We start from the raw sequence: 54,186 nt of genomic DNA on the forward strand, positions 1-54,186 counted from the left end.
CCGGTGTCATCGACCACCCACGCATCCGGGGCGATCGCCTTCACGGCCCGGTGGGCCAGCCGCCGGCGCACCGCCTCCACCGGCCAGGTCGAGGTAGAGACGAACTGCTGCAGGCCCTGGTGGTCGACCCCGAGCCGCTCGGCCATCGGCTGCATCGACTTACGCCGCCCGTCCAACAGCAACCCGCGCAGATATGTCGCGCCCTTGTCGCGCTGATCGGTCCGGGCCAGGGGCGCGAACACCTCCGCGGCGAACCCCTCCAGCCGCCCGCGGACCGCGGCCAACTCCTCCGGAGTCATTCACCCATCGCAGCGCCAAGCAACGGCTCAGACAAGACCTAACGAAGCACTACTAGGCCGCGTCGGACGTCACGCAGGTCGACGTCAGGATCCTCTCGCCCGATCCGACCACAACGGTCAAGCCCAAGCTCAACAACAGCCATTGATTTCCGACAGCTCGACCACTCCAATCGAACAGCCCAGACCTATCAACGCCCCGAGTCTTCACCCAAGCATTTACTAGAGAACGGCACCCATGCCAGCTCGGGGAGTGGAGGCACCCCCTGCGCAGGGTCGTTGATCAGCGGTGCCAGACCCCACCAGGAAGGACTCGGCGCCACATTGGTACACGCTGGGTACACAACAGCTCCGTAAGCGGCTCACATCAGCCGTGGCCAACCATCGGTCGAATGGACGGTTGACCAGCGCGTTCATCATCGGCCAACGTCAGTCAAACGGCCCCGGGCCGCTCTCCGGAGGCGGGTGCGCAGGTTCGAATCCTGCCGGGGGCACAGTGACAAGTAGCGGGTCAGCCCCTTGTCAGCACGGCCCGGACGGTCCTCCGTCCGGGCCGTTCTTGTCTCCAGTCCGCAGATGGTCCGCAAGACCGACGCGGACCAGCTGGGCCGCGTCGTCCAGCCGGTCCGCCACCGCGTCGAGGTCGTCGTCGAACAGGTCGGCGTAGGTGTCGAGCGTCAGTGCGGCCGAGGCGTGGCCCAGCATCCGCTGGACCGCCTTGACATTCGCCCCGGAGGAGACAGCGAGGCTGGCAGCGGTGTGCCGCAGCTCGTGCGGCACCAGGCCCTCGAGTCCGACGGCTGCAGCCGCGCGGTCGAAGCCGGCACGGCGGAAGATCCGGTTGCGCAACACTCCGCCACCGCGGAGGCCGGTGAACAGCAGGTCGTCCGGCCCTCGGCCCTCCAGGTGCCTGTGCAGTTCCTCCAGTAGGAAGGCCGGAACGGGAACGGACCGGCGCTCGTAGCCAACGCGACGATCCCGACGATCCGATGAGGACGGCCATGCGCCAGATGGCCGGCGTCTTCGCGGAGTTGGATCGGCGGTTGATCATCAAGCGCCTGCGTGACGGTCGACGCGCCAAGGCTGCCCAGGGAGGCAAGGCGGTCGGGCGCTACCCGTTCGGCCGGTCCAAGGACGGTGACGTCCCCGCGAGCAGCGCGTGCTCGTCGCCGTCCGGGACATGCGCCGCGACGGGCTGCGCTGGCAGGACGTCGCCGACCGGCTCAACGCCGGCGGCGCTGCCTACCGGCCCCGGAGCGCCGACGCGTGGACGGCGACAGGGTTGGCGAAGGTCGGCCGGCGAGCTGGTATCGGTTGAGCCCGCCCACCAGGACGGTGAGCGCCCGTCCAGCCCACGGTGACGCCCGCTGCGATCGAACCGCGCAGCGGGCGTAGTCGCGTGGCGTTCAGGCCATCTTAGGCGGGGCCTTCCGATCTTGGAGAAAGCGTGAAGCGCACACCTCCGCCGAATGCCCGACTCGGCGCATGAGTGATGGGCAGTTTCACCTCATGCCCAGGAGGGGTGAAATCAGTCGCGGTGGTTGCCGTTCTTGTGCCCGTTCCCGTTGCCGTTGCCGTTGCCGTGACCGCGGTTCCCGTCGAACCACGTGCACAGGTCGATCACCCGAGCATCCACGTCGGCCTCCTCGGTGACGGCCTGACCGGTCTCCGGATCGATGACCAGGTCGAACCTGACGACTCCCTTCTTGACGTACGCCAGGTCGGGGATGCCCGCTGCCTCGAAGGCCGCGGCGTCCACCGGTCCGAGCTCGGGGTACGGATACAGGATGGTGGGTGCCTCGTAGATGCCGATGATGTAGGTGCCGTCGGCGGAGACCACCTCGAAGTACGGCCCGGACACATTGAGCTCATCGATCATCTGCCCGGTGTCCTGACGCGTCAGGTCGATCGTCTGCGCACCGCGGCTCTCGATCACGAGGCGCCCGTCGGGCAGCTCCGTGATGCGGCCCTCCCGGTCGGCGACGTCACCAGGGGTGATGGCGACAGTCGTGCCGCATGCCGCGACATCGACCGGGTCGTAGTAGCCGGGCAGGACCTCCTCGACCGGTGCCCATGGACCGCTGCCCTCCGGAACAGCTCCCGTGTCCTCCCCCGCCAGGGCCGGCGATGCCGTGAGGACCAGCCCGCTGCTCGCGGCAACGACCAGCAGACTGCGTATCGTACGACGGTTCATGAGGGGCTCCTAGCTGCGCAGTGTCAACCTGTGGTTGATTGTCTGGACGTCGCAGGGCCCTGATGAGCCTCCCCCTGACCCCGGGGGGACTGTGACCTGGGCCACATGGCATGTCCAGGGCTGTCTCAGCGAGTATCAGGATGGCCGTCGTCGTCGGCCCGCCAGTCGTCACAAAAGGCAGGCAGTCGTTTACGCGTCAGTGCGGGTCAGTCATAAATAAGCCGCAGATCAGCTGCTCACGTGAACGGCCCGGACGGTCCTCCGTCCGGGCCGTTCACGCGTTCGGTCTGCAACTGGTCCGCAAGACCGCTGCACACCACCCGTGCCGCGTCGTCGGACTGGACCGCCTCGTTGGTCGACGACGCGGATCGTCCGCAGTCGCCTTGGCTCCGCCCGCCGCGGCGTCATCCTCGGAGGTGGCGCCTCCGTTCCTCCTGGGAGCAGCCGGCAGCCCCTAGGTTCGGCCGGGTGACTCCGCAGTTGTTCGCCTACCTCAGCTACCGCGACGCCCCGGCCGCACTCGACTGGCTGGCCGCGCTCGGCTTCTCGGAGGTGCGGCGTCAGCAGGCGCAGGACGGGCAGGTGACGCACGCCGAGGTCCGCTGGGGGGATGTCGCCTTGATGGTGAGCAGTGACGACGCCGACCACCAGGTGCCGCCGCTGATCGGGCGGTCCACCGGACGGGGTCTCTACCTGCGCGTCGAGGACGTCGACGGGGTGTTCGATCGGGCCGTTGCCGCCGGTGCCCAGCCGGTGATCTCGCCCGAGAACACTCCCTTCCACACCCGGCGGGCCCGGGTCCTGGACCCCGGCGGTCAGGAGTGGAGCTTCGGGACCTACGAGCCCGGCGTCTCCTGGTAGGCGGTGGAGGAGCCGGGCTCGACCGCTGCGCGGGAGGCCACCGCAGACCACCGCTGCTCGTCACCGCCGCCGTCCGGCTCCTGCCGGTGCCGCATCAGCGGGAACGGTGCCCACTCGTCGAGCCCGCACACGCCATCGCTGACCTGTCGAGGCCGGTGCGCCGCTCTCGCCCGCGCTGGTAGACCCGCCCCCGGTGTCCTGGTGGGCCCGGATCATCGTCGCTGACGCTCACCTATTGATGTTCGATAGATGGACGCCGATACTCGATGCATGACGACCACCCTCGGCAGGATCGACCTCTCCCAGGGGACGCCGTGAAGTCATTCGCCCTCGTCGTCGCCCTCCTCGCCGTCGTCGCGATCGGCGTCGCAGGCGTCGTGCTCGGGGAGGCCGATGACTCACCCGGCCTGCAGGGCCTGGGGGTCCTGCTGGTCATCGGCGCGGTCGTCCTCGGCGTGCGGGCCGCCCGGCGCGCCCGGTAGCGGTGCACCGGCCGCCCGACCCGCCGGCGGCCGAGGCCGGTCAGTGGAGCCGGTGGGCGCGGTAGCCCGCGGAGTGGTGCACGTGCGGCGCGAGACCGGGCTGCGCTCCGTCGCCCGCCGCCACGACGTCCTCCGCACCGACGCCCAGCAGGGTGCGCGTGACCTGCTGGGTGCTGTCGAGCAGGTCGTCGAGGGCGCGGTCGAGGTGCGCGCCGGTGACCGCGACGACGGGGTCCTGCTCGTGCAGCGACTCGAGGACGGCGCGGCGCAGCAGCTCCTTGAGGAACGACGCCGTCACGCCGTCGGAGCGTTCGACGGCCCGCGTCACGTCGTCGTCGGTCAGTCGCAGCGGCACGTCGCGGCCGTAGAGCCGCAGCAGCTCGCGGCGGGCGGCGGCGTCGGGCAGGTCGACCTCGACGGCGACGTCGATGCGGCCCGGCCGTGCGGCCAGCGCCGGCTCGAGCAGGTCGGCCCGGTTGGTGGTCAGCACGAACAGCAGGTCGGCGTCCGGCGCGGCGCCGTCCATGGCATCGAGCAGGTCGAACAGCACCGGGCTGCCGCCGGGCCCGAAGGAGCGGTCGGCGGCCACGAGGTCGACGTCCTCGAGCACCACCACGGCCGGCTGCAGGTCGCGCGCGAGATCGGCGACCGAGCCGACCAGGCCCAGTGAGCGGCCGGTGAGCAGCAGGCGGCTGTAGTCGTCCATCCGGCCCAGCAGGTAGCGGACGGTGTGCGTCTTGCCGGTCCCGGGCGGCCCGTAGAGCAGCAGCCCGCGCTTGAGGTGCTGCCCGGCGGCGCGCAGGCCGGCACGGTGCTCGGCGACGCCGAGGGCGTGCCGCTCGACGCGGTCGAGCACGGCCGCGGGCAGCACGACGTCGTCGCGGGCGAGGTCCGGCGGGTCGAGGAAGGTCAGGGCGACGCCGCCCATCGGCGTCGGGGTGACCTCGACGAGCCGGCCGCGGTACACGTTGAGCTCCCGCCGCAGCCGGTCGAGCTCGGCCAGGACGGCCTGCGCCCGGTGCACCGGCAGCCCGGCCACCTCGACGCCGAGCGTCTCCCGGTGCTCCCCCGGCCCCTGCACCAGGACCAGGTAGCGGCCGTCGTCGTCGGTGACCAGCAGCAGCGCCAGGCGCAGGCAGGCCAGCGTCGACCCCGGGCCGTTGGGCAGGTCGGCCACCGCGGGAGCGCTCAGCCGCACCGGGGGCAGCCCCTCGCCGGTGATCAGCAGCTGCAGGTCGATGCCGCCGTAGTGCGGCGGGAGGGCGACGCCGCGCACCTCGACGGTGCGTCCCGGCGCGGCACTCCAGGCGTCCAGCGCGGTCTGCAGGTTGACGTGTTCGAAGGGCGGCAGCTCGCGGCCCACCACCGACTGCTCGAGGCCCGCGGGCCCGAGCACCTCCTGCACCAGCGCGACGACGTCGTTGCGCGCCCCCTGGCCCGGCACGTGCAGCCAGTCGAGCAGCGCCCGCAGCCCCGCGGCGAACTCCTGGGCCCCGGCCCCCGACGCCCCCGACGCCCCCGACGCCTCCACCGCGATCCCCGCCCTCGTCCGCCCGCACGTGGCGGCGGAGCCTAGCGGCACCGGCAGCGCCCGCGAGCCGGTTCCCGGGTGCCCGTGCCGACCGGTCCTGTGACGGGCGGCTCGGCGTCGGCCGGAGCGCCGAACTAGCGTGCGCGGCATGGAGACCACCGGGGTGCAGACCGCCCGCGTCGGGGAGATCGAGCTGGCCTACGAGACGTTCGGCTCGGCGGAGGACACGCCGCTGCTGCTCGTCATGGGCCTGGCCACGCAGATGGTCGGCTGGCCCGACGAGTTCTGCCGCATGCTGGCCGGCCGCGGCCACTTCGTCGTCCGTTTCGACAACCGCGACATCGGCCTGTCCACGCACCTGTACGACGCCGGTGCGCCGGACGTGCTCGCCGTGATGGGCGGCGACCACTCCCGGGTCGCCTACCGCTTGGACGACCTGGCCGACGACACCGCCGGCCTGCTCGACGTCCTCGGCATCGAGAGCGCGCACGTGGTCGGCGCCTCGATGGGCGGGATGATCGCCCAGCTGCTCGCCATCCGGCACCCCGGGAAGGTGCGCAGCCTGACCTCGATCATGTCGACGACCGGCGATCCCGCGGTCGGGTCGCCGGCCGAGGCCGCGATGGGCGTCCTGCTCGCCCCGCCGGCCACCGACCGGGACAGCGCCCTGCAGCGCGCCGTCGACACCTACCGGGTCATCGGGTCCCCCGGCTTCGAGTTCGACGAGGCCGGCCTCCGCGAGCGGGCGGGGCTCTCCTTCGACCGCGCCCACGACCCCGCCGGCGTGGCCCGCCAGCTCGCCGCCATCCTCGCCAGCCCCGACCGCACCGCCGACCTCGCCCGGGTCGGCGTCCCGACGCTGGTGATCCACGGTGAGCAGGACGCGCTGGTCAACGTCTCCGGTGGCCGCGCCACCGCGGCGGCGATCCCCGGCGCCGAGCTGCTCGTCGTCGACGGGATGGGCCACGACCTGCCCCGCGACGTGTGGCCGCAGCTGGTCGACCGGATCGCGGCGCTGGCCGACCGCGCCGACGGCCGCTGAGCCGGCCGGGGCCCCGCACCGCGTGCGGGGCCCCGGGATCCCTCAGCTGGTGAGCATGCCGCCCTCCACCGGGATGGTCGTCCCGGTGACGTAGCCGCCGGCGTCGCTGACCAGGAACACCAGCGCCGCGGCCAGCTCCTCGGGGTCACCGGCCCGGCCGACGAGCACCCGGCTCATCTGCTGGTCGAGGTAGCCCTCGGGGTACTGGTCGGTCATCTCCGACGCGAAGAAGCCCGGCGCCAGCGCGTTGACCCGGATCCCCTTGCGCCCGGTCCACTGCTGCGCGAGGTCGCGGGTCAGCCCGATCAAGCCGGCCTTGCTCGCCGCGTAGGCGGCCTGCGGCAGCCCGGCGGTGGTCAGCCCCAGGACGCTGGAGATGTTCACGATCGAGCTGCCCGGCTTCATCACCCGCCCGCAGGCCTGGGCCATCCAGTAGCAGCCGTTGAGGTTGACGTCGATGACCGCCCGGAACTCCTCGGGCTTCTCGCGCGTGGCCGGGGCCGCGGTGCCGATGCCGGCGTTGTTGACCAGGACGTCGACCCGGCCGAACTCGGCCATGGCGGCGTCGACCAGCGCCTGGCAGTCCTCGACCTTCGCGACGTCGGTGCGCACCGTGATCGCCCGCCGCCCCGCGGCCTCGACGGCCTCCTTCGTGGCCGCCATCCGGTCCTCGCGCCGGGCGCCCAGCGCCAGGTCGGCACCGGCCTCCGCCAGCGCCCGGGCGAACACCACGCCCAGCCCCGAGGACGCGCCCGTCACGACGGCGACCTTCCCGTCGAGCCGGAACATGTCCAGGATCGTCCTGTCCGCCACCGTGGTCTCCTCTCACGTGCCCGAACCGTCCCGAGGACCGTATCGGCGCTGTGCGGTAGATCACCGGGCGGGCGGGTAGGGGACCCCGGCGGACAGACGGTCCCACGCGGAGGAGGTACGTCGATGACGGCGCAGACACCACCGGGCACGCCCCTGTGGCGGCAGGCGTTCGACGCCGCCGAGAAGCGCGTGACCCCGCACGCCGAGAGCCTGGTGCGCACGCCACAGTTCGCCACCGGCGTCGGCCTCCTGCGCCGTGCACAGAACCTCGCCAAGGACACCGCCCGAGGCGTGTCCGCGCGCGCCTGGCACCTGGTCAACCTGCCCGCGGGCACCGACCTCGCCCGGCTGCGCGCCCAGATCGGCGCGCTCGACCGCGAGGTCCGGCGGCTGACCGTCCAGCTCGAGACCGAACGCCGCCGTCCCCCGACGGCGGACGCCACCCCGGAGGAGACCGATGCCGACGGTGCCCAGCCCGCAGTCAGTGCTCGACCGCGTCCGGCGCGACGTGGAGCGCAACGCCCTCCGCGCGCGTAACGGCATCAAGCTCGTCGCCGGCGTCGACCGGCCCGGCGTCGGGCTCACGCCCAAGGACGTCGTCTGGGAGCGTGGCCGCACCCAGCTGTGGCACTACCGCAGCGACAAGGTCAAGTACTCGCCGCCGCTCCTGATCGTGTTCAGCCTGATCAGCCGCAGCTACATCCTGGACCTGACGCCGGGCAACAGCTTCATCGAGCAGCTGCTCGACGCCGGCTTCGACGTCTACATGGTCGACTGGGGCGAGCCCGACGAGCGCGACGCGCAGAACCGGCTCGAGGACTACGTCGACGACTACATCCCGGCGGCGATCGACCGGGTGCGGGAGATCTCCGGGGCCGAGGAGGTCAACCTCTTCGGCTACTGCTTCGGCGGCGACCTCTCGCTGCTGTACGCCGCGCACCACCCCGACGCGCCCGTCCGCAGCCTGAGCGTGCTGGCCACCCCGGTCGACTTCACGAAGATGGGGCCGATGGCCGACATCTTCCGCAGCGGCGGGATGGAGATCGACGACGTCGTCGACGAGAACGGCAACGTGCCCCCGCGCGTGGTGGTCCAGGGTTTCCGCACCCTCACGCCCACGTCCGAGGTCACCCGCTACGTGACGCTGTGGGAGCGGCTCTGGAACGACGAGTACGTGTCGGCCTACTCGGCGATGACCGGCTGGTCCGACGACCACATCCCGTTCGCCGGCGCCGCCGCACGCGAGACGGTGCAGATGCTGGTGCGGGACAACGGGATGGTCACCGACCGGCTGACCGTGGGCGGTGACCGGGTGCACCTGTCCGACATCCGGCTGCCGTTCCTCACCGTGCGCGCCGACCGCGACCACATCGTGCCGCCGGACGCGACCGCGCCGCTGATCGACCTGGTCGGCTCGGAGGACAAGCACGAGCTGCGCCTGTCCGCCGGCCACATGGGCCTGGTGGTCGGCAAGACCGCGGCCAAGACGACCGTGCCGGAGATCATCGGGTTCCTGCGCAAGCGCAGCGACGAGAGCGCGCCCGGCCCCGCCGCCGGGCAGGAGGAGGAGTGACCGTGGACGTCGTGGAGCTCGGGACGGCGCACAGCGACGCGCTGGTGCGCTTCTTCCAGGGCCTGCCCGAGGGGGACCTGACCTTCATCGAGGAGCAGGTCACCGACCCTGACGTCGTCCGCTCCTGGGCCACCGGTTCCGGCGGTGCACGGCGCTGGGTCGCCGTCGACGGCGGGGAGGTCGCCGGCTACGTGGCCGTGCGGCCGCTGACCGGCTGGTCGTCGCACGTCGGCGAGGTGCGGCTGGTCGTCTCCCCCACCCGGCGCGGGACGGGCCTGGGCCGGCAGCTGGCCCGGCACGCGCTGGTGGCGGCGGTCGGCGGCGGGCTGGCGAAGCTGGTCGTGGAGGTCGTCGCCGAGCAGGGCGCGGCCCTGGCGCTGTTCACCGACCTCGGGTTCACCGGGGAGGCGCTGCTGCGCGACCAGGTCCGGGACCGGGAGGGGAACCTGCGCGACCTCATGGTGCTGGCCCACCACGTCGACGACACCTGGTCGGGCATGGCCACCGTCGGCCTCTCGGACGCCCTGGGCCAGGACCTCTAGCCGAGCGACTCGGTGACCCGGCCGCGGTCGACGGCGATCCGCCGGGTGGTGGCGACCGCCTCGAGCATCCGGCGGTCGTGGGTGACCAGCAGCAGCGTGCCCGGGTAGGCGGCCAGCGCCGACTCCAACTGCTCGATGGCCGGCAGGTCGAGGTGGTTGGTCGGCTCGTCGAGGACCAGCACGTTCACCCCGCGCGCCTGCAGCAGCGCCAGGGCCGCCCGGGTGCGCTCCCCCGGCGACAGCGTGGCCGCGGTCCGCAGCACGTGCTCGCCGGTCAGCCCGAACTTGGCCAGCAGGGTGCGCACCTCGGCGGTCGGCCAGTCGGGCACCTCCTCGCCGAAGGCGTCGAGCAGCCGCCGGTCGCCGGTGAACAGCCCGCGGGCCTGGTCGACCTCGCCCAGCCGCACCGCCGGGCCGAGCGAGGCGGCGCCGTCGTCCAGCGGCACGCGGCCCAGCAGCGCGCCGAGCAACGTCGTCTTGCCCGACCCGTTCGGCCCAGTGATCGCCAGCCGGTCGCCCCAGTCGACCTGCAGGCTCACCGGCCCGAGGGTGAAGTCCCCGCGTCGCACGACGGCGTCGCGCAGCGTGGCGACGACGGCCCCGGCGCGCGGGGCGGCGGCGATGGTCATCCGCAGCTCCCACTCCTTGCGGGGCTCCTCGACCACCTCCAGCCGCTCGATACGGCGCTCGGTCTGCTTGGCCTTGGCGCCCTGCTTCTCCGCCGTCGCCCGGTTGTGCGCCTTGATGAACTTGTCGGGGTCCTTCTGCTTCTTGACCGCGTCCCGCACGCCCTTGGCCAGCCAGTTGCGCTGCATCCGCGCGCGGGCCTCCAGCTGGGCCTTGGTCTCGGCGAACTCCTCGTACTCCTCGCGCGCGTGCCGGCGGGCGACCTCGCGCTCGGCCAGGTAGGCCTCGTAGCCGCCGTCGACGACGCGGACCAGCTGCTGGGCGAGGTCGAGCTCGACGACGCGGGTGACCGTGCGGGCGAGGAACTCGCGGTCGTGGCTGACCAGGACGATGCCGCTGCGCGTGCCGGCGACGAAGGCCTCCAGCTGCTCGAGGCCGGCCAGGTCGAGGTCGTTGGTCGGCTCGTCGAGCAGCAGCACGTCGTAGCGGGACAGCAGCAGCGCGGCCAGCCCGACCCGCGCCGCCTGGCCACCGGAGAGCGCGGGCATCGCCGCGTCCGCCCCGACACCGGGGGCGACCTCGGCCAGCACCTGCTCGAGCCGCTCGTCGAGGTCGGCGCCGCCGAGGGCCAGCCAGCGCTCCAGCGCCTCGGCGTAGGCGTCGTCGGCGCCGGGGCGGCCCTCGGTGAGGTCAGCGGTGGCGGTGTCGAGGGCGGCCTGCGCGGCGGTCACACCGGTGCGGCGGGCCAGCGCGGCGGCCACGGTCTCGCCCTCGCGCCGCTCGCGCTCCTGCGGTAGGGAGCCGACGGTCGCCGTCGGCGGGCTCAGGGTGATCGAGCCGGAGCCGGCCGGCAGCTCGCCGGCCAGCGTGCGCAGCAGGGTGGACTTGCCGGCCCCGTTGACGCCGACCAGGCCGACGACGTCACCGGGTGCGACGACGAGGTCGAGGCCGGAGAAGAGGACGCGGGCACCGTGGCCGGCGGCCAGGCCGCGCGCGACGAGGGTGGCGCTCATGGAGGTGCTCCCGGGAGGACGGAACGGTCACGGTCGACGTCGTCTCCGGTTCACAGCACGGGACCACGGTAGCGCGCGGGCCGGTCAGCCGTCGCGCGCGATCCCGTCGTCCGGGTCGTCGTCCGGGTCGTCGTCCTCGGCGGCGAGCACCTCGTCGGCCATCTCGTCGAGCATCTCCTCGAGCGCGATGTCCTCCTCGTCCCCGGGCCGCCGGCGCACCAGCCACGGCTGCAGGTGGTCGTACCCGCGCACCGACACCCGCCGCAGCGGCCGCACCCGGTACCCCGGCACGCCGCGCAGCCGCTTGGCGAGCTCGCGGTCGACCAGCACCGTCCCGGCGTGCGCGACGGACGTCAGCCGGCTGGCCATGTTGACCACCGGTGAGTAGACGTCGCCGAGCCGGGTGAGCACCGCGCCGTAGGCGGCGCCGACCCGCAGCGGCGGCCGGTCGGGGGCGTCCCAGGCCTCCGGCAGGGTCAGCCCGATCTCGACCGCGTCGACGGCCGAGGCGGCGGTGTAGAGGACGCCGTCGCCGACGGTCTTGACCACCCGGCCGTGCGAGCGGGCGATGACCTCGCTCGCGGTCGCCTCGAAGGCCTCGACCATCGCGCCGAGCTCGCGGCCGCCCATGCCCCGCGAGCGGGTGGTGTAGCCGACCAGGTCGGCGAAGCCGACGGCGAGCTCGCGGCGGTCGCCGTCCGTCCCGGCCGACATGAGCCGGTCGAGGTTGGCCGTGAGGTGCCGGCGCCACACGTAGTCCTGCGTGCGCGCCAGCAGCGGCACCAGGAGCTCGGCCGCGGCGACCGGGTCGACGGCGTCGGGCCCCAGCTCGCGGGCCTGCCGGAGGAGGGTGTCGGCGAGCAGGTCGGTCTGCCAGTCGGCCAGCCGCGACAGCGCCTGCCCGGTGGCCCGGGCGATGGAGGCCTCCGTGTCGGGGTCGACGAAGCCGGAGTCGATGAGCGCCGACAGGGTCCCCAGCGCGCCGACGTCGGCGAGGGTGAAGGCGGGGTCGTCGTCGGCGACGTCGGGGAAGCCCAGCGCGCGCCACAGCCGCTGGGTGCGCTCGGGCGGCATGCCGGCCGCCGCGGCCACCTCCAGCCGGGTCAGCCGGCGCGGCCCGCCCAGCAGCAGCCGCTCCAGCGCGGCGCGCACGGCGGCGCGGTCGGCGTCTCCCGGCTGGGGTCCGGCGGGGTCCACGACGCGTCCCGGCTCAGCCCGTCGTGTGGACGACGAGCACGTCGCACGTCGAGCGGCGGGTGGCGTCGGAGGGCACCGAGCCCAGCAGCCGGCCCTGGACGCTGGTGAGCCCGCGGTCGCCCACGACGAGCAGGTCGGCCTCCTCGCGGGCGACGACGTCGAGCGGCGCCTCCACCGGCGAGCCGACGACGGTGACCGTGCGGACCTCCCCCGCACCGGCGGCCCGGGCGGCGTCAGCGGCCCGGCGGACGGTGTCCTCGGCGGGGTGCGACCCGACCACCTGGTGGGCCCCGTCACGCAGCACGTCCCGGGCCCGGGACAGCTCCCGGTCGTCCACCTCGGTGGGCAGGTGGGCGGAGGCCACGACGAGGGTCGCCCCGCAGGAACCGGCGAGGGCGCCGGCCCGCGCGACCGCCCGCAGGGAGGACTCCGAGCCGTCGGTCCCGGCCACCACCGTCCGACAGGCGCTCACGGCGCGCACTGTAGTGATCGCACCGGGCGCCTGTGCCACCGTCACGGGACGGCTCCCCGATCAGGGGTCGGGGAAACGGCAGGTGGACGGCGGGTTGCCGGTCCGCGACGGGCGGCGCGCCGCCGCGCCGGTCCCTCGGCAGCGGGAGCCGGGTACGCCAGGATGACGGCTGCACGGGGACCGACGGTGAGGAGGACCGATGACCAGCGCGACTGCCGGGCGCACGAGGCCCGTGCGGGTCGAGGTGTCCGGTCTGAGCAAGACGTTCGGGACGGTGCGGGCGGTCTCCGACCTCGGCTTCACCGTGGAGCCCGGCTCGGTGACCGGCTTCCTCGGGCCCAACGGCGCGGGCAAGACGACGACCCTGCGGATGGTGCTCGGCCTCGTCTCCCCCGACGCGGGCAGCGCGACCTTCGACGGCGTCCCGTACGCGGGCCTGCGCGAGCCGGTGCGCACCGTCGGCGCCGTCCTCGAGACCGCCTTCCACCCGGCCCGCTCCGGCCGCGACCACCTGCGCGTGTACTGCCGCGCCGCGGGCCTGCCGGTCACCCGCGCCGACGAGGTGCTCGACCAGGTGGGGCTCACCGGCGCCGGGAAGCGCCGGGCCGGCGGCTACTCCCTCGGCATGCGGCAGCGGCTGGCGCTGGCCACCGCGCTGCTGGGCGACCCACCGGTGCTCGTCCTCGACGAGCCGGCCAACGGCCTGGACCCCGAGGGCATCCTCTGGCTGCGCGGCTTCCTGCGGCACCTGGCCCACGACGAGGGCCGCACCGTCCTGGTCTCCAGCCACCTGCTGTCGGAGGTCGAGCAGACCGCCGACCGCGTCGTCATCGTCGGCGCCGGCCGGCTGGTGCGGCAGGGCTCGATCGCCGAGCTGCGCGAGGGCGCCTCCGGCGGCAGCGTGCTCGCCCGCAGCCCCGAGGCCGACCGTCTGGCCGCCGTCCTGACCGAGGCGGGCATCTCCGCCACCCGGAGCGACGACGGCCTGGTCACCTCCGCCGACACGACGCCGGCCGACGTGGGCGCCCGCGCCTTCGCCGCCGGGATCGAGCTGCACGAGCTGCGCGCCGAGGCCACCGGCCTCGAGGAGCTGTACTTCCGGCTCACCGCCGGCCAGGAGCAGTTCGCGGCGGGCCCGACCGCCCCGGGGGCGACCGCCGCGACCGCCGTGACCACCGAGGGGGCCCTCCGATGACCGCGCTCGTCCGCGCCGAGTGGACCAAGCTGTTCACCACCCGCGTGTGGATCGGCCTGCTGCTGGGCGCCTGCCTCATGGCCGGGGGCTTCGCCGCCCTGTTCACCGGCCTGGCCGGCGCTGAGGAGAACGGCCAGCCCGGGCTGCCGGCGGTGGGCACGCCGCAGTACGAGGAGGTCGTCTTCTCCGTCGCGGCCAACGCCAGCGTGCTGTTCCTGATCCTCGGCATCATCGGGATGACCCAGGAGTACCGGCACCGGACCGCGACGCCGACCTTCCTCACCACCCCGCGCCGCGGCCGCGTGGTCGTCGGCAAGCTCCTCGCCTACGCCGCCGCGGCGGTGCCGTTCGCGCTGCTCGTCCTCGCCGTCGTCGTCGCGGTGGTGCTGGTCTACGCCGGGGCCCGCGGGGCAGCACCGTCGCTGGACGCCGACAACCTGCGGACGCTGGCCGCGGCCGGGCTGGTGCTCGTCGTCTTCGCCGTCATCGGCGTGGGCGTCGGCGCGCTGCTGCGCAACCAGGTCGGCGCGATCGTCGGCGCGCTGGTCTACCTCTACGTGGCCGAGCCGATCATCTCCTCGATCGGCGCCATCCAGGGCGCCTACAAGTGGCTGCCCGGCGGCGCGGTGCAGGCGATCACCTCCGACTTCCAGGCACCGGACCTCCTGGAGCCCTGGCAGGGCGGCCTGCTGCTGCTCGGTTACGGTCTGCTCGCGGCGCTGCTCGGCACCTTCCTCGCCGTCCGCCGTGACGTCGGCTGAGCCCACGCCGGCACGCCTGCACGACTCCCCCCGCACCCAGGAGGGCCCCCGCATGACCGTTCCCAGGACGATGCGCATGACCGCCTCGCGACTCGGCCGGCTCGTCGCCGACGCCGACACCGACGCCGTGCGCGCCGCCGTCGCCGACGCCCCGCGGCTGCTGGCCGGCACGGTCGAACGCGGCGGGGACGACGGCTGGACGCCGCTGCACCTCGCTGTCGCGCAGGGCCGAGAGGACGTCGTCCGGGTGCTCGTGGACGCCGGCGCGGACCTCGGCGCGCGCACCGGGTCGGGCCGGACGCCGCTGCACGTGGCGGTCGAGCACGCACCGCACCTCGTCGGCGTGCTCACCGGCCTGGGCGCGGCGGTCGACGCGCCGGCCGCCGCGTACCTCGACGACGCCGACCGGCTGGCCGCCGAGCTCGACGCCGGAGCGCCGCTGCGCGACCCCGCCGGCGGCTGGGACCTGCTCACCGTCGCCGCGGCCGGTGGTGCCGCCCGCACCGTGCGCCTGCTGCTCGACCGCGGCGCCGACCCCGACGGCGGTGCGCTGGCCGCCGCGGCCGGGGCCAGCCGGCCGGACCTGGTGCGCGTGCTGCTCGACGCCGGCGCCACCGTCGGTCGCCGCGACCCCGACACCGGCCGCACCGCGCTGCACGAGGCCGTCGCGGCCGGTCCGGGCGGCGACGCGCCCGAGGTCGTGCGGCTCCTGGTCGCCGCCGGTGCCGACGTCAACGCCACGACCAGCGACGGCGCGAGCGCCCTGGACATCAGCCGGGTCGCCGCGGCCCGCCACCGGCGTGACGCTGGTCAGGCCGGCGCCCTGGACGCGCTCGTCGACCTGCTCGTCGCCTCCGGCGCCAGGGACTGACCAGCCGGGTCCCGGGCGCGGACGGCCTGCTCCGCGCGGGTCCGGGCATCCGGACGGGCGTAGACTCCGACCCCGGTCCAGCGACGTCCACCGACGACGAAGAAGGCACTCGCCCCGTGTCACGCGACAACTCATCCCGGCCGTCCACCACCTCGTCCTCCTCCGCGGTGGCAGGCTTCGGCACCAACGAGTGGCTGGTCGAGGAGATGTACCAGCAGTACCTCGCCGACCCGTCCAGCGTGGACCAGGCCTGGCACGAGTTCTTCGCCGACTACCGGCCGGGTAGCCCGGTCGCCGCCAGCGACGACCGCGACCAGGCCCAGTCCCAGTCGCAGGCACCGGCCCAGGCCCCGGCCTCGGCCCAGGCCCCGGCCCCGGCCCCGGAAGCCGACGGCGCTCCCGCCGACGGTGCGGCCCCGAAGCCGGCACCGGCCCCGGTGGCCGCCGCGACGGCGCCCGAGCGCCCGGCCGTCACCGACGCCGAGGGGTCGGCCACCCGGCCCAGCAGCCCCGCCGTCGCCCCCGACGCCCCGGAGCCCACGCCGCGCTCGACCCGCGTGCCCGAACGCACCGACGCCACCGTCGTCGACCGGGCCGCCGACCGCGCCGACCAGAAGACCGCGGCCGCACCCGCACCGAAGCCGGCCACCCCGGCGCCGGCCGCGGCCTCCTCCGACGGGCCGAAGCGGACGCCGCTGCGCGGTGCCGCCGCGAGCGTCGTGAAGAACATGAACGCCTCGCTCACCGTCCCGACGGCGACGAGCGTGCGCGCGGTCCCGGCCAAGCTGCTGGCCGACAACCGCATCGTCCTGAACAACCACCTCAAGCGCTCGCGCGGCGGGAAGGTCTCGTTCACGCACCTGATCGGCTACGCGCTGGTCCGGGCGCTCGACGACTTCCCGAACATGAACGCCGCGTTCGCCGAGGTCGACGGCAAGCCGACCCTCGTGCAGCCCGAGCACGTCAACTTCGGCCTGGCCATCGACCTGCCCAAGTCCGACGGCTCCCGCTCGCTCGTCGTCGCCTCGATCAAGGGCGCCGAGCAGATGGACTTCGCCCAGTTCTGGGGCGCCTACGAGGACGTCATCCGCCGCGCCCGCGCCGGCAAGCTGACCCTCGAGGACTTCGCCGGCACCACGATCAGCCTGACCAACCCCGGCACGATCGGCACCGTCCACTCGGTGCCGCGGCTGACCGCCGGCCAGGGCGCGATCATCGGCGTCGGGGCCATGGAGTACCCGGCCGAGTTCCAGGGGATGAGCCCCGAGGCGCTGACCGAGCTCGGCATCTCGAAGATCATCACGCTGACCTCGACCTACGACCACCGGATCATCCAGGGGGCCGAGTCCGGCGACTTCCTGCGCCGGCTGCACGCGCTGCTGCTCGGCGAGGACGGCTTCTACGACGACGTCTTCCGGTCGCTGCGCTGCCCCTACGAGCCGGTGCGCTGGATGCCCGACGTCCGGGTCAGCCGCGAGGGGGAGATCGACAAGGAAGCCCGGGTCATCGAGGTCATCGAGTCCTACCGGCGCAACGGCCACCTGCTGGCCGACACCGACCCCCTCGAGTTCAAGGTCCGCAGCCACCCCGACCTGGACATCCTCCAGCACGGGCTCACGCTGTGGGACCTCGACCGCACCTTCCCCGTCGGCGGCTTCGCCGGCGAGAAGGTCATGGCCCTGCGCGACATCCTCGGCGTGCTGCGCAACTCCTACTGCCGCACCGTCGGCGTGGAGTACATGCACATCACCGACCCCGAGGAGCGCGAGTGGCTCCAGTCGCGGGTCGAGGTCAAGGCCGAGCAGCCCGACCGGGACAAGCAGAAGCACATCCTGGGCCGGCTCAACGCCGCCGAGGCGTTCGAGACCTTCCTGCAGACCAAGTACGTCGGGCAGAAGCGGTTCAGCCTCGAGGGCGGTGAGTCGCTGATCCCGGTCCTCGACGAGGTGCTCATCGCCGGCACCGACCACGGCCTCGACGAGGTCGCGATCGGCATGCCGCACCGCGGCCGGCTCAACGTGCTGGCCAACGTGCTGGGCAAGAGCTACGCCAAGATCTTCGGCGAGTTCGAGGGCAACATCGACCCCGGCACCGTCCAGGGCTCCGGCGACGTCAAGTACCACCTCGGCGCCGAGGGGACCTTCGAGAACCCGTTCCGCCCGGGCGCGCGGATCGACGTCTCGCTGGCCAGCAACCCCTCGCACCTGGAGACGGTCAACCCCGTCCTCGAGGGCGTCGTCCGCGCCAAGCAGGACATGATCGACAAGGGCGAGCAGGGCTTCACCGTCCTGCCGGTCCTGCTGCACGGCGACGCGGCCTTCGCCGGCCAGGGCGTCGTCCAGGAGACGCTGAACCTCTCCCAGCTGCGCGGCTACCGCACCGGCGGCACCGTGCACGTCGTCGTCAACAACCAGGTCGGCTTCACCACCAGCCCGGCCTCGTCCCGGTCGAGCCTCTACTCGACCGACGTCGCGCGGATGGTCAACGCGCCGGTCTTCCACGTCAACGGCGACGACCCCGAGGCGTGCGTGCGGGTGGCCCGGCTGGCCGTCGAGTACCGGCAGGCGTTCAAGAAGGACGTCGTCATCGACCTGGTCTGCTACCGCCGCCGCGGGCACAACGAGGGCGACGACCCGTCGATGACCCAGCCGCTGATGTACGAGATCATCGACCGCAAGCGCTCGGTGCGGAAGCTCTACACCGAGGCGCTGGTCGGCCGCGGCGACATCACGCTGCAGGAGGCCGAGGAGGCCCTCAAGGACTACCGCGGTCAGCTCGAGCGGGCCTTCTCCGAGACGCACGACGTCACCGAGACCCCGAAGCCCCAGCCGCCCATGGACCAGCCGGCGCAGCAGGCGACCGTCGCCACCGCCGTCTCGGCCGAGGTGATGAAGGCGATCGGCGACGCGCACGTCTCGCTGCCGCAGGACTTCACCGCGCACCCGAAGCTCAAGCGGATGCTCGAGCGGCGCGCGGCGATGGTCAGCGAGGGCGGCATCGACTGGGCGATGGGCGAGCTGCTCGCCTTCGGCTCGCTGCTCGTGCAGGGCGTCCCGGTGCGGCTGGCCGGTCAGGACTCCCGCCGCGGCACGTTCGTGCAGCGGCACGCGGTCCTCATCGACCGGGAGACCGCCGGTGAGTACACGCCGCTGGCCCACCTGTCCGGGGACCAGGCGAAGTTCTTCGTCTACGACTCGCTGCTCAGCGAGTACGCCGCGCTCGGCTTCGAGTACGGCTACTCGGTGGCCAACCCCAAGGCGCTGGTCCTCTGGGAGGCGCAGTTCGGCGACTTCGTCAACGGCGCGCAGATGGTCATCGACGAGTTCATCTCCTCCGGCGAGGCCAAGTGGGGACAGCGCTCGGGCGTGGTGCTGCTCCTGCCGCACGGCCTCGAGGGCCAGGGCCCGGACCACTCCAGCGGCCGCATCGAGCGGTTCCTGCAGCTGTCGGCGGAGAACAACATCACCGTCGCCAACTGCTCGACGCCGGCGAACTACTTCCACCTGCTGCGCCGGCAGGCGCTCTCCGACGTGCACCGGCCGCTGGTCGTGTTCACGCCGAAGTCGCTCCTGCGGGCCAAGGCGGCGGTGAGCCCGGTGGCGGACTTCACCGACGAGGACTTCCGCCCGGTGCTCGCCGACCCCGGGGTGGGTGGCGAGCCGCTCGACGACGCCGCGGTGCGCCGGGTCCTGCTGTGCAGCGGCAAGGTCTCCTACGACCTGCTCGCCCAGCGGGAGAGCGAGGGCCGTGCCGACACCGCCGTCCTGCGGGTCGAGCAGCTCTACCCGCTGCCGGCCGAGCAGCTCCGCACCGCGCTCGACCGCTACCCGAACGCGAAGGACCTCGTCTGGGTGCAGGAGGAGCCGGCCAACATGGGCGCCTGGCAGTTCATGGCCTGCAACCTCCCCGAGCACCTCGACGGCCAGACGCTGCGGCGGGTCAGCCGGAAGGCCTCGGCCAGCCCGGCGGTCGGCTCGGCCAAGGTGCACGAGGTCGAGCAGAAGGAGCTCGTCGCCCAGGCCTTCGCCGACTGAGCACGAGCGTGTACTTCACTGATCGCGGCCTGGAGGAGCTGGCCGACCGGCGGGGCGGGGAGCAGGTCACCCTCGCCTGGCTGGCCGACCAGCTGCAGGCCTTCGTCGACCAGCACCCGGACTTCGAGGTGCCGATCGAGCGGCTGGCCACCTGGCTGGCGCGCGGCGGCACCGACGACGTCGACGACGACGAGGAGTGAGCCCGCGCCCGGCTGACGGGCGTGCAGGCGACGGGGGCGCCCGCTGGACCACCCGGTCCAGCGGGCGCCCCTGCCGGCGTTCGGCCGCCGTCCGGAGCGCCTCCCCCGCTCCCGGCGCGGCGGGCGGGACGCTGCGCACGTGCTCGGTCACTCGCACGCTCTCTCCGGTCTCGCGGCCGGCGCGGCGACCCTGCCCTGGGCGCCCGTCGAGGGCACCGTCGCCCAGGTCGCCTGGGTCGCCGCCGTCGGCGGGTTCGCCATGCTGCCCGACCTCGACCACACCGGCTCCACGGTCTCGGACATGTGGGGGCCGGTGACCGACGTGCCCTCCGGGGCCATCGGCCGGCTCGCCGGCGGGCACCGCTGGGGCACCCACGACGCCGTCCTCGCGCCGCTCGCCTTCGGGGCGGTGGCCCTCGCCGCGGCCAACCTGTTCTGGTCCAGCCTGGTGGTGATGGCGCTGGCGATCGGGCTGGCACTGCGGGCGCTGCACTTCGTCATCCCCGGCCGCGCGGAGAACACCGTCGTCGGCAACCTGCTGCTGTCCTTCGGCGCGGCGTGGCTGCTGCTCGACCACTCCCCCCAGCCCACGTGGCTGCCCGTCGCGGTCGGGCTCGGCGTCCTCACGCACGTCGCCGGCGACCTGATCACCAAGCAGGGCGTGCCGCTGCCGGTGCTGTGGCTGGCCAGGCGCAAGCGGATCGCGCTCACGCCGATGCGCACCGGCACCACGCTGGAGAAGGCGGTGCTCGCGCCGCTGTTCCTCGGCGTCGCGGTGTGGTTCGTCTACGCCAACACCGGCGCCCGCGAGGCGCTCGACCCCTACCTGCAGGACCTGCTCAGCCTCGGCTAGGGCCCGACGGCGCTAGCGTGCGCGGACGATGACCGAGGTCCGCTCCACGCCGCGCTGGTGGCTGCCGATGCTGCGCGCCGTCCCCCGCGCGGTGGCCGCCGCGCTGTGGACCGCCGTCGACACCGGCCGGCCTCCGTGGCGGCCCCGCCGCCGACGGTGGGACCGGGCGCTGCTCCTGGTGGCCGTCGTCTACGCGTTCGTCATCGCGACGACGACGTCGGGTTCCGGCGAGCAGCGGGTCAGCGGCGGCTTGTTCACCCTGTGCGCCGCGCCCCTGCTGCTCGGGCTCGTCCTCGCGTTGCGGCGGCCGCTGGACGGCTGGCGGCTGTCGCTGCTGGGCCTGGTCCTCACCGGGTACGTGCTGCCCCCTCCCCCGGCGCCGGCGCCCGTCCTGGAGGGCTGGCAGTGGCTGCTCAGGTGCCCGGTGCTGCTCGCCGCGGCGTGGGCCTCGGCGCGGCGCGTCAGCGTCGGCGTGGCCGTCGTCTCGCTGGTGCTCGTGACGGTGCTGGGCGCGACCACCCCCTGGCCGGTCGACCTGCGACTGACGCTGCCGATCGCGTACGTCGGCGTCCTGGCGCCGCTGGTCGTGGGCGGCAGCCTCGGCGCCCGGTGGGCGCCCGGCGGGCGCTGGAGGCCGAGCAGGCCCGGACGGCGGAGGCGCAGGCCGCGCGCGGTGCGCTGGCCGAGCGGGCGCGGATCGCCCGCGAGATGCACGACGTCGTCGCCCACCACCTGTCGCTGATCGCCGTCCGCTGCGAGACCGCGCCCTACCGGCTCGCACCCCTCGACGAGCGGGCCGGCGCCGAGCTCGCCGAGGTGGCCGGCACCGCGCGCTCGGCGCTCACCGAGCTGCAGCGGCTGCTCGGCGTGCTGCGTGCCGAGGACCAGTCCCCCGAGCGCGCTCCGCAGCCGGGGACGGCCGACCTGGCCGAGCTGTTCGCCGGCGTCCGGGCGGCGGGGACCGACCTGCAGGTCTCGGTCGAGGACGTCGACCTGCCCGACACCCTCGGCCTGACCGTGTACCGGATCGTGCAGCAGGCGGTGTCCAACGCCGCCCAGCACGCCCCCGGGGCGCCGGTGCGGGTGACGGTGGGCCGCGCGGACGGCGTCCTGCGGGTGGAGGTCGTCAACGGCCCCGGCCGCGCACCCGGCACCCCCGAGGCCGGCACCGGGCTGGCCGGGATGCGCGAGCGGGCCGAGCTGCACGGCGGCCGGCTGTCGGCCGGGCCGACCCCCGACGCCGGGTACCGGGTGCTCGCCGAGCTGCCCCTGGCGCAGGTGGCGCCGTGATCCGGGTGGTGCTGGTCGACGACCAGGAGATGGTCCGCGAGGGCTTCGCCGCGCTGCTCGGCGCCCAGCCCGACATCGAGGTGGTCGGCGCGGCCGGCGACGGCGCGGCGGCGCTGCGCGCCCACGCCGAGCTGGTCGCCTCCGGCCGCGCTCCCGACGTCGTCCTCATGGACGTCCGGATGCCGGTGCTCGACGGGCTGGAGGCCACGCGGACCCTGCTGGCCGGGGACGGCCCGCACCCGCGGGTGCTCGTCCTCACCACCTTCGACCTCGACGACCACGTCTACGACGCGCTGCGCGCCGGGGCGAGCGGCTTCCTGCTCAAGCACGCGCCGGCCGCCGAGCTGCTGCACGCCGTCCGGGTGGTCGCCGCGGGCGACGCGCTGCTCGCGCCCGCCGTCACCCGGAGGCTGATCGCCGACTTCGTCGCCGCCCGCCCGGCGGCACCGGCCCCGACGCGGCCGCAGGTGCTCACGGTGCTCACCGAGCGGGAGGCCGAGGTGCTCGGGCTGGTCGCGCGCGGGCTGTCGAACACCGAGATCGCCGCGCACCTGGTGCTCGCCGAGCAGACGGTGAAGACGCACGTGAGCCGCGTCCTCACCAAGCTGGGGCTGCGCGACCGGGCACAGGCGGTGGTACTGGCGTACGAGACGGGACTGGTCGCACCGGGCTCCTGAGTACCCCGGTAGCACCCGCGAGACGGCTCCCCGGTGTGACGACCCCGACCGCCGGTCTGCCTAGCGTCGGGCAACGTGAGAAACCGCTGGGGAGCCACGTTCCTGCTGCTCAGCGCACTGTGGGCGGCGTCGGCGCAGCCCTCGGAGGCGGCCGTGCCGGAGCCCGTGCGGCTCGACGCGGCGTGCGCCGCCGACCTGTCCGCGCGGCTCGGGGACGGCACCGTGCTCGGCTGCGACCCGGCCGGCCGCGGCCTGGCCGTGGTCGTCCTCGGCGACCTCGCGACCGCCGCGCACGTGGCCGTCCTGGCGCCCGGCTCCGACGTCGACCTGGCCCGGCTGCACGACCCCGGGGACCCGCAGCGGCGGCCGTTCGGCTGGGCGCAGTCGCTGGCCGGCGCCGGCGGTCCCGGCCTCGCCGTCGTCGTCCGGGTCGGCTACGTGACGCCGGACGGGCTGGGGGTCGACGCCGCGAGCGGCCGGCTGGCCCGCGCCGGGGCGGCCGCGCTGGTCCGCTTCGTCGGCGACCTGCCCCCCGGCGCGCACGTCAGCGTGGTCGGGCACAGCTACGGCGCGGTGGTGACCGCCCTGGCCGCGCGGGACCTGGCGGCCGACGACCTCGTCCTGCTGGCGAGCCCCGGCGCGCGGGCCGGGTCGGTCGGCGAGCTCGGCAGCGGTGCCCGCGTGTGGGCCGGCACCGCCGAGGACGACTGGATCGGCCGGGTGCCGAACGCGCGCATCGGCGACCTCGGGCACGGCGCCGACCCGGCCGATCCGGACTTCGGCGCGCGGCCCCTCCCGGTCGACGGCGTCACGGGGCACGACGGCTACCTCGCACCGGGCACGGCGTCCCTCGAGGCCGTCGCCGACGTCGTCACCGGCCGCACCGTGGCGGTCGTGGCGTGACCCGGGACCGCGGCGTCGACGCGCTGCGCGGGCTGGCGCTCACCGGCGTTGTCGCCGGGCACTGGCTGGTCACCGCGCCGGGCGTGCCCGGTGCCGTGGACGGGCGGGTGGCCACGGGCAGCCCGCTGCGGGAGATGCCGGCGCTGGCGCCCGTGAGCTGGCTGCTGCAGACGCTGGCGCTGTTCTTCCTGCTGGCCTGCTGGGCCGCTGCCCGGGGCACCGGCGGGACCCCGTGGACGGCGCAGCCGCGGCGCCTCGCCCTGCCGGTCGGAGCCCTCGTGGCCGGGGTCGCGGGGCCGGGGTCGCGGGGCCGGCGACCGCGCTGGCCGTGACGGGAGCGCCGCAGGGCGTCGTCCGGACGGTCGTCGTCCTGTCGCTGCGGCCGCTGTGGTTCCTCGGCGTGTACCTGGTGCTCTCGCTGGCCACGCCGTTGCTCGTGCGGCTCGACGCCCGCCTCGGCCCGGCGGCCGCGGCGGTCCCGCTCGGGCTCGCGCTGGCCGGTCCCCTGCTGCCTGCCGGCCCCGCGGCGACCGTCGGGACGACCCTGGCCGCCTGGTGGGTGCCGTGGCAGCTCGGCGTCGCGACGGCCCGCCGGCCGCTCGGCCGAGGGACCTGCGTCGCGCTGCTCGCCGGCGGGACGGCCGCGGTGCTGCTGCTGGTCGAGGTCGCCGGGCTGCCCGCCACCGCCGTCGGGGTGCCGGGCGCCGCGGCGTCCAACCTCGACCCGCCCTCGGCCGCGACGCTGGCCCTCGGCCTGGCGCAGGCCGGCGCCGCGGGACTGCTGCTGCCGCTGCTGCGCCGCGCTCGCGGACCGCTGTCCGACCTCGCGGTGCGGCTGGGACGCGCGGCCCTCCCGGTCTTCCTGCTGCACCAGCCGCTGTTCGTGCTGCTGTGGCTGGGCACCCTCCCGCTCGGGCCCCTGCCGGGCCTGCACGACGCCCCCGACGGCGCCGCCTGGCTCCTGGCGCGGGCCGGCTGGGGAGCCGTCCTCGCGCTGGTGCTGAACCGGGTGCTCCGGCCGGCTCCCCGGGAGGCGGGACGGCGCTAGCGTCCGGACGTGGCCCGGCTGCGCGTCCTGCTGCTGGCCCTCGCCTGCGCCGGCTGCGGGGATCCCTCCACGACGGCCGACCCGGCGCCGGACGCCGGTGCGCCGCCGGCAGCCTTCACCGGCCGGGACCCGCTGCCGGCCTGCCCGGCCCAGGACCTCGGCCAGGGCGGGGCCGTCACCGGCGAGGTGCTTGCCTGCCTGGACGCCGGACGGACCGGGGACGGCGCCGAGCTCGCGGTCACCCGGCCGACCACCGAGGGCGACCCGATCACCTCCTGGTACCGCGCCCGGCCCGGCGTCCCCGGCCTGGAGGTGTTCGTCGACGGCAGTCGCGACCGCTTCGGCACCGGCGACTGGCTGCGGCTGGAGTGCCCCGGCGCCGCCTCCCCGGACGACCTCGGCGACTGCACCGAGGACGTCCTGGGCTGACGCCGCGGCTCAGCCGGCGCGGGTCAGCCGGCGCGGGTCAGCCGGTGCGGGTCATCGTGGACGCGTACCCGCCGCCCGGCCACCGCCACGCGCCGTCGTTGACCGTGCCGTCGGCGCTGAAGCGCCCCTCGAAGCGGGCCGGGGAGTCGGTGCCGCCGAACCAGATGGTGAGCAGGTCGCCCTCGATCCGGTAGGTGTACTCGAGGTGCTCCCCGCCGGCGCCGAAGAAGTGGGAGCGCAGCTCGCCGGCGTCCTCGTCCCAGCCGACGTACTCCACACCGCGCGTGGGCTCCTCGCCGCGCAGGTCGACGGACTGGACCAGCCAGTTCCCGCCGTCCATCCACGCGTAGCGGACCTCGCCGGTCAGGCCGTCGGGGTTCGACACGGTCCAGGTGCCGACCAGGCGGTCGAGGCTGCGCAGCGCCGCCGCGCGGACGTCGGTGCTGTCGGTGGTCATGGCCTGCTCCTGCGGAGACGGGGCCCGGCGGGACGCGGGGCCACACCGGTCAGACCGACCGGGGGCCGCCGCCTCATCGGTGGACAGCCGGGGCCGTCCCGGACCGTTCCGTGCCGGAGGCGGCTACGGTCCCCCGCTGTGACCGCCGTCGCACCCCACCTCGGCCGGGGCACCCATCTCGGCTACGCCGCCGGCTCGATCGGGACGGCCGCCTTCGGGACCGTGCCCGGCCTGCTGCTGCTGTACTACCTGACCGACGTCCTGGGGATCGCCGCCGGCCTCGCCGGGCTGGTCGTGTTCGCGCCCAAGGCCTGGGACGTGCTGCTCAACCCCTGGATCGGCAGCCGCTCGGACCGCACCACCGGCCGCTGGGGACCGCGCCGGCCCTGGATGCTCGCCGGCGGGCTGGCGCTGCCGCCGCTGTTCGTCCTCGTCTTCGCCGGCCCCGGGGCGCCGCCCGCCCTGGCCGCGACGTGGGTGGCCGTCGCCTTCCTGCTCGCCGCGACCGCCTACGGCTGCTTCCAGGTCCCTTACGTCGCCCAGCCGGCCGAGATCACCGACGACCCCGGCGAGCGGGCGACGCTCATGTCGTGGCGGGTGGCCGCGCTGGCGCTGGGCATCCTGCTCGCCGGCGCCGGCGCCCCCGCGGTGGTCGACGCCTTCGGCGGCGGGCGCGGCGGGCACCTGGCGATGGCGGTGTTCGTGGCGCTGCTGCTCGCCGGCGGGATGCTCGGCGCGGTCGTCGGCACCCGCAACGCCCCCACCCTCACCCGCGTCACCAGCGAGGGCCGGCTCGGCGCCACGCTGGCGCTCACCTGGCGGTCCCGGCCGTTCCGGGTGCTGCTCACCGGCTTCGTCGTCCAGGCCCTCGGGATCGGCATCATGCTCGCCGGCGTCCCGTACTACTCCGAGCAGGTGCTCGGCGACCCCGCGGCCGGCTCGCTGCTGTTCGCCGCGCTGGTCGGCCCGGCGATCCTCGTCATGCCGCTGTGGCTGCGGGTGAGCCGGCGGCTCGGCAAGCGCACCGGCCTGCTCGCCTCCTCGGCGCTGTTCACCGTCGGCGCGGCGGCGCTGGTGGTCGGCGACGCCGGCGGCACCGGCCTCGTCGTGGCGCTGGTCGTGCTGGTGGGGGTGGGCTACGCCGGCATGCAGATGTTCCCGCTGGCCATGCTGCCCGACGTCGTGGCCGCCGACGAGGCCGCGTCCGGGCAGCGGCGGGCCGGGGTCTTCACCGGCGTCTGGACGGCGGCCGAGACGCTCGGCCTCGCCGTCGGCCCCGGCCTGCTCGGGCTGCTGCTCGGCGCGGCCGGCTACGTGTCCTCCAGCGGGGGCGACGCCGTCCAGTCCGGCGGCGCGGTGCTCGCCGTGCGGCTCGGCTTCTCGGTCGTCCCGGCGCTGTTCGTGCTCGCCAGCCTCCCGGTACTGGCCCGCTACCGGCTCGACCCCGTCCCCACCCCGGCCCAGGAGGTCCCCGCGTGACGCCGCAGGAGGTGCTGGCCGAGCTCACCGCGCTGCAGGCCGGCGACGTGCCCACCCACGGGGGCTCGACGATGGCCTACGTCTACGACTCGGGCCGGGTCGGCGTCGACTCCCTGGCGGCTGCCGCCCAGGCCACCTTCCAGTGGACGAACGCGCTGGACCCGACCGCCTTCCCCAGCGTCGCCCGCATCGAGGACGACCTGGTGGGCGCCGCGGCCGACCTGCTCGGCGGCGGCCCGGCCACGGTCGGCACGGTCACCAGCGGCGGCACCGAGAGCTGCCTGCTGGCGGTGCTGGCCGCCCGCGAGCGGTGGCGCGCACGCGGCGGCACCGGGCGGCCGCGGCTGCTGCTGCCGGTCACCGCGCACGCCGCGTTCCGCAAGGCAGCGCACCTGTTCGACCTCGAGGTCGCCGACGTCGCCGTCGACCCGGTCACCTGCCGCGCGCTGCCCTCGGAGGTGGCCGGAGCGCTGGACGACGCCGCGGCGCTGGTCGTCGTCAGCGCGCCGTCGTACCCGCACGGCGTGCTCGACCCGGTCGGCGAGGTGGCCGCGCTCGCCGCCGCCGCCGGCGTCCCCTGCCACGTCGACGCGTGCATCGGCGGGTGGGTGCTGCCCTTCCTCGACGACGTGCCGGAGCCCTTCGACCTGTCGGTTCCCGGGGTGACCTCGCTGTCGGTGGACCTGCACAAGTACGGCTACGCGCCCAAGGGCGTCTCCGTGCTGCTCACCGCCGAGCCCGAGCTGCGGCAGGGGCACTGGTTCAGCACCGCGGGCTGGCCGGGATACCCGGTGGTGAACCCGACGCTGGCCGGCACCCGCCCGGCCGGGCCGATGGCCGCGGCGTGGGCGGTGCACCGGTGGCTGGGCCGCGACGGCTACGCGGAGCTCGCGCGGGCGACGCGGGCGGCCACGGTCGCGCTGGCCGGGGGCGCGGCCGCGATCCCCGGGCTGCGGGTGGTCGGCACGCCGGTGGCCACGCTGGTCGCGCTCGCGCAGGACGGCCCGGACGGCGTCGACGTGCTCAACCTCGCCGACGAGGCCACCGCGCGCGGGTGGCTGCTGCAGCCGCAGCCGCCGTTCGCCCAGCCCGGCGGTGCGGACCTCCCGGCCACGCTGCACCTCACCGTCACCGGCGCGACGGCCGGCCGGGTCGACGCCCTGCTCGCCGACCTCGCCGACGCCGCCCGTGCCGCCGCGGCGCTGCCCGCGCCGGTGGCCGACCCCGGCCTGGTCGCGGCGGCCGCGACGATCGACCCGGCGACGCTGACCGTGGCCGAGGTCGACGCGCTGCTGGAGCTGGCCGGCGTCGGCGGCGGGCGGCTGCCCGAGCGCATGGCGCCGGTGCACGCGCTGGTGGCGGCGCTCCCCCGCCCGGTGGCCGAGCGGCTGCTCGCCGGCGTCCTCGACCTGGTCTACCGGCCGCGCCGCGGGGCGGCCGTCACCGGGTGACGCCCTGTTCCCGGGCACAGGCGGCCACGGCCTCGGCGACGGCGGTGGCCACCCGCCGGTCCAGCGGGCTCGGGACGACGTGGCCGGGCGCGAGGTCCCCGCCGACGACGCCGGCGATCGCCCCGGCCGCCGCCAGCTTCATCTCCTCTGTGATCGCGGTGGCGCCGGCGTCGATCGCCCCCCGGAACACCCCGGGGAAGGCAAGCACGTTGTTGATCTGGTTCGGCAGGTCGCTGCGCCCGGTGGCCACCACCGCGGCGTACCGCGCGGCCATCTCCGGGTCGACCTCCGGCGTGGGGTTGGCCAGCGAGAACACGATGCAGCCCGGCGCCATCGAGGCGACCGCGGACTCGGGCACCGAGCCGCCGGACAGCCCCAGGTAGACGTCGGCACCCTCGAGCGCGCCGGTCATCGTGCCCGCGTAGCCCGACCGGTTGGTGTGCTCGGCGACCCAGCGCTTCACCGGGTTGAGGTCCTCGCGGCCCTCGTGCAGCACCCCGCGGGAGTCGGCGACGCAGATGTCGCCCACGCCGGCCCCCAGCAGGATCCGCGTGCACGCGATGCCGGCCGCCCCGGCTCCCGCGACGACCACCCGCAGGTCCCCCAGCGCGCGCCCGGTCACCCGCGCCGCGTTGCGCAGCGCGGCCAGCACGACGATCGCCGTCCCGTGCTGGTCGTCGTGCATGACCGGGATGTCGAGCCGCTCGCGCAGCCGGGCCTCGATCTCGAAGCAGCGGGGCGCGCTGATGTCCTCGAGGTTGATCCCGCCGAAGGACGGCGCGATCGCGACGACGGTCTCGACGATCGCGTCGACGTCGGTGGTCGACAGCACGATCGGCACCGACGACAGCCCAGCGAACTCGCTGAACAGGCAGGCCTTGCCCTCCATCACCGGCAGCGCCGCGGCCGGGCCGATGTCGCCCAGACCCAGGACGGCGGTGCCGTCGGAGACGACGGCCACCACCCGCGGAGCCCAGGTGAAGCGGCGGGCCAGCGCCGGCTCCGCGGCGATCGCGCTGGAGACCCGCGCGACGCCCGGCGTGTAGGTCAGCGCGAGGTCCTCGCGGGTCTCGATCGGGCGGGTCGGACGTACCACGAGCTTGCCGCCCTCGTGGACGGCGAACGCCGCGTCGTCCGAGAAGCGATCGGCACCGCCGCCGACGGAGCCCGTCTCTGCGCCCATGGACCCAGCAGGGTAGTGCTGTGACCCAGGTCGCCGTCCGCCTGACCCCGCAGGGCGACGCCGGAGGCGGGGGGTCCTCGCTACCGTGCCGCCCGTGGAGATCCGCGAGCTCGCCGTCCCGGACAGCTACGTGCTCGACCTGGTGCCGCACGGCGACGACCGGGGCCGCTTCACCGAGTGGTACCGCGCCGACGTGCTCGCCTTGGCCACCGGGTGGGCGCTGCCGCTGGCCCAGGCCAACCACAGCGTCTCGGCGCGCGGCGTCCTGCGCGGCGTTCACTTCGCGCTCGTGCCGCCGGGGCAGGCCAAGTACGTGTACTGCCCGGCCGGGCGGGTGCTCGACGTCGTCGTCGACGTCCGGGTCGGCTCCCCCACCTTCGGCGTCTCCGACGCCGTCCTGCTGGAGTCCGCGCAGCCGCGCGCGGTCTTCCTCGCCGAGGGGCTCGGCCACGCGTTCCTCGCGCTGGAGGACGGCTCGTCGGTGACCTACCTGGTCTCCTCGGGCTACTCCCCCGGCCGGGAGTTCGGGGTCTCGCCGCTGGACCCCGAGCTCGACCTGCCCTGGCCGGCCGACGTCGAGCTGCGGCTGTCGGACAAGGACCGGGCCGCGCCCACGCTGGCGCAGGCCCGGGAGCAGGGGATCCTGCCGACGACGGAGCAGTGCACCGCGCACTACGCGCAGCGGCGCGCCCAGGCCTAGCCGAGGGGCGGCGGCGCCAGCCGGCCGGGGCGGGGACGCAGCCGGGCCACCACCCGGCCCACCGCCACCGCCGGCCCGTAGGCCCGGCTGTCGTCGGTGACCAGCGGGTTGTCGCCGCGGACGTCGACGGTGCCGCGGGCGAGGACCCGGTGCACGCGCTTGACCACCAGCAGGTCGGGGCGGGACGGGAACCGGGCCAGGACGACGTCGCCCACCCGGGCGTGGCCGGAGCGCAGCCGGCGCACCAGCAGCCGGTCGCCGTGGCGCACGGTCGGCGTCATCGACGGGCCGGTGACCCGCGCGAGGACCCACGCGGCCGGCAACGGCGGGACGGGGCGCTCGCCGGTGTGGGGGGTGATCACCGCGAGTAGGGTCGCAGACGACCACATCCCGCGACATCCGGAGGATAGGGACATGCTGTTCAGCCGCGTGTTCTCCGCCGTGGAGGCCACCGCGCACTGCGACCTCCCGTGCGGCGTGTACGACCCGGCCCAGGCCCGCATCGAGGCGGAGTCCGTCAAGGCCATCCAGGAGAAGTACCAGGGCAGCGACGACGAGGTCTTCAAGCAGCGCTGCGTGCTGATCAAGGAGCAGCGCTCCGACCTGGTCAAGCACCACCTGTGGGTGCTGTGGACCGACTACTTCAAGCCCCCGCACTTCGAGAAGTACCCGCAGCTGCACGAGCTGTTCAACAAGGCCACCAAGCAGGCCGGTGCGGCCGGCGGCAAGGGCAGCATGGACCCCGCCGAGGGCCAGAAGCTGCTCGACCACATCGCCGAGATCGACAAGATCTTCTGGGAGACCAAGGCCGCCGCCTAGGAGGAGGACCCCCTCGCCCCCCACCGCTCGCACGCTCGCGGCGGGGCCCTGCGAGGGGGCCGTACGGCACGACACCGACGGCCGGTGGGCACCTCGCCCGCCGGCCGTCGCCGTCCCGCGACCCCCGGAGCAGCCGATGGGCCCCGAGTTCCTGCTCACCTCGCTGGTCCTGGCGGTCACGCCCGGGACCGGCGTGCTCTACACCGTCGCGGCGGCGCTGGCCCGCGGTGCGCGGGCGGGGGCGCTGGCCGCGCTCGCCTGCACGCTGGGGATCGTCCCGCACGCCGTCGCGGCGCTGACCGGCCTGGCGGCGCTCCTGCACGCCAGCGCCGTGGCCTTCGAGGTGGTCCGGTACGCGGGCGTCGCCTACCTGCTGTACCTGGCCTGGAGCACCCTGCGCGAGACCGGCGCCCTGCGCGTCGAGCCCGCCGACCGGACGCCACGGCCGGCCCGGCGCGTCCTCCTCGACGGGATCGCCGTCAACCTGCTGAACCCGAAGCTGACGATCTTCTTCGTCGCCTTCCTGCCGCAGTTCGTGGACCCGGGCGCGGGCTCGGCGGTGCCGGCGATGCTCGGGCTGTCCGTCGTCTTCATGGCCGTGACCCTGGTGGTCTTCCTCGGCTACGGCGCCCTCGCCGCCCGGGTGCGCGACCGGGTGCTCGCCCGCCCGCGGGTGATGGCCTGGCTCCGCCGCACGTTCGCCGCGGCGTTCGTGGCCCTGGGCGCCCGGCTCGCGCTCGCCGACCGCTGAGTCCCGGCCGTCACCGCGGCAGGGGCGGCGGCGAGTACCCCGAGGACGGCGTCCTGCCCGCCTCCCTGCGCACCGAGCACGGCCTGGAGCCGATGGCCTCCGGCGGCCACGACCCGGACGGCGGCGGCCCGGACGAGGTCTCCCTGTCGCTGTCCGGCGACGACCGGCAGACGCCGTCCCGCTGGTTCGAGGCGCTGGCCACCCCCGCCCGGGGCCGAGCCGGGGGCGTCGCGCGACCCGCCGGGACGCCCCGGGAGGTGGGCCGGGGCGCCGGGTGGCCCCGGTACCGTCGGGCCTCGATGCGCATCGACCGGGCCGGGTGGCCCTTCATCACCGGACCCCTCGCGCCGGCCGCCCTGCTGGCCGCGGCCGGCGCCGGCACGGGACGCCGCTGGGCACGGGTGGCCGCCTGGCCGTTCCTCGCCCTGTCGGCCTACATGCTGCTGTTCTTCCGCGACCCCGAGCGCGCCTGCGACCGCGTCGAGCCGCCGGCCGACGTCGTGCTCTCCCCCGCCGACGGCATGGTGATGGTCGCCGGGGAGCCGCAGGAGGGCGTGGCCCCGGAGCCCGCGCCCGAGGGCGGCTGGCAGCAGGTCAGCGTCTTCCTCTCCGTGGTCGACGTGCACGTCAACCGCTCGCCGTACCGCGGCGAGGTCGTGGAGAGCTCCTACCGCCCGGGCAGCTTCCTGGCCGCCTACCGGGCGGAGTCGGCGCACCGCAACGAGCGCAGCGAGCTGTGGCTGCGCGAGGGAGAGCGCACCGTCGTCTTCCGCCAGCTGGTCGGCGTGCTGGCGCGCCGGATCGTCACGCGCACCGGCGTCGGCCGGCGGCTGGCCACCGGCGAGCGCTTCGGCCTCATGAAGTTCGGCTCGCGGATGGACGTCTTCCTGCCGGCCGAGTGCACGCTGACCGTCCGGAAGGGACAGCGGGTGCGCGGCGGGGAGACCGTCATCGCCCGCTGGCCCGCCGCCGGCTGAGGAGCCCCGGTGCCCAGTTCCGCCTCGGGTGAGGGGCGGCCGGCCGCGACGCGGCGCACGGCCACGGTCGAGTTCGTCCGCGGCTCGGTGCGCGGCAGCCGCCGCCGCGCGCTGGCGACCCTGCCCAGCCTGTTCACGCTGGGCAACATGCTGTGCGGCTTCGCCGCCATCCTGGTGTCCATCCGCGGGCAGTACACGCTCGCCGCGGTGCTCATCGGCCTGTCGGTGCTCTTCGACATCACCGACGGCGCGGTCGCCCGGCTGGTCGGCGCGGTGAGCTCCTTCGGCCTGCAGTTCGACTCGCTGGCCGACCTGGTCTCCTTCGGCCTGGCCCCGGCCCTGCTGGCGTTCACGTTGTTCTCCGAGGGCCGCGACGAGTGGGACCCGGTGGGCTGGGTGGTCTGCTTCCTGTGGGTGGCCTGCGCCGCGATCCGGCTCGCCCGCTTCAACACGACCATCGACCCGACGGCGGACAAGCGGTACTTCACCGGCATGCCGAGCCCCGGCGCGGCCGGCGTCGTGCTGGCCTCGGTCTTCGCGTTCGGCGAGCAGATGCAGGGCCGCGACCGGCTCTGGGTGCTGCTCATCGTCGCGGTACCGGCGCTGCTGATGGTCAGCACCGTCCGGTTCCGCTCGTTCCGGTCACTGGTCAGCCCGAAGAGCGGCCGCCCCTACGGCCTGGTCCTGGCCGCGCTGGCGCTCGTGGCCGGCTTCGCGACCGTGCCGGTGGTCACCGGCTGCGTCCTGGCCTACGGCTACCTCCTGGCGCCGGTGCTCAACCCGGTGCTCTCGCCCCTCGGCAGGTTGGTCCCGGACCGCGTCCGGGAGGTCCTGACGTGACGGTGCGCCCGATCCGTCCCGACGACGTCCCGGCCGCGGTCGGCCTGGTGCGCGAGCTCGCCGAGTACGAGGAGGCCGCGCACGAGGTGCGGCTGACCGAGGAGCAGCTGCGGACCGCGCTGTTCGGCGACTCCCCCGCGCTGTTCGGCCACGTGGCCCTCGCCCCCGACGGGGCCGTCGTCGGCACGGCGCTGTGGTTCCTGAACTTCTCCACCTGGCGCGGCACGCACGGCATCCACCTCGAGGACCTCTTCGTCCAGCCGCAGCACCGCGGCAGCGGACTCGGCCGGGAGCTGCTGCGCACGCTGGCCGCCACCTGCGTCGAGCGGGGCTACGACCGGCTGGAGTGGTCGGTGCTCGACTGGAACGAGCCCTCGATCGCCTTCTACCGGGCCGCCGGCGCCGTCCCGCTGGACGGGTGGACGGTGTTCCGTCTCACCGACGACGCGCTGGCCGGCTTCGCGGCCGACCGCCGCGGTACGGCAGGCTGACCGCGTGACCATCGAGCGCGGCCGGGCCGAGTGCTGGCTGACCGACATGGACGGCGTCCTCGTGCACGAGGGGCAGGCCCTCCCCGGGGCCGCGGACTTCCTCGCCCGGCTGGTCGAGGCAGGACGGCGTTTCCTCGTCCTCACCAACAACTCGATCTTCACCCCCCGTGACCTCGCCGCCCGGCTGTCGCGCTCGGGCCTGCAGGTGCCCGAGGAGTCGATCTGGACCTCGGCCCTGGCGACGGCGGACTTCCTGGCCTCCCAGCTGCCCGGCGGCTCCGCCTACGTCATCGGCGAGGCCGGCCTGACCACCGCGCTCCACGAGGCCGGCTACACCCTCACCGACACCGACCCCGACTACGTCGTCCTCGGGGAGACCCGCACCTACTCGTTCGAGGCGATCACCCGGGCGATCCGGCTGATCGGCGCCGGGGCGCGGTTCATCGCCACCAACCCCGACGTCACCGGGCCCTCCCCGGAGGGCCCGCTGCCGGCGACCGGATCGGTGGCCGCGGCGATCACCGCCGCCACCGGCGCGAAGCCCTACTTCGTGGGCAAGCCCAACCCGATGATGTTCCGGAGCGCCATGAACCGCATCGAGGCGCACTCGGAGACCACGGTGATGATCGGCGACCGCATGGACACCGACGTCGTCGCCGGCATCGAGGCGGGCCTCGAGACGATCCTCGTGCTCACCGGCTCGACCACCGCAGCCGACGTCGCACAGTTCCCGTTCCGGCCCAGCCGGGTGCTCGCCTCGATCGCCGACGTCGTCGAGCTGGTCTAGCTGCGTTCGTAGAAGGCCAGCCGCGCCTCGGGCGTGGCCAGGAAGTAGAGCTCGGCGACCGCCAGGACGATCAGCGGGATGCCCAGCAGCGGCTGGCCGCCGGGGAACGCGGTGCTGTAGCCGAACAGGCCCAGCAGGATCTGCAGGACGATCACCGGCCCGCGCGCCCACGCCGACACCCGCCGCAGGCCGACGGCCGCCGCGGCCAGGACGGCGCCGAAGATCCCGACGTAGACCACCTCGGCCAGCGCGCGGCCCACGCTGTCGGGGTCGCTGGTGAGGGTCAGCCACAGGATCACCAGTGCGGCGCCGATCAGCAGCGCCGCCTCGACGGCGGCCACCAGCGCCGCCCGGACGACCGCGGGCGGCGCGTCGGGCCGCGGGGGCCGGGGCGGGCGGGTGGAGGGCTGCGCAGCACCGCCGAGGAGCCGCTCGGCCCGGCTGGGGTGGAGGCTCCCGTCCTCGTCCGTCACAGCAGCGAGGCTACGCGCCAGCGGTCACGCCAGGACCCGTCCGGGCAGGTCGGGAGCCCGCCGGCTGGATAGCCTGACGGGCATGCGTGCGCTCGTGGTGGCCAACCCCGCGGCGACGACGACCACCGGCCGCGTCCGCGACGTGCTGGTAGGGGCACTGGCCAGCGAGCTGAAGGTCGACCTCGCCGAGACCACCCACCGCGGCCACGCGCGCGAGCTCGGCCGGCAGGCGCTGGCCGACGGGGTCGACGTCGTCGTCGCGCTCGGCGGCGACGGCACCGTCAACGAGGTCGTCAACGGCCTGCTGACCGACGGCCCCGGCGCGCACGTGCCCACGCTGGCCGTCGTCCCCGGCGGCTCCACCAACGTCTTCTCGCGGGCGCTGGGCCGCTCGCGCGACCCCGTCGAGGCCACCGGCGAGATCCTGGACTCGCTGCGCTCCGGCCGCACGCACCGGGTCTCGCTCGGCACCGCCAGCGCCACCGGCACCAGCACCGCGCCGCTGGGCGGGACGGACCCGGGGACGGCGGCCGCCGTCGCCGAGGCCGACGCCGCCGCCGACGACGGGTGGACCGAGCCGCGCTGGTTCGTCTTCGCCGCGGGCCTGGGCTTCGACGCCGACGTGATCTCCCGGGTCGAGGCGCAGCGGGCGCGCGGCCGCCGCTCGACCGGCGCGCTCTACGTCCGGGAGGCCACGCGGGCGTTCGTCCTCGGCCGCGAGCGCCGGCGCCCGGCGATGACGCTGTCGGTCCCGGGCTCCGACGACCTCGACGGGCTGTTCCTCTGCCTGGTCTCCAACGTCAGCCCGTGGACCTACCTGGGCGCCCGGCCGGTCAACCCCAGTCCCGAGGCCTCCTTCGACGCCGGCCTCGACGTCTTCGCCCTCGGCCGGATGGGCGTGCTGCGGATGCTGCACCACACCCGCCAGGTGCTGGCCCGCCGTCCCGACGCGCGCGGCCGGGGCGTGCACCGCCTCCACGACCTGGCCGGACTGGAGCTCCGGGCGTCGCGGCCGCAGGGCTGGCAGCTCGACGGCGACCACCTCGGGACGGCGACCGGGCTGCGCGTCCGGTCGGTGCCCGAGGCGCTCTGCGTCGTCCCCTGATCGCCGCCCGGGCACGTCCCGGGGGCTGTGTCAAGGACCACCGCGATGCCGAGTGGCGGCCATAGCATGCCCGTGGTGAGCTTGCTCACGCGGGGTCGACCCAGGACCTCCGCGCGCTTGACACGCCGTCCTCAGGTGAAAACATCGCGAGAGGAACGCAACCTGCCGGTAACAAGCGGTAGGCGGTCGCTGGAACGAGGCGCTGGGCAACCGGTGTCGCGCCCGCGCGAGCGGCCCGATGTCAGCGAATTCCGCAAGCAATGTAGTCGACACCGAGGAGTGCACCGACATGGACTGGCGCCACCGCGCGCTCTGCCGGGACGAGGACCCTGAGCTGTTCTTCCCCATCGGGACGACCGGCCCGGCCACCGTACAGATCGAGCAGGCGAAGGCGGTCTGCCGCCGTTGCTCGGTCGTGGAGTCCTGTCTGGACTGGGCCTTGCGCTCCGGCCAGGACTCCGGCGTCTGGGGCGGGCTCTCCGAGGACGAGCGGCGCGCTCTCAAGCGCCGTCAGTCCCGCACCCGCGTCCGCGCCTGACGGATCGCCCGCCGGCACCAGCCGGCAGAGCAACGGCGTGAGGCCGGTCCCCCGAGCGGGGACCGGCCTCGCGCCGTTCTATCGGCGGGGTCTCGCGGCGCCGGGGATGTCGAGGACGACCTCGGTGCCCGGACGGCCCGGGCCCGGTGGGTCCTCCGGCGTCCGCATGAGCAGCGACCCGCCCAGCTCACTGGTCACCAGCGTCCGCACGATCTGCAGCCCCAGTCCGTCGCTGCGCGCCGGGTCGAAGCCGTCGGGCAGCCCCTGGCCGTCGTCGCGGACCCGCACCACCAGGTCGTCACCGTCCCGCTCGGCCACCAGCTCGATCGCCCCTGGCTGGCCGTCGGCCGGGAAGGCGTGCTCGGCGGCGTTGTGCAGCAGCTCGGTGACCGCCAGCACCAGCGGCGTCGCGGTGGCCGCTGGCAGCTCGCCGAAGCCGCCCACCCTCCGGGTCCGCGCCGCCGGGCCGATCGAGGTGAGGTCGCCGAGCATCGGCAGCACCTGGTCGAGCACGTCGTCGACGTCGACGACGTCCTCCCGGCTGCCGGCGAGCGTCTCGTGCACGACGGCGATCGAGGCGACCCGCCGCACCGACTCCTCCAGCGCCGCCCGGGCGGCCGGCTCGGTCATCCGCCGGGCCTGCAGCCGCAGCAGCGCGGCCACCGTCTGCAGGTTGTTCTTCACGCGGTGGTGGATCTCGCGGATCGTCGCGTCCTTGGTGAGCAGCGCCCGGTCCCGGCTCCGGACGTCGGTGACGTCGCGGACCAGCACCAGTGCCCCCTCCTCCGCGCCGGGCGCCTGCAGCGGCAGCGCGCGCACCAGCAGCGTCGCCGACGCGGCCTCGACGTCCATCGGGTCGGGGAACCGCCCGGCCACCGCCGCGGCGATGCCGGCGGCCACCGCCTCCCCCGCCACCCCGTCGACGGCGGCGCCGCGCGTCACCCGGGCCAGGTCGGCCCCGACCAGGTCGCCGTCGACGCCGAGCCGCCGGTAGGCCGACAGGGCGTTGGGACTTGCGTAGACGGCGCGGCCGGCGGCGTCCAGGCGCACCAGCCCGTCGCCGACCCGCGGGCTCATCTCGGCGTCGAGCAGCTTCTCCGGCGGGAAGGTGCCGGCCGAGACCATGAGGCAGAGGTCCGCGGCGATGTCGAGGTAGGTCAGCTCCAGCGTCGACGGCGACCGGGTCACCGCGAGGTTGGTGTCCTTGGCCAGCACCGCGACGACGACGCCGTCGTGGCGGACCGGGATGATCTCCCGCCGTCGCGGGCTGGGGCCCGACCGGTCCGGCTCGCCCTCGGTGACCGGCCGGCCCTCGCGGTGCGCCTGGCGGAACGGGTCGGCGTCCGGGCCGTCGACCTCGCTGCCGACCAGGTCCTCGGGCTGGCTGGTCGGCGCGGTCAGCGGGCGCACCTGCGCGACGCACCACCACGCGCCGGTGCGCAGCGGCACCCACAGGGTCAGGTCGGCGAATGCCAGGTCGGCCAGCAGCTGCCAGTCGGCCACGAGCCGGCGGGCGTGGTCGACCTGGGAGGGGGCGGTCGCCGCACCGCGGTGCAGACGCTCGGAGAGGGTGCTCATCGCCCCCGAGCGTATGGCGGCCGCCGACCTAGGCTGGTCCCCCGTGGCTGCCCCGTCCCCCGCTCCCCTGCCCGTGACCGTCGACGACGCCGTCCCCGCCGACTTCCCGGCCATCGCGGACCTGACCGTCGGCGTCTACCGCGACGAGGAGCTGGCCTCCGACGCCTACCTGCCGCAGCTGGCCGACGTCGAGGGGCGGGCGGGCCGCTCCCGGCTGTTCGTGGCCCGGGAGGGGAGCCGGGTGGTGGGCGCCGTGGCGCTGGTGCTCGACGGCGACTTCGGCGAGATCACCGAGTCCGCGGACGAGGCCGCGTTCCGCATGCTCGTCGTCGACCCGGCGGTGCGCGGGCGCGGCATCGGTGAGGTCCTGGTGACCGAGTGCCTGGACCGGGCCCGCGCGGCCGGCAAGCGCCGGATGGTGCTCTCCACCGACCCGGTCATGACCGCCGCGCACCGGCTGTACGGCCGGCTCGGCTTCACCCGGCTGCCCGAGCGCGACTGGGCCCCGCGGCCCGGCATCGACCTGCTGGTCTACGCCCTGGACCTCTGAGCCCTGGACCCCTGAGCCCTGGACCTCTGAGCCCTGGACCTCTGAGCCGGGAGGGTCAGCCCCGGGTGCGCGCCCGGCCGCCGGCCGACCTCGCCTGACGGGGCTTCGCTGGCGCGGCCGGCTCCGATCCCGGCACCGCGACGCCCGCCGCGGCGGCGAGCGCGTCCATCTCGTCGAGGATGTCGGCGAGCAGCACGTCGACGTCGGGCAGCAGCTCGGCGCAGGAGACCAGCCCCCAGTCCAGGCGGTCGAGGTAGCTCTGCACCGTGATGTTGAGGCCCTGCCCCTCCACGATCGTCGAGACCGGGAAGTAGTGCTCGAGCCGCGCCCCAGCGGCGTACAGCGGCGCGCGCGGGCCTGGCACGTTGGAGATCACGAGGTTGCCCGGCGACAGTCGGGAGCCCAGCCGCAGGCGGGCGCTCAGGCGCATCGCCCGCGCGAAGACCGCCGGCGGCGGGAACTCGGCGAAGTCGGTCAGCCGGTCGGCGGGCAGCGCCGAGAAGAGCTCCTTGCTGCTGGCCATCGACTCGTGGACGCGCCGCAGGCGGCGGACGGGATCGGGCTCGTCGGTGGGCAGGACGGCCGACAGCATCGACACCCGGTTGGTCCAGCGGTCGGTCTCCTCCCCGGTCCGCACCGAGACGGGCACCAGCGCCACCAGCGGGTCCGTGGGCAGCGCGCCGCGGCGGTCGAGCCAGGTGCGCAGGCCACCGGCGCACGCGGCCATGACGACGTCGTTGACGGTGACGCCGAGCGCCGACTTCACCTGCTTGACCACGTCCAGCGACGTGGACCGGATGGCCAGCTTGCGGTGCGGCGTGATCGGCCCGTTGAACGGGGTCCGCGGCGGCCGGACGCTGGGCATCGCGGACGGCTGGTCGGGCTCCTCGGGCCGCTGCCGGCCGAGGTTGAGCACGGTACCGAGCGGCCCGCGCAGGCTCCGGCGGACGTCGTTCGCGGCCCGGACGAGCACGGGGTTGCGCGTCGCCCGGCCGACCTCGCGGGCCGACCAGGCGGCGAGCAGCAGCCCGCGCGCGGGCTTGCGGGCCAGGCCGAGCGCGCCCCGGGCGAGCATCTCCAGGTCACCGGGAGGCCGTTCGGGCGTCCACCCGTCGGTCTCGGGCGGCACGGGAGCCCCCTCGGGACGGTCGTCGAGCATCAGCGTCATCAGCTCGACGCCGGAGGCGCCGTCGATCGTGGCGTGGTGGACGATCGTCAGGACGGCGAAGCGGCGGTCGGCCAGGCCCTCGATGACGTAGGAGAGCCACAGCGGCCTGCGGCGGTCCAGGGGCCGGGAGACCAGCCGCCCGGCCAGCACCGCGAGCTGGTCGTCGGTGCCGGGCGGCGGGACGGCCGTGTGGCGGACGTGGAAGTCGAGGTCGAAGTCGGGGTCGGCGATCCAGTACGGGTGGTCGAGGCCCAGGGGCACCTCGGCGAGGCGGCGGCGCAGCGGCTCGAGCAGGTGCAGCCGCCGCTGCAGCTGCCCCTTCCAGGCGTCGTAGGGGCGGTAGTCGGGCGAGTCCGGGCGGGTGTAGATCGACAGGCTCGAGACGTGGCCGAACTGCGCGGAGGTCTCGAGGTGGAGGAACGTCGCGTCCAGTCCTGACAACTGCTTCATCGCCCTGCCCTCCTGAGCCGGCACGCGGGTCGCCGTGCGCTCCCGTGGTGTGAGGCAGTGTGTCAGGGGCCACACTGCTCCGCAGGGCCCGGTGCCCGGGCATCCCCGGCGGGTGCTTGACCGGCCCGGAGGACGGACGCAGAAGAGGACGGGGACATGACCAGCACGACGTCGGCACACCGGGCACGGGACGAGGGAGACCCGCCGTGGGTCGGCGCGTCCCCGGTCGCCGCGGCGCTGGCCGCGCAGCGGCCGTGGCGCGAGGCGGCCGCCCTGCTCCGCTCCCCCGTGTGGCGCGGGCGGGGCGTGCCGGACGGCGGCGGCCTGCCGGTCCTGCTCGTGCCCGGCTTCCTGGCCGGTGACCCGTCGCTGGCGGTGATGGAGCGCTGGCTGCGCGCCCGGGGCTACCGGACCTGCACGTCGCAGATCCGCGTCAACGTCGACTGCACCCGCAAGGCGGTCGAGCGCCTCGAGCGCCGCCTGGTCGAGTTCACCGACCGGACGGGACGGCCCGCGGCTGTCGTCGGGCAGAGCCGCGGCGGGCTGTTCGCCAAGATCGTGGCCATGCGCCGGCCCGACCGGGTCAGCGGCATCGTCACGCTGGGCAGTCCCAACGTCGACCACATGGCCATCAACCCGCTCGTCGCCGCGCAGGTGCGGCTGGTCGCCGCGCTGGGGAGCGTCGGCGTCCCCGGCGTGTTCGTCGACGACTGCCTGCAGGGACGCTGCGCCGGGGAGCTGGCCGCGGAGCTGGACCGGCCGTTCCCCGCCCACGTCCCGTACGTCTCGGTGCACTCGCGCAGCGACTGGGTGGTCGACTGGCGTGCCTGCCTCGACCCGGCCGCCGACAACGTGGAGATCGACTCCAGCCACGTCGGCATGAGCGTCCACCCGGAGGTCTACCGGCTGCTGGGCAAACGGCTGCCCGCCCTGGCGGGGGTCCGCTGAGGATCAGCCGCCGACGACGGTGGCGATCAGGTCGCCCTCCTGCAGCACCTCGCCCTCGACGACGTGCAGCTCCTGCACGACGCCGGCGCGCTCGGTGAGGACGGGGATCTCCATCTTCATCGACTCGAGGATCACCAGGGTGTCCCCGGCGGTGACCTCGCTGCCCGGGGCGACCAGCACCTTCCAGACGCTGGAGACCATCTCGGCGTGGATCTCCTCGACCGCCACGCGGCACCTCCTCGCTGACCAGGACCCATCCAAGCACGCGGCGCGGTCGCCGGGCCGCGGCTAGCTGCCCGGTGCCGGATCTCCCTCGGCCAGCTGCTGCAGGACCGCGCAGACCTCGTCGCCGTCGTGCGGCACTCCGGTGTCGGGGAGCCCGGCGAGTGCCGAGGCGGCCGCCCGGGCCGCGGTGGCCGTGTCGGCCGCACCGGCGCTGACGGTGGCCAGCAGGGCGTCGTACCAGCCGTCGAGCCGGTCACCGGGGTCGTAGCCGCTGACCGCGACCACCTCGGTCTGCCCGGTCGCGCCGCGCAGCAGGCCGGCGGACGGCAGGGCACCGGTCACCCGGCCGGCCCTCCCGGGAGGCAGCGTCGCGCGCAACTGCACGGCGACGGCGGCCCGCGGCGGGTGCTCGTCGACGGTGCGGCGGCGCGCGGCCCGCCGGCCGGCCGCCGCGGCCAGCGCGACGTCCACCGCGTCCACCCGGTGCGCCCGCTCGAGCACGGCCATGTCGAGGGAGAAGCCGGCCGCGACCTCCCCCAGCTCGCCGTCCTCCGAGACCCCGACGGTGACCAGCCCACGCCAGCCGACCTCGGCCAGTCGCTTGGCGCCCGGCGGCACGTCGCCGACCGGGTCGGGCGTCCAGGACACCCGGGCGATGCCGGCCGCACGGTCGCGGGCGACCGCCGTCGGGAAGAGCAGGCCGTCCTCGGTGACGACGGCGAGCAGCCCGTGTTCGCTGGCCGGCTCCACGCCGTCGCCGCCGAGCCGCTCGAGCACCTCGGCCGGCGGGCCGACCCAGGTCAGCCCCGCGGCGGCCACCTCGCCGGCCAGCGCGGCGTTGCCGGCCAGCGCCGGCGGTACCGGCAGGACGGCGCGCGCACCGCTGCGGCGCGCGGCCTCCACGATCCGGTCGACGGCGAGGTAGGACTCGGCGGCCGACGCCGGCCCGAGCAGCACGGCGTCGTCGGCGAGCCGCACGTGCCGCGCCGAGCGCTCGGCCTCGGAGTATACGGCCACCGATTTCACGTCGAGGCGGGAGCAGGCCGCGATCACCGCGCACGCCGCGGGCCCCCGCCCCGCCACGAGCACGCTCTCGATCCCGTGCTGGGCCACGCTCCCCGGCCTCCCGTCCCCGTGCCGGACCCCGCGGGCCCGGTCTCCCTGCATGGTGCCCCCCCGGGCCGGCACCCACGCCACCGGCCGGGGAGCGACCACCCCCTGTGGGACGCTGGGTACGACCTCGAGCACTCCGGACCCGACGACGAGAGGAGGGCAGCGATGTCCAAGCGCGGACGCAAGCGGCGCTCCCGCAAGGGGAGCAAGGCCAACCACGGCAAGCGCCCCAACGCCTGAACGACGCGACGCCCCGCCCCGGGAGACCGGGGCGGGGCGTCGTCGTGTGTGGTGTCCCGTGCTACTGAGGGACCGTGCTACTGAGGGGCCGTGCTACTGAGGGGCCTGGGCCTCGTCGGACCACTGGGTGGTGACCACCTCGGTGCTGACCTGCTCGACGCTGACGTGGGTGCCGTCCTCGTCGAAGGAGACGGTGGTCAGCTGCATCTTGATCCGGTCGCGCAGGCCCATCGGCGTGGGGTCCCCGCCGCAGCGGCGGCGGACCAGCGCCTTGAACTCCTGCTCGATGCCGAACTGCCGCAGACACGGGGAACAGTCCTCGAGGTGCTCGGCGATGACCGCGCGGCGGGCGTCGTCGGTCTCGTGGTCGAGGAACTCGAAGACGTGCGACAGGACGTCGTCGCACGAGGAGGCGTGCTCGTGGTCGGCGCTCACGACCGCCCCTCCTCCCCGGCTCCGGCGCGGACGAAGCCGCGCTCACGGGCGTAGTCGGCCAGCAGCTTCTGCAGGCCCCGCCGGCCGCGGTGCAGCCGGGACATCACCGTGCCGATGGGCGTGCCCATGATCTCGGCGATCTCCTTGTAGGCGAAACCCTCGACGTCGGCGAGGTACACCGCCAGCCGGAAGTCCTCGGGCAGCTGCTGCAGGGCCTCCTTGATGTCGGAGTCCGGCAGGTGGTCCAGCGCCTCGATCTCGGCCGAGCGCAGGCCGCTGGAGCTGTGCTCCTCGGCGGCGTACAGCTGCCAGTCCTGCACCTGGTCGGTGGGGTACTGCTGCGGCTGCCGCTGCTTCTTGCGGTAGCTGTTGATGTAGGTGTTCGTCAGGATCCGGTACAGCCAGGCCTTGAGGTTGGTCCCCTCGGCGAACTGGTGGAACGCGGAGTAGGCCTTGACGAAGGTCTCCTGGACCAGGTCCTCGGCGTCGGCGGGGTTGCGGGTCATCCGCAGCGCGGCCGGGTAGAGCTGGTCGAGGTAGGGCAACGCGTCGCGCTCGAACCGGGCATCGCGGGCGGCGCGGGTCTCGGCGACCTCGGTCCGACTGCCGCCCTCGCGGGCCTCGGGCACCTCCACCGGCGCACCGACGACCGGCTCGACAGCGGGGTTCCCGCCTGCGGACTCCTCAGGCACCAGCCGTCCTCTCTGCGGCGCCCGGGAGCGGGCGACCACATCGGACGATCCTAGTCGCGCGGCGTCGGGCCGGCCCGGGGGCCGCCGGCGTGGGGCCCGTACGCGGGCGTTCGAGACGGTGCTGCTCACGGCCCGTACAACCGCGGCCCCGGCGGAGGTCATTCCCGGGCGGGGAACTCGGCGACGGCGCCCGGGAGCCGCCGATACAGTGCCCGGCCGTGGCGGCGACCCCCGCGGTGCGGGCCCTGGAGAAGGCGCGGGTGGCACACACGCTGCACCCCTACGACCCCGAGCACCCCGGCGACCAGGGCCACGGGGAGGCGGCGGTGGCCGCGCTCGGCGCCGACCCGCGCCAGGTGTTCAAGACGCTGGTCACCCGCGTCGACGGGGCGCTGACCGTCGCCGTCGTCCCGGTCAGCGGCACCCTGGACCTCAAGGCCCTGGCCGCCGCCGCCGGCGGGCGGAAGGCGGCGATGGCCGACCCCGCCGACGCCGAGCGGACGACCGGCTACGTCGTCGGCGGGATCAGCCCGCTGGGCCAGCGCAAGGCGCTGCCGACGGTGGTCGACGAGTCGGCGCTGGGCTTCGCGACGGTGATGGTCAGCGCCGGCCGGCGCGGGCTGCAGGTGGAGCTGCCGCCGGCCGACCTGGTGCGCCTGACCCGCGCCCGCACCGCCCCGATCGGGCGGTGAGCGCCCGTGGGTGCGCCGACGATCACGGGACGCGGTTGACGACACGCCGCGGTTGATCCGCGCGTCGCCACCGCAGCTCCATGATCACCACGACGGCACCAGCGAGGCGGCCGCGTGCAGGGGCGGTGAGGGCGGACGCCGGGTCGAGGGCTCAGGAGCCCGGGGCGCCATAGGGCGTGAGCAGCTGGTCGACCGGCGCGGCGTCGTCGGTGAGGACCTGCGCGTCCCCGGCGAAGGCAGCGACCTCCTCGTCGGAGGCGACCTGCCAGGTGGAGTCCTGCGCGAGCAGCGCGTCGGCGAGCAGCGCCCCGTCCAGCGGCCGGGACGACGCGACGGCCACCAGGTTGCCGCCGTCCTCCCCCGCCAGCACCGGGGCGCGCGCGAGCAGCAGCACGTGCGGCCAGACCTCGCGCATCGTGGCCAGCTCCGCGCGGACGAAGGCCAGCGGCGGGTGGTCGATGAGGTTGGCGACGTACACGCCGTCGTCGGTGAGCGCGCGGTCGACCAGCCGCAGCGCCTCCACGGTGGCCAGCTGCCAGGGCACCGACAGCCCGCCGAAGGCGTCGCCGACGACGAGGTCGCGGGTGCCGGCGGGCTCGGCGGCCAACCCGACCCGCGCGTCGCCGACCCGCACCTGCAGGTCCTCCGACGTCTCCAGGCCCAGCTGCTCGCGGTCGATGGCGACCACGCCGGGGTCGACCTCCAGCACCAGACTCCCCGTGCCGGGACGCACCTCCGCGAGGTAGCGCGGGACGGTCGCACCGCCGCCGCCCAGGTGCAGCGCCGACAGCGGCTGCCCGGGGGGCGCGAGGACGTCGGTGACCGCGGCGATCGCCCGGACGTACTCGAACTCGAGGTACGTGGGGTCGGCGAGGTCGACGTAGCTGTGCCGCAGGGTGTCGAGCACCAGCACCCGGCCGGTGTCCCGCTCGGGATCGGCCACGACACGGGCGCAGTGGTAGGCCGTCTCCTCCTCGCACGGCGTCGGCGCGACCGCGGCCAGCAGCGACCCCGCGACGGCGAGCAGCAGCAGCGCGGCGGGGACCCGGCCCGCGCCGCCCGGCGACCGGCGGCGCAGCAGCACCCACACCGCCGCGCCGGCGACGGCGGTGACCAGCCCGGTGCCGACGAGGATGCCGCTGCTCGGGAAGACCGCGATGAGCAGGAACCCGGTGACGAAGGTGGCCGCGATGCCGCCGAGCGTCCCGATACCGGACAGCTTCCCGACCACCGAGCCGGTGTCGGCCAGGCTGGCCAGCTGCAGCTTGACCACCATCGGCGGCACCGCCGACAGCAGCGTCGCCGGCACCACGATCGCGACGGCGGCCAGCAGCAGCACGCCGCCGGCGTCGGCGCCGGTGAGGAACGAGCCGGCGAAGCGCACCAGCGGCAGGACGGCGACCACCAGCGCGCCGCCGGCGACCAGCAGCGGCGCGATCAGCGCGCTCGGGTCGCGGCGGTCGGCCGCCGCTCCCCCGGACCACGCCCCGATCGCGATCGCGGCCAGGGCGAACCCGATGACGGCGGTGTTGGTCTGCAGCGTGACGCCGACGTAGGGGGCGATGAGCCGCAGCCCGACGATCTCGAGCACCAGCACGGCGCCGGAGGCCAGGAAGGTGACACCGGCGGCCACCCACCCGGGCAGCGCGGCACCGGGGGGTGGCGCGGCGGGCGGGTCGGTCGGCTCGACGGCGGACGCGCGCTCGCTCAGGGGACGGCTCCTCAGAAGAGCGCGGGCTGGTCGGCCGGGGCGCTCGTGCCCTCGACGCGGGCCACCAGCTCGGCGCCGTTGTTGCGGACGTTGTTGACCGCGGTGGCGACCGGGCGCAGCTCGAGGCCCTCGACCACCGCCGGCGGGGTGGGCTCGGTCAGCGCCTCGACGTCGTCCCGGGCCGGGTCGAGCCAGTCGGCCCAGCGCTCGGGCGGCAGGACCAGCGGCATGCGGTCGTGGATCTCGGTGAGCGCCCCGACGGCGGGCGCGGTGACCACGGTGCAGGTGTAGAGCCGGTCCTCGCCCTTGCCCCACACCTCGTAGAGGCCGGCCATGGCGAGCACCGACCCGTCGGCCGGCGTGATGAAGAAGGGCTGCTTGCCCGGGGAGTCGAGCTTCTTCTGCCACTCGTACCAGCCGTCGGCCGGCACCAGGCAGCGGCGAGAGCGGGCGGCCGACCGGAAGGCCGGCTTCTCGGTGAGCGACTCGACCCGGGCGTTGAGCAGCCGGTTGCCCATCGACACGTCCTTGGCCCACGAGGGCACCAGGCCCCAGCGGACGGACCTCAGCTCGCGGTGCCCGGCGCCGGTGGGGCGGCCCTCGGGGTCGCGCTCCCGCTTCACCCGGACGATGTGGACGTCCTTGGTCGGCGCGACGTTGTAGTCGGCCGGCAGCGGCTGCTGCCCCTCGGCGGGGACCGCCTCCAACTCGACGACGAGGTCCTCGGGACGGCGGCTGGCGGCGTAGCGACCGCACATGGCTGGTCCTCCCGGCTGCTGTCGGGCCGGCCCCGGACGGGCCCGCGGGACCGACTCTAGGCGGGACCGGGGACAGTGCGAGTGCCCTGCTGGGCGCCGGGTACGCCCGGAGTGGATGCAGGAGCGAGCAGAGACGAGGATCACCACGTGACCGCGACCCAGAACCCCCCGCACGAGCAGCCGAAGACCGCGAGCGAGTCCGCCGAGCGGCGCTACGCGACGGTCAACCCCTTCACCGGGGAGACCGAGAAGGAGTTCGACTTCACCCCGACCGAGGCGATCGACGGCATCGTCGAGCGCGCCCACGCCGCCTACCAGGAGTGGCGTCAGCGTCCGGTCGAGGAGCGCGCGGCCGTCGTCCGGCGGGCCGCCGAGCTCATGGACGAGCGCCGCGACGACCTCGCCAGGCTCATCACCACCGAGATGGGCAAGCGGCAGGAGGAGGCCACGGGCGAGCTCTACCTCTGCTCGATGATCCTCAAGTACTACGCCGACAACGGCCCCGGCTTCCTCGAGCCCACGTCCGTGCAGCCGCTGATGGGCAAGGGCGAGGCGGTCATCGAGACCCAGCCGATCGGCGTCCTGCTGGCCATCGAGCCGTGGAACTACCCCTTCTACCAGGTGGTCCGCGTGGCCGGCCCCAACCTGGTGCTGGGCAACACCGTCATCCTCAAGCACGCCGAGATCACCCCGCAGTGCGCGGTGGCCGTCGAGCAGCTCTTCACCGACGCCGGCGCCCCCGAGGGCGTCTTCACCAACACCTTCCTGCGCATCGACGACGTCGAGCAGGTCATCGCCGACCCCCGCATCCAGGGCGTGACGCTGACCGGCAGCGAGCGCGCCGGCAGCGCCGTCGCTGCCCTGGCCGGCAAGTACCTCAAGAAGTCGGTGCTCGAGCTCGGCGGCAGCGACCCGTTCATCGTGCTCGACGCCGAGGACCTCGGCGCCACGGTGAAGGCCGCGACCATGGGCCGGATGCAGAACACCGGCCAGGCCTGCACCGCCTCCAAGCGGCTGATCGTCACCGAGGAGCTCTACGAGCCCTTCGTCGAGGGCCTGAAGCAGGCGTTCTCGACCTTCTCCCCCGGCGACCCGTCCGACCCGTCGACGTCGCTGGCGCCGCTGTCGAGCGAGCGCGCCGCGCAGGACCTGCACGCGCAGATCCAGGACGCGATCGACAAGGGCGCCACCGTCGTCGCCGGCGGTAAGCGCCCCGACCAGCCGGGTGCGTTCGTCGAGGCCACCATCCTCACCGACGTCACCCCGGAGATGCGGGCCTACCGCGAGGAGCTGTTCGGGCCCGCGGCCGTCGTCTACAAGGTGAAGGACGCCGACGAGGCGGTCGCGCTGGCCAACGACAGCGACTTCGGCCTCGGCGCCACCGTCATGAGCAGCGACCTCGACCGCGCCCGGTCGGTGGCCGACCGGCTCGAGGCCGGCATGGTGTGGATCAACCAGCCCACCGGGTCCTCCCCCGAGCTGCCCTTCGGCGGCGTGAAGCGGTCCGGTTACGGCCGCGAGCTCTCCGAGCTGGCCATGTTCGAGTTCGCCAACCGGCGGCTGGTCCGCACGGTGCCGGTGAAGAAGGCCGACCGGCCGATCGGCGGCTGAGCGTGCGGGCGGTGCGGCTGTCCGCCGGGCAGGGCGCCACGGGCAGGATGGACCCGTGAGCCAGGTCTGGACGACGCCGCACCGCCCGACGCCCGTCGCGGCGCACGTCCCGCTGCCCGGCTCCAAGTCGATCACCGCGCGGGCGCTGGTCCTCGCGGCGCTGGCCGACGGGCCGAGCCGGGTCGTACGGCCGTTGCGCGCCCGCGACACCGACCTGATGGCCGCCTGCCTGCGCGCGCTGGGCGTCGGCATCGCCGACGACGGCGGCGACTGGCTGGTCACGCCCGGGCAGCTGCGCGGGCCGGCCGAGGTCGACGCCGGGCTCGCGGGGACCGTGCTGCGCTTCCTCCCGCCGGTGGCCGCGCTGGCCGACGGCCCGGTCCGGCTCGACGGCGACCCGCGGCTGCGCGAGCGCCCCAACGCCGGGCTCATCGCGGCCCTGCGCGACCTGGGCGTGCAGGTCGACGACGACGGCCGCGGCCGGGCGCCGTTCACCGTCCACGGCACCGGCGCGGTGCGCGGCGGAGCGGTGACGGTCGACGCGAGCGAGTCCTCGCAGATCGTCTCGGGCCTGCTGCTGGCCGCCGCCCGGTTCGCCGACGGCCTCGACCTGGCGCTGACCGGCGGGGTGCCGTCGATGCCGCACGTCGAGATGACCGTCGTCGCGCTGCGCGAGCACGGCGTCGAGGTGGCCGCCACCGACCGCGGGTGGCGGGTCGCCCCCGGGCCGGTCGCCGCGCTGGACCGGGTCGTCGAGCCCGACCTGTCCAACGCCGCCCCGTTCCTCGCCGCGGCGCTGATCACCGGCGGCCGGGTCACCGTGCCCGACTGGCCCGCCGTGACCACCCAGCCCGGCGCGCAGCTCGACCGCCTGCTGGCCGCCATGGGTGGGGAGGTCGAGCGGACGCCCAACGGCCTGCAGGTCACCGGCACCCGCCGGATCTCCCCGCTGGTCGCCGACCTCGGCGACGTCGGGGAGCTGACGCCGGTGCTCGCCGCGCTGTGCGCGCTGGCCGACGGTCCCTCGCGGCTCACCGGCATCGGGCACCTGCGCGGCCACGAGACCGACCGGCTGCAGGCCCTCGACGAGGTGCTCACCGCGGTCGGCGCGCGGGTGCGGCAGCTGCCCGACGGGCTGGAGGTCGAGCCGGGCCCGCTGCGGCCGGCGCTGCTGGACTCCTACGACGACCACCGCATGGTCATGGCCGCCGCCGTCCTCGGCCTGGCCGTCGACGGCGTCCGGGTGGCCGGACCCGAGGCGGTCACCAAGACGCTGCCGGACTTCCGCGAGCGCTGGGCCGGGATGCTCGGGATCGCCGTGTCCGGAGTGACCGCGGGGGTGGGCTCCTGAGCCCGCGGCGGCTGGACAGCCGCTCCGACGAGGACGACGTCCGGACCCGGCCGGGCCGGCACGGTTCCCGCCCACGCACCCGGACCCGCCCGGCGCACGGCGACGCCGTCCCGGGACTGGTGGTCGCCGTCGACCGCGGCCGGATGACGGTGCGGGTCGAGGGTCCCGACGGCGCCCCGGTCGAGGTGACCGCGATGCGTGCCCGCGAGCTCGGGCGGCACGGCGTCGTCGTCGGGGACCGGGTGCGGCTAGTCGGCGACACCACCGGCCGCCCGGACACGCTGGCCCGGATCGTGTTCATCGAGGAGCGGGTGACGTCGCTGCGGCGCACCGCCGACGACACCGACCCGACCGAGCGGGTGGTCGTCGCCAACGCCGAGCAGCTCGTCGTCGTCACCTCGGTGGCCGACCCCGACCCGGCGCTGGGGTTCCTCGACCGGTGCCTGGTGGCCGCCTACGCCGGCGGGCTGGAGCCGTTGTTCTGCCTGACCAAGACCGACCTGGCCAGCCCGCAGCCGCTGCTGGACCGCTACGCCGGGCTGGACGTCGGCGCGGTGCCGGTGTCCCGGGACACGCCGCTGGACCCGCTGCTCGAGCTGCTGACCGACCGCACCAGCGTGTTCGTCGGCCAGTCGGGCGTCGGCAAGTCGACGCTGGTCAACCGGCTGGTACCCGACGCCGACCGGGCCATCGGCGACGTCAGCAAGGTGGGCAAGGGGCGGCACACGTCGTCGTCGGCGGTGCTGTTCGACCTGCCCGGCGGCGGGACGATCGTCGACACCCCCGGCATCCGCTCCCTCGGGCTGGCGCACGTCACCGCCGACGACGTCGTCGGGGCGTTCGAGGACCTCGCCGAGGCAGCTGCCGACTGCCCGCCCGGGTGCGGGCACTCCGCCGAGGACCCCGACTGCGCGCTCGACGCCTGGGCCGCCGGCGGACCGCCCGGCCGCGCCGAGCGGCTGGCCAGCGTGCGGCGGCTGCTCGACGCCGTCGGCCAGGTCGGCCCCGGCTACTGAGCGGGCGGCCGATCCGTACAAGACGCCGCGCCTCCGGCCCGGACAGGGTGGAGGCGTGCGGGCGGCGTCAGGAGCGGAGCAGCCGGCGGGGTGGCAGCCCGGCGAAGCGGGTCACCTCGCGGGTGAGGTGCGCCTGGTCGGTGTAGCCGGCGTCCACGGCCACCCGGGCCAGCGGCGTGCCGCGGCGGGCCAGGTCGAGCGCCCGCTGGACCCGGCGGATGCGGGCCAGGGTCTGGGGCGCGTGGCCGAACGCCCGCAGGGCCACCCGGTGCAGGGTGCGCAGCGGGAGGCCGAGCCCGGTCGCGACGGCGGCCACCGGCATCCCGGCCGCGAGCCGGCGGTCGACGGCGGCGGCCAGGCGCAGCGCGGCGAGGTCGGGGTCGGCGCGCCGCCACAACCCGACGAGGACGCGCTCGAGCAGCTCACCGACGTCGGCGGGCGGACGGCCGGGGTCGGCGGCGCGGTGCCCGACCAGGCCGGCGAGCTCGGGACGGGTGTCGACGAGCTCGGAGGCCGGCACGCCCAGCACCTCGGCGACCGCGCCGGGCGGCAGCCGCAGCCCGGCCACCTCCTCCCCCGGCTCGGCGTCGACGAGCACGGCCCGGGTGTCCGGACCGGCCACCACCAGCCGCTCGCGCCACCAGAGCAGGTCGACCGCACCGTCGGGCAGCACCCGGTGGCCCGGGCCGGCCGTGACCCGCCAGAGCACCGCACCGGCGCGCGCCGCGCTCCTCCCGGTGCCCGCCCACGTCCCCGAGTCTGCCCCGACGAACCCCTGGAGACCCCGTGGAACAGCAGGTCCACTTCCTCACCCTGTCCACCGCCGACCTCGACGCCGCCCGGCGGTTCTACGTCGACGGCCTCGACTGGACGCCGCTGCTCGACGTGCCCGGCGAGATCGTCTTCTTCCAGGTGGCGCCCGGGACGGTGCTGGCGTTCTTCGAGGCGGCGCAGTTCGCGCAGGACCTCGGCACCGGCCCGGCGCGGCCGGCGGTGTCGGGCGTGACGCTGGCGCACAACGTCGCCGACCGCGACGCGGTCACCGCACTGACCGACCGCATGGCGGCCGCCGGCGGCACGGTGCTGACCGCGCCGGAGGAGGGCGCCTTCGGCGGCGTGTTCCACGCCCTCGTGCGCGACCCGAACGGCGTCGTCTGGGAGATCGGGCACAACCCCGGCTGGTCGGTCGACGCCGACGGGACCGTCCGGCTGTCCTAGTCCCGGCCCCTCCGGCGCCGCCGGCGCTCCAGGTACTCCTCGGGTGTGCGCGACCCGCCGGAGACCGCACCCTGACGCCGAGGGCGCGGGAAGAGGTCGTCGGCCATCGGCTCGTCGACGGCCTCGATGCGCAGGTCGTGGGTGTCCCCGGCGAAGGTGCCGTCGAGCGCCTCGGCCCACACGCACACGCCGGTACGCACGTCGAGCCGGACGAACGACGCGCTGGGGTACTCCCGCCCCTCGGGGACGCTGCCCCACTCGAGCTCGTCGACCCGGCGGCTGCGCAGCAGCGGGCAGCACCCGCAGCGCGGCTCGTAGGCCCCGGTCGGCACGACGAGCGCCTCCCAGGCCGCCCGGCCGGCGTGCTCGACCTCCCGGACGCCCTCGATGACCAGCGGGGCGCCGTCGTCGAGGCCGTCGGCCAGCTCGGCGGGGTCGAGCTCCGCGACCCAGCGGTAGTCCTGCCACATCGGGTCGTCAGCCTGCAGCCCGTCGGGCCGGACGGCGACGAGCCCGTCGGGCCGCAGCACCGGCCCGGTCACCGGCGGGGGCGGGTCCCAGGGACCACTGCCGAGGACGCCGCTCACGGACGACCGCTCACGGATGACCTCGAGCAGGTGCCCGTCGGCGTCCTCGACCCGCAGCAGGTCGGGCCGCCACAGCCACGCGCGGACCGGCCCGGACCACGTGCTCCCGTGCCGCCGGCGCTCGGTGAAGCGCAACGTCGTCCAGCGCCACGGCGAGGACCGGGCGAGCGCGCGGAAGTCGTCGGCGTCGGGCACGTGCGCAGTGTGGGCCGCGGCCGGGCACCTGTCTCGCGAGTAGTCGTGCTCTGCCCACACGGGTGGGCAGAGCACGAGCGTCGGCCGGAGGACTACGGGTCGACGTCGACCCAGCCGCCGGAGCGCCAGTACAGCCCGGCCTCGCGGGAGAGCAGCCCCTCGTCGACCAGGTAGCGGCGCAGCGCCGCGGTGTCGGGGTGCCAGACGGCGAGCAGGGCGTTGACCTCGCGCTCGGGATAGCGCACGCCGACCTCGAACACCCGCACCACGTGCTCGAGCACCACCCGCCGCTTGCTCTGCTGCGCCGGGATGGTGGTCAGTCGGCCGTCGCGGATGAACGCGGCGAGGACCGCGGACTCGGCGGGGTCGTCCGAGAGCGGCTCCGGCGGCGGCGCGGAGGCGGCCGCGGCGCGGGCGGCGGCGCCGAAGCGGTCGGTCAGCAGCTCGAGCACGTGTCCGTCCCGGCGCACCAGCCCGGCGCGGCCGAGGCGGCGGGCGGCCAGGGCCACGTCCTTGAGCGCCAGGCCCGAGGCGCCGGCGACCTCCTCGATCGTCCCCGCACCCAGGGCCAGGGCCGCCACCACCTTCAGCCGGGTGGGGTCGGCCAGCAACCCCACGATCGTCGCCGCCTCCACGGGAGCGACGGTATCCGCGCATCGGAGCACGTGGGCGGGGGTAGCGGGACCTCATGGT

The 54,186-nt window shown here is 75.2% G+C and carries 63 protein-coding genes and 2 pseudogenes (1 of these 65 only partly in view); 41 read left to right on the plus strand and 24 right to left on the minus strand.

Features of this window, described 5'->3' with window-relative positions; all coding sequences use genetic code 11:
* Nucleotides 1–299: transposase (locus tag BM414_RS02595; RefSeq protein WP_139245699.1), on the minus strand; the 299-nt coding region annotated here is incomplete at its 3' end.
* A 519-nt stretch (nt 300–818) separates the two neighbouring features.
* Nucleotides 819–1,259, minus strand: a pseudogene (locus tag BM414_RS30005) (tyrosine-type recombinase/integrase); the annotation flags it as partial.
* A gap of 20 nt (nt 1,260–1,279) precedes the next feature.
* Here BM414_RS30005 and BM414_RS31705 point away from each other — a divergent pair.
* Nucleotides 1,280–1,381, plus strand: a pseudogene (locus BM414_RS31705) (recombinase family protein); the annotation flags it as partial.
* A gap of 74 nt (nt 1,382–1,455) precedes the next feature.
* Nucleotides 1,456–1,614, plus strand: a complete 159-nt coding sequence (locus BM414_RS30545; RefSeq protein WP_175551392.1) for a hypothetical protein — start codon at nt 1,456–1,458, stop codon at nt 1,612–1,614.
* 210 nt (nt 1,615–1,824) lie between these two features.
* Here the strand turns inward: BM414_RS30545 and BM414_RS02610 are convergent, their stop codons facing one another.
* On the minus strand, nt 1,825–2,490 hold the full coding sequence (locus BM414_RS02610; RefSeq protein WP_093577918.1) for a hypothetical protein: 666 nt from the start codon (nt 2,488–2,490) through the stop codon (nt 1,825–1,827).
* Nucleotides 2,491–2,958: 468 nt separating this feature from the next.
* Between BM414_RS02610 and BM414_RS02615 the strand changes: the two genes are divergently transcribed.
* Nucleotides 2,959–3,351: a VOC family protein gene (locus BM414_RS02615; protein ID WP_093577919.1), complete on the plus strand. Its 393-nt coding sequence runs from the start codon at nt 2,959–2,961 to the stop codon at nt 3,349–3,351.
* On the opposite strand, the gene BM414_RS30015 is transcribed toward BM414_RS02615, so the two are convergent.
* Nucleotides 3,327–3,482 (minus strand): hypothetical protein, encoded by a 156-nt coding sequence (locus tag BM414_RS30015; RefSeq protein ID WP_217644507.1) that lies wholly within the window; start codon nt 3,480–3,482, stop codon nt 3,327–3,329. The two genes, BM414_RS02615 and BM414_RS30015, sit on opposite strands and share 25 nt — an antisense overlap.
* A 183-nt stretch (nt 3,483–3,665) precedes the next feature.
* On the opposite strand from BM414_RS30015, the gene BM414_RS29040 reads away from it, so the two are divergent.
* Nucleotides 3,666–3,833: a hypothetical protein gene (locus tag BM414_RS29040; RefSeq protein ID WP_175551393.1), complete on the plus strand. Its 168-nt coding sequence runs from the start codon at nt 3,666–3,668 to the stop codon at nt 3,831–3,833.
* Nucleotides 3,834–3,873: 40 nt separating this feature from the next.
* Here the strand turns inward: BM414_RS29040 and BM414_RS02620 are convergent, their stop codons facing one another.
* Nucleotides 3,874–5,364: an AAA family ATPase gene (locus BM414_RS02620; protein WP_093577920.1), complete on the minus strand. Its 1,491-nt coding sequence runs from the start codon at nt 5,362–5,364 to the stop codon at nt 3,874–3,876.
* Nucleotides 5,365–5,512: 148 nt separating this feature from the next.
* On the opposite strand from BM414_RS02620, the gene BM414_RS02625 reads away from it, so the two are divergent.
* Nucleotides 5,513–6,406 carry an alpha/beta fold hydrolase gene (locus tag BM414_RS02625; RefSeq protein ID WP_093577921.1) on the plus strand — a complete coding sequence of 298 codons (894 nt, stop codon included), beginning with the start codon at nt 5,513–5,515 and terminating at the stop codon, nt 6,404–6,406.
* 42 nt (nt 6,407–6,448) lie between these two features.
* On the opposite strand, the gene BM414_RS02630 is transcribed toward BM414_RS02625, so the two are convergent.
* Entirely contained in the window at nt 6,449–7,219 is a 771-nt protein-coding gene (locus tag BM414_RS02630) for an SDR family NAD(P)-dependent oxidoreductase (protein ID WP_217644509.1), read from the minus strand.
* A 123-nt stretch (nt 7,220–7,342) separates the two neighbouring features.
* On the opposite strand from BM414_RS02630, the gene BM414_RS02635 reads away from it, so the two are divergent.
* From BM414_RS02635 to BM414_RS02645, 3 genes are read left to right on the plus strand one after another with little or no spacing between them, the layout of a single operon-like run.
* Entirely contained in the window at nt 7,343–7,756 is a 414-nt protein-coding gene (locus BM414_RS02635; RefSeq protein ID WP_093577922.1) for a hypothetical protein, read from the plus strand.
* Nucleotides 7,677–8,792, plus strand: a complete 1,116-nt coding sequence (locus tag BM414_RS02640; protein ID WP_093577923.1) for a PHA/PHB synthase family protein — start codon at nt 7,677–7,679, stop codon at nt 8,790–8,792. The genes BM414_RS02635 and BM414_RS02640 overlap by 80 nt, the downstream gene beginning before the upstream one ends.
* 2 nt (nt 8,793–8,794) lie before the next feature.
* Nucleotides 8,795–9,334 carry a GNAT family N-acetyltransferase gene (locus BM414_RS02645; protein ID WP_093578324.1) on the plus strand — a complete coding sequence of 180 codons (540 nt, stop codon included), beginning with the start codon at nt 8,795–8,797 and terminating at the stop codon, nt 9,332–9,334.
* Here the strand turns inward: BM414_RS02645 and BM414_RS02650 are convergent.
* The 3 genes from BM414_RS02650 to BM414_RS02660 form a co-directional block, all read right to left on the minus strand.
* Entirely contained in the window at nt 9,331–10,974 is a 1,644-nt protein-coding gene (locus tag BM414_RS02650; RefSeq protein ID WP_093577924.1) for an ABC-F family ATP-binding cassette domain-containing protein, read from the minus strand. The two genes, BM414_RS02645 and BM414_RS02650, sit on opposite strands and share 4 nt — an antisense overlap.
* An 84-nt stretch (nt 10,975–11,058) precedes the next feature.
* Nucleotides 11,059–12,171 (minus strand): adenylate/guanylate cyclase domain-containing protein, encoded by a 1,113-nt coding sequence (locus BM414_RS02655; protein WP_245784425.1) that lies wholly within the window; start codon nt 12,169–12,171, stop codon nt 11,059–11,061.
* 13 nt (nt 12,172–12,184) lie between these two features.
* Nucleotides 12,185–12,643 (minus strand): universal stress protein, encoded by a 459-nt coding sequence (locus BM414_RS02660; RefSeq protein WP_093578326.1) that lies wholly within the window; start codon nt 12,641–12,643, stop codon nt 12,185–12,187.
* A gap of 199 nt (nt 12,644–12,842) precedes the next feature.
* On the opposite strand from BM414_RS02660, the gene BM414_RS02665 reads away from it, so the two are divergent.
* From BM414_RS02665 to BM414_RS02720, 13 genes are all read left to right on the plus strand, one after another.
* Nucleotides 12,843–13,838, plus strand: coding sequence for an ABC transporter ATP-binding protein (locus BM414_RS02665; RefSeq protein ID WP_093577925.1), 996 nt, complete (start codon nt 12,843–12,845; stop codon nt 13,836–13,838).
* Nucleotides 13,835–14,599: an ABC transporter permease gene (locus BM414_RS02670; protein WP_093577926.1), complete on the plus strand. Its 765-nt coding sequence runs from the start codon at nt 13,835–13,837 to the stop codon at nt 14,597–14,599. Before BM414_RS02665 ends, BM414_RS02670 begins: the two co-directional genes overlap by 4 nt.
* Nucleotides 14,600–14,651: 52 nt before the next feature.
* Nucleotides 14,652–15,470, plus strand: coding sequence for an ankyrin repeat domain-containing protein (locus BM414_RS02675; RefSeq protein WP_093577927.1), 819 nt, complete (start codon nt 14,652–14,654; stop codon nt 15,468–15,470).
* Nucleotides 15,471–15,586: 116 nt separating this feature from the next.
* Nucleotides 15,587–19,504, plus strand: a complete 3,918-nt coding sequence (locus BM414_RS02680; RefSeq protein WP_093577928.1) for a multifunctional oxoglutarate decarboxylase/oxoglutarate dehydrogenase thiamine pyrophosphate-binding subunit/dihydrolipoyllysine-residue succinyltransferase subunit — start codon at nt 15,587–15,589, stop codon at nt 19,502–19,504.
* Between the two features lie 8 nt (nt 19,505–19,512).
* Complete coding sequence (locus BM414_RS02685) at nt 19,513–19,704, plus strand: DUF6104 family protein (protein ID WP_093577929.1); 192 nt, start codon at nt 19,513–19,515, stop codon at nt 19,702–19,704.
* A 139-nt stretch (nt 19,705–19,843) separates the two neighbouring features.
* Nucleotides 19,844–20,557, plus strand: coding sequence for a metal-dependent hydrolase (locus tag BM414_RS02690; protein WP_093577930.1), 714 nt, complete (start codon nt 19,844–19,846; stop codon nt 20,555–20,557).
* Nucleotides 20,558–20,585: 28 nt separating this feature from the next.
* Entirely contained in the window at nt 20,586–21,299 is a 714-nt protein-coding gene (locus BM414_RS28225) for a hypothetical protein (protein ID WP_139245700.1), read from the plus strand.
* Nucleotides 21,266–21,847 (plus strand): sensor histidine kinase, encoded by a 582-nt coding sequence (locus BM414_RS02695; RefSeq protein WP_139245701.1) that lies wholly within the window; start codon nt 21,266–21,268, stop codon nt 21,845–21,847. The genes BM414_RS28225 and BM414_RS02695 overlap by 34 nt, the downstream gene beginning before the upstream one ends.
* Complete coding sequence (locus tag BM414_RS02700; RefSeq protein ID WP_093577932.1) at nt 21,844–22,524, plus strand: response regulator transcription factor; 681 nt, start codon at nt 21,844–21,846, stop codon at nt 22,522–22,524. The genes BM414_RS02695 and BM414_RS02700 overlap by 4 nt, the downstream gene beginning before the upstream one ends.
* A gap of 75 nt (nt 22,525–22,599) precedes the next feature.
* The gene (locus tag BM414_RS02705) at nt 22,600–23,427 is read left to right on the plus strand and encodes an alpha/beta hydrolase (RefSeq protein WP_217644510.1); all 828 of its coding nucleotides are present in this window, start codon (nt 22,600–22,602) and stop codon (nt 23,425–23,427) included.
* Nucleotides 23,424–23,759 (plus strand): hypothetical protein, encoded by a 336-nt coding sequence (locus BM414_RS02710; protein ID WP_093577933.1) that lies wholly within the window; start codon nt 23,424–23,426, stop codon nt 23,757–23,759. Before BM414_RS02705 ends, BM414_RS02710 begins: the two co-directional genes overlap by 4 nt.
* Nucleotides 23,756–24,475, plus strand: a complete 720-nt coding sequence (locus BM414_RS02715; RefSeq protein ID WP_093577934.1) for an acyltransferase family protein — start codon at nt 23,756–23,758, stop codon at nt 24,473–24,475. Before BM414_RS02710 ends, BM414_RS02715 begins: the two co-directional genes overlap by 4 nt.
* 9 nt (nt 24,476–24,484) lie before the next feature.
* Nucleotides 24,485–24,904, plus strand: a complete 420-nt coding sequence (locus BM414_RS02720) for a hypothetical protein (RefSeq protein ID WP_093577935.1) — start codon at nt 24,485–24,487, stop codon at nt 24,902–24,904.
* 37 nt (nt 24,905–24,941) lie between these two features.
* On the opposite strand, the gene BM414_RS02725 is transcribed toward BM414_RS02720, so the two are convergent.
* A complete protein-coding gene (locus tag BM414_RS02725; protein WP_093577936.1) occupies nt 24,942–25,361 on the minus strand; it encodes a hypothetical protein in 420 nt (139 codons plus the stop codon).
* A 138-nt stretch (nt 25,362–25,499) separates the two neighbouring features.
* Between BM414_RS02725 and BM414_RS02730 the strand changes: the two genes are divergently transcribed.
* Nucleotides 25,500–26,840 carry an MFS transporter gene (locus BM414_RS02730; RefSeq protein WP_093577937.1) on the plus strand — a complete coding sequence of 447 codons (1,341 nt, stop codon included), beginning with the start codon at nt 25,500–25,502 and terminating at the stop codon, nt 26,838–26,840.
* The gene (locus tag BM414_RS02735) at nt 26,837–28,291 is read left to right on the plus strand and encodes a pyridoxal phosphate-dependent decarboxylase family protein (RefSeq protein ID WP_093577938.1); all 1,455 of its coding nucleotides are present in this window, start codon (nt 26,837–26,839) and stop codon (nt 28,289–28,291) included. The genes BM414_RS02730 and BM414_RS02735 overlap by 4 nt, the downstream gene beginning before the upstream one ends.
* Here the strand turns inward: BM414_RS02735 and BM414_RS02740 are convergent.
* The gene (locus BM414_RS02740; RefSeq protein ID WP_093577939.1) at nt 28,281–29,474 is read right to left on the minus strand and encodes an NAD(P)-dependent malic enzyme; all 1,194 of its coding nucleotides are present in this window, start codon (nt 29,472–29,474) and stop codon (nt 28,281–28,283) included. The genes BM414_RS02735 and BM414_RS02740 overlap by 11 nt on opposite strands.
* A 94-nt stretch (nt 29,475–29,568) precedes the next feature.
* Here BM414_RS02740 and BM414_RS02745 point away from each other — a divergent pair, with 94 nt between their 5' ends.
* Complete coding sequence (locus tag BM414_RS02745) at nt 29,569–30,174, plus strand: dTDP-4-dehydrorhamnose 3,5-epimerase family protein (RefSeq protein ID WP_093577940.1); 606 nt, start codon at nt 29,569–29,571, stop codon at nt 30,172–30,174.
* Here BM414_RS02745 and BM414_RS02750 read toward each other — a convergent pair.
* A complete protein-coding gene (locus BM414_RS02750) occupies nt 30,171–30,536 on the minus strand; it encodes a S26 family signal peptidase (protein WP_245784427.1) in 366 nt (121 codons plus the stop codon). The two genes, BM414_RS02745 and BM414_RS02750, sit on opposite strands and share 4 nt — an antisense overlap.
* A gap of 52 nt (nt 30,537–30,588) precedes the next feature.
* On the opposite strand from BM414_RS02750, the gene sodN reads away from it, so the two are divergent.
* The 6 genes from sodN (at nt 30,589) to BM414_RS02780 (ending at nt 34,839) form a co-directional block, all read left to right on the plus strand.
* Entirely contained in the window at nt 30,589–30,993 is a 405-nt protein-coding gene (sodN, locus tag BM414_RS02755; RefSeq protein ID WP_093577942.1) for a superoxide dismutase, Ni, read from the plus strand.
* A 136-nt stretch (nt 30,994–31,129) separates the two neighbouring features.
* A complete protein-coding gene (locus BM414_RS02760) occupies nt 31,130–31,744 on the plus strand; it encodes a LysE family translocator (protein ID WP_093577943.1) in 615 nt (204 codons plus the stop codon).
* Between the two features lie 92 nt (nt 31,745–31,836).
* On the plus strand, nt 31,837–32,721 hold the full coding sequence (locus BM414_RS02765; protein WP_245784428.1) for a phosphatidylserine decarboxylase: 885 nt from the start codon (nt 31,837–31,839) through the stop codon (nt 32,719–32,721).
* A gap of 9 nt (nt 32,722–32,730) precedes the next feature.
* Entirely contained in the window at nt 32,731–33,561 is an 831-nt protein-coding gene (gene pssA / locus BM414_RS02770) for a CDP-diacylglycerol--serine O-phosphatidyltransferase (protein WP_093577944.1), read from the plus strand.
* Nucleotides 33,558–34,052 carry a GNAT family N-acetyltransferase gene (locus BM414_RS02775; RefSeq protein ID WP_093577945.1) on the plus strand — a complete coding sequence of 165 codons (495 nt, stop codon included), beginning with the start codon at nt 33,558–33,560 and terminating at the stop codon, nt 34,050–34,052. The genes pssA and BM414_RS02775 overlap by 4 nt, the downstream gene beginning before the upstream one ends.
* 4 nt (nt 34,053–34,056) lie before the next feature.
* Complete coding sequence (locus BM414_RS02780; RefSeq protein ID WP_217644511.1) at nt 34,057–34,839, plus strand: HAD-IIA family hydrolase; 783 nt, start codon at nt 34,057–34,059, stop codon at nt 34,837–34,839.
* Here BM414_RS02780 and BM414_RS02785 read toward each other — a convergent pair.
* Nucleotides 34,836–35,312 carry a hypothetical protein gene (locus BM414_RS02785; protein WP_245784429.1) on the minus strand — a complete coding sequence of 159 codons (477 nt, stop codon included), beginning with the start codon at nt 35,310–35,312 and terminating at the stop codon, nt 34,836–34,838. The two genes, BM414_RS02780 and BM414_RS02785, sit on opposite strands and share 4 nt — an antisense overlap.
* Before the next feature lie 82 nt (nt 35,313–35,394).
* Here BM414_RS02785 and BM414_RS02790 point away from each other — a divergent pair, with 82 nt between their 5' ends.
* Nucleotides 35,395–36,417: a diacylglycerol/lipid kinase family protein gene (locus BM414_RS02790; RefSeq protein WP_093577947.1), complete on the plus strand. Its 1,023-nt coding sequence runs from the start codon at nt 35,395–35,397 to the stop codon at nt 36,415–36,417.
* Between the two features lie 289 nt (nt 36,418–36,706).
* Nucleotides 36,707–36,955 (plus strand): WhiB family transcriptional regulator, encoded by a 249-nt coding sequence (locus tag BM414_RS02795; RefSeq protein WP_093577948.1) that lies wholly within the window; start codon nt 36,707–36,709, stop codon nt 36,953–36,955.
* Between the two features lie 78 nt (nt 36,956–37,033).
* Here the strand turns inward: BM414_RS02795 and BM414_RS02800 are convergent, their stop codons facing one another.
* Nucleotides 37,034–38,533 carry a sensor histidine kinase gene (locus BM414_RS02800; RefSeq protein ID WP_093577949.1) on the minus strand — a complete coding sequence of 500 codons (1,500 nt, stop codon included), beginning with the start codon at nt 38,531–38,533 and terminating at the stop codon, nt 37,034–37,036.
* Between the two features lie 43 nt (nt 38,534–38,576).
* Between BM414_RS02800 and BM414_RS02805 the strand changes: the two genes are divergently transcribed.
* Nucleotides 38,577–39,083 (plus strand): GNAT family N-acetyltransferase, encoded by a 507-nt coding sequence (locus tag BM414_RS02805; protein WP_245784430.1) that lies wholly within the window; start codon nt 38,577–38,579, stop codon nt 39,081–39,083.
* 55 nt (nt 39,084–39,138) lie between these two features.
* On the opposite strand, the gene BM414_RS02810 is transcribed toward BM414_RS02805, so the two are convergent.
* Nucleotides 39,139–40,701 carry a WS/DGAT/MGAT family O-acyltransferase gene (locus BM414_RS02810; protein WP_093577951.1) on the minus strand — a complete coding sequence of 521 codons (1,563 nt, stop codon included), beginning with the start codon at nt 40,699–40,701 and terminating at the stop codon, nt 39,139–39,141.
* A 156-nt stretch (nt 40,702–40,857) separates the two neighbouring features.
* Between BM414_RS02810 and BM414_RS02815 the strand changes: the two genes are divergently transcribed.
* Nucleotides 40,858–41,649 carry an esterase/lipase family protein gene (locus BM414_RS02815; protein ID WP_093577952.1) on the plus strand — a complete coding sequence of 264 codons (792 nt, stop codon included), beginning with the start codon at nt 40,858–40,860 and terminating at the stop codon, nt 41,647–41,649.
* 3 nt (nt 41,650–41,652) lie between these two features.
* Here the strand turns inward: BM414_RS02815 and BM414_RS02820 are convergent, their stop codons facing one another.
* Nucleotides 41,653–41,877 (minus strand): biotin/lipoyl-binding carrier protein, encoded by a 225-nt coding sequence (locus tag BM414_RS02820; RefSeq protein ID WP_093577953.1) that lies wholly within the window; start codon nt 41,875–41,877, stop codon nt 41,653–41,655.
* A gap of 60 nt (nt 41,878–41,937) precedes the next feature.
* On the minus strand, nt 41,938–43,041 hold the full coding sequence (locus BM414_RS02825; RefSeq protein ID WP_245784431.1) for a biotin carboxylase N-terminal domain-containing protein: 1,104 nt from the start codon (nt 43,039–43,041) through the stop codon (nt 41,938–41,940).
* Nucleotides 43,042–43,152: 111 nt separating this feature from the next.
* On the opposite strand from BM414_RS02825, the gene BM414_RS31710 reads away from it, so the two are divergent.
* Entirely contained in the window at nt 43,153–43,227 is a 75-nt protein-coding gene (locus BM414_RS31710; RefSeq protein ID WP_099459150.1) for a 50S ribosomal protein bL37, read from the plus strand.
* Nucleotides 43,228–43,320: 93 nt separating this feature from the next.
* Here the strand turns inward: BM414_RS31710 and rsrA are convergent, their stop codons facing one another.
* Together rsrA and BM414_RS02840 are read right to left on the minus strand one after the other, a co-directional pair.
* Nucleotides 43,321–43,662, minus strand: a complete 342-nt coding sequence (rsrA, locus tag BM414_RS02835) for a mycothiol system anti-sigma-R factor (protein ID WP_093577956.1) — start codon at nt 43,660–43,662, stop codon at nt 43,321–43,323.
* Complete coding sequence (locus BM414_RS02840; protein ID WP_093577957.1) at nt 43,659–44,354, minus strand: sigma-70 family RNA polymerase sigma factor; 696 nt, start codon at nt 44,352–44,354, stop codon at nt 43,659–43,661. The genes rsrA and BM414_RS02840 overlap by 4 nt, the downstream gene beginning before the upstream one ends.
* 218 nt (nt 44,355–44,572) lie before the next feature.
* On the opposite strand from BM414_RS02840, the gene ybaK reads away from it, so the two are divergent.
* Nucleotides 44,573–45,046 carry a Cys-tRNA(Pro) deacylase gene (gene ybaK / locus BM414_RS02845; protein WP_093577958.1) on the plus strand — a complete coding sequence of 158 codons (474 nt, stop codon included), beginning with the start codon at nt 44,573–44,575 and terminating at the stop codon, nt 45,044–45,046.
* A 151-nt stretch (nt 45,047–45,197) separates the two neighbouring features.
* Here the strand turns inward: ybaK and BM414_RS02850 are convergent, their stop codons facing one another.
* Both BM414_RS02850 and BM414_RS02855 read right to left on the minus strand, forming a co-directional pair.
* On the minus strand, nt 45,198–46,679 hold the full coding sequence (locus tag BM414_RS02850; protein WP_245784432.1) for a fused MFS/spermidine synthase: 1,482 nt from the start codon (nt 46,677–46,679) through the stop codon (nt 45,198–45,200).
* An 89-nt stretch (nt 46,680–46,768) separates the two neighbouring features.
* On the minus strand, nt 46,769–47,515 hold the full coding sequence (locus BM414_RS02855) for an SOS response-associated peptidase (protein ID WP_093577959.1): 747 nt from the start codon (nt 47,513–47,515) through the stop codon (nt 46,769–46,771).
* A gap of 147 nt (nt 47,516–47,662) precedes the next feature.
* Between BM414_RS02855 and BM414_RS02860 the strand changes: the two genes are divergently transcribed.
* The 3 genes from BM414_RS02860 to rsgA all read left to right on the plus strand — a co-directional run bounded on the left by BM414_RS02860 (nt 47,663) and on the right by rsgA (nt 51,493).
* Nucleotides 47,663–49,126, plus strand: coding sequence for an NAD-dependent succinate-semialdehyde dehydrogenase (locus tag BM414_RS02860; RefSeq protein ID WP_093577960.1), 1,464 nt, complete (start codon nt 47,663–47,665; stop codon nt 49,124–49,126).
* Between the two features lie 55 nt (nt 49,127–49,181).
* Complete coding sequence (aroA, locus tag BM414_RS02865; RefSeq protein ID WP_093577961.1) at nt 49,182–50,477, plus strand: 3-phosphoshikimate 1-carboxyvinyltransferase; 1,296 nt, start codon at nt 49,182–49,184, stop codon at nt 50,475–50,477.
* Between the two features lie 119 nt (nt 50,478–50,596).
* Nucleotides 50,597–51,493 (plus strand): ribosome small subunit-dependent GTPase A, encoded by an 897-nt coding sequence (gene rsgA, locus BM414_RS02870; RefSeq protein ID WP_245784433.1) that lies wholly within the window; start codon nt 50,597–50,599, stop codon nt 51,491–51,493.
* Nucleotides 51,494–51,560: 67 nt separating this feature from the next.
* On the opposite strand, the gene BM414_RS02875 is transcribed toward rsgA, so the two are convergent.
* Nucleotides 51,561–52,202: a helix-turn-helix domain-containing protein gene (locus tag BM414_RS02875; protein WP_093577962.1), complete on the minus strand. Its 642-nt coding sequence runs from the start codon at nt 52,200–52,202 to the stop codon at nt 51,561–51,563.
* Nucleotides 52,203–52,279: 77 nt separating this feature from the next.
* Between BM414_RS02875 and BM414_RS02880 the strand changes: the two genes are divergently transcribed.
* A complete protein-coding gene (locus BM414_RS02880; protein WP_093577963.1) occupies nt 52,280–52,711 on the plus strand; it encodes a VOC family protein in 432 nt (143 codons plus the stop codon).
* Here BM414_RS02880 and BM414_RS02885 read toward each other — a convergent pair.
* Entirely contained in the window at nt 52,708–53,493 is a 786-nt protein-coding gene (locus tag BM414_RS02885) for a hypothetical protein (RefSeq protein WP_175551394.1), read from the minus strand. The two genes, BM414_RS02880 and BM414_RS02885, sit on opposite strands and share 4 nt — an antisense overlap.
* Before the next feature lie 92 nt (nt 53,494–53,585).
* Nucleotides 53,586–54,128 carry a DUF2087 domain-containing protein gene (locus BM414_RS02890; protein WP_093577964.1) on the minus strand — a complete coding sequence of 181 codons (543 nt, stop codon included), beginning with the start codon at nt 54,126–54,128 and terminating at the stop codon, nt 53,586–53,588.
* Between the two features lie 53 nt (nt 54,129–54,181).
* On the opposite strand from BM414_RS02890, the gene BM414_RS02895 reads away from it, so the two are divergent.
* Nucleotides 54,182–54,186: the beginning of a DUF2795 domain-containing protein gene (locus BM414_RS02895; RefSeq protein ID WP_093577965.1), read on the plus strand. The gene runs 172 nt beyond the window's last position; the window shows 5 of its 177 coding nt (coding positions 1–5); its start codon is at nt 54,182–54,184; its stop codon lies beyond the right edge, outside the window.

This window comes from Geodermatophilus amargosae (assembly GCF_900116515.1).
Taxonomy (GTDB): Bacteria; Actinomycetota; Actinomycetes; order Mycobacteriales; family Geodermatophilaceae; genus Geodermatophilus; species Geodermatophilus amargosae.

Excerpts from the sequence above, each read along its gene's own strand:
- BM414_RS02610 (WP_093577918.1), bottom strand. The coding sequence starts at position 2,490 with ATGAACCGTCGTACGATACGCAGTCTGCTGGTCGTTGCCGCGAGCAGC.
- BM414_RS02625 (WP_093577921.1), top strand. The coding sequence starts at position 5,513 with ATGGAGACCACCGGGGTGCAGACCGCCCGCGTCGGGGAGATCGAGCTG.
- BM414_RS02635 (WP_093577922.1), top strand. The coding sequence starts at position 7,343 with ATGACGGCGCAGACACCACCGGGCACGCCCCTGTGGCGGCAGGCGTTC.
- BM414_RS02640 (WP_093577923.1), top strand. The coding sequence starts at position 7,677 with ATGCCGACGGTGCCCAGCCCGCAGTCAGTGCTCGACCGCGTCCGGCGC.
- BM414_RS02650 (WP_093577924.1), bottom strand. The coding sequence starts at position 10,974 with ATGAGCGCCACCCTCGTCGCGCGCGGCCTGGCCGCCGGCCACGGTGCC.
- BM414_RS02665 (WP_093577925.1), top strand. The coding sequence starts at position 12,843 with ATGACCAGCGCGACTGCCGGGCGCACGAGGCCCGTGCGGGTCGAGGTG.
- BM414_RS02670 (WP_093577926.1), top strand. The coding sequence starts at position 13,835 with ATGACCGCGCTCGTCCGCGCCGAGTGGACCAAGCTGTTCACCACCCGC.
- BM414_RS02675 (WP_093577927.1), top strand. The coding sequence starts at position 14,652 with ATGACCGTTCCCAGGACGATGCGCATGACCGCCTCGCGACTCGGCCGG.
- BM414_RS28225 (WP_139245700.1), top strand. The coding sequence starts at position 20,586 with ATGACCGAGGTCCGCTCCACGCCGCGCTGGTGGCTGCCGATGCTGCGC.
- BM414_RS02695 (WP_139245701.1), top strand. The coding sequence starts at position 21,266 with ATGCACGACGTCGTCGCCCACCACCTGTCGCTGATCGCCGTCCGCTGC.
- BM414_RS02725 (WP_093577936.1), bottom strand. The coding sequence starts at position 25,361 with ATGACCACCGACAGCACCGACGTCCGCGCGGCGGCGCTGCGCAGCCTC.
- BM414_RS02740 (WP_093577939.1), bottom strand. The coding sequence starts at position 29,474 with ATGGGCGCAGAGACGGGCTCCGTCGGCGGCGGTGCCGATCGCTTCTCG.
- sodN (WP_093577942.1), top strand. The coding sequence starts at position 30,589 with ATGCTGTTCAGCCGCGTGTTCTCCGCCGTGGAGGCCACCGCGCACTGC.
- BM414_RS02760 (WP_093577943.1), top strand. The coding sequence starts at position 31,130 with ATGGGCCCCGAGTTCCTGCTCACCTCGCTGGTCCTGGCGGTCACGCCC.
- BM414_RS02765 (WP_245784428.1), top strand. The coding sequence starts at position 31,837 with ATGGCCTCCGGCGGCCACGACCCGGACGGCGGCGGCCCGGACGAGGTC.
- BM414_RS02790 (WP_093577947.1), top strand. The coding sequence starts at position 35,395 with ATGCGTGCGCTCGTGGTGGCCAACCCCGCGGCGACGACGACCACCGGC.
- BM414_RS02795 (WP_093577948.1), top strand. The coding sequence starts at position 36,707 with ATGGACTGGCGCCACCGCGCGCTCTGCCGGGACGAGGACCCTGAGCTG.
- BM414_RS02800 (WP_093577949.1), bottom strand. The coding sequence starts at position 38,533 with ATGAGCACCCTCTCCGAGCGTCTGCACCGCGGTGCGGCGACCGCCCCC.
- BM414_RS02810 (WP_093577951.1), bottom strand. The coding sequence starts at position 40,701 with ATGAAGCAGTTGTCAGGACTGGACGCGACGTTCCTCCACCTCGAGACC.
- BM414_RS02815 (WP_093577952.1), top strand. The coding sequence starts at position 40,858 with ATGACCAGCACGACGTCGGCACACCGGGCACGGGACGAGGGAGACCCG.
- BM414_RS02825 (WP_245784431.1), bottom strand. The coding sequence starts at position 43,041 with ATGCAGGGAGACCGGGCCCGCGGGGTCCGGCACGGGGACGGGAGGCCG.
- BM414_RS02855 (WP_093577959.1), bottom strand. The coding sequence starts at position 47,515 with ATGTGCGGTCGCTACGCCGCCAGCCGCCGTCCCGAGGACCTCGTCGTC.